Origin of the sequence: Rhizobium sp. S96 (assembly GCF_030382195.1) — a bacterium.
GTDB lineage: Bacteria > Pseudomonadota > Alphaproteobacteria > Rhizobiales > Rhizobiaceae > Rhizobium.
In genome coordinates, this window is sequence record NZ_JAUDRY010000010.1 from 1 (window position 1) to 57,671 (window position 57,671).

At 60.2% G+C, this 57,671-nt stretch carries 53 protein-coding genes (1 of these 53 running past the window's edge); 28 read left to right on the forward strand and 25 right to left on the reverse strand.

Annotation, left to right across the window (positions count from 1 at the left end; translation table 11 throughout):
• The first annotated feature begins 272 nt into the window (after positions 1-272).
• From lhpI to QTL94_RS12295, 4 genes are all read left to right on the forward strand, one after another.
• Complete coding sequence (lhpI, locus tag QTL94_RS12280; RefSeq protein WP_289801755.1) at positions 273-1,214, forward strand: bifunctional Delta(1)-pyrroline-2-carboxylate/Delta(1)-piperideine-2-carboxylate reductase; 942 nt, start codon at positions 273-275, stop codon at positions 1,212-1,214.
• A 6-nt stretch (positions 1,215-1,220) separates the two neighbouring features.
• Complete coding sequence (hrpB, locus tag QTL94_RS12285; RefSeq protein WP_289801756.1) at positions 1,221-3,677, forward strand: ATP-dependent helicase HrpB; 2,457 nt, start codon at positions 1,221-1,223, stop codon at positions 3,675-3,677.
• Between the two features lie 27 nt (positions 3,678-3,704).
• The gene (locus QTL94_RS12290; protein ID WP_289801757.1) at positions 3,705-5,015 is read left to right on the forward strand and encodes an ActS/PrrB/RegB family redox-sensitive histidine kinase; all 1,311 of its coding nucleotides are present in this window, start codon (positions 3,705-3,707) and stop codon (positions 5,013-5,015) included.
• A gap of 69 nt (positions 5,016-5,084) precedes the next feature.
• On the forward strand, positions 5,085-5,660 hold the full coding sequence (locus QTL94_RS12295; RefSeq protein ID WP_065690660.1) for an ActR/PrrA/RegA family redox response regulator transcription factor: 576 nt from the start codon (positions 5,085-5,087) through the stop codon (positions 5,658-5,660).
• Between the two features lie 20 nt (positions 5,661-5,680).
• On the opposite strand, the gene QTL94_RS12300 is transcribed toward QTL94_RS12295, so the two are convergent.
• On the reverse strand, positions 5,681-6,175 hold the full coding sequence (locus QTL94_RS12300) for an MmcB family DNA repair protein (protein WP_065690645.1): 495 nt from the start codon (positions 6,173-6,175) through the stop codon (positions 5,681-5,683).
• 181 nt (positions 6,176-6,356) lie between these two features.
• Here QTL94_RS12300 and QTL94_RS12305 point away from each other — a divergent pair, with 181 nt between their 5' ends.
• Entirely contained in the window at positions 6,357-7,046 is a 690-nt protein-coding gene (locus QTL94_RS12305; RefSeq protein ID WP_289801758.1) for a L,D-transpeptidase, read from the forward strand.
• A 77-nt stretch (positions 7,047-7,123) separates the two neighbouring features.
• Here QTL94_RS12305 and QTL94_RS12310 read toward each other — a convergent pair whose 3' ends face one another.
• The 5 genes from QTL94_RS12310 to hslV form a co-directional block, all read right to left on the reverse strand.
• The gene (locus QTL94_RS12310; protein ID WP_289801760.1) at positions 7,124-9,295 is read right to left on the reverse strand and encodes a malate synthase G; all 2,172 of its coding nucleotides are present in this window, start codon (positions 9,293-9,295) and stop codon (positions 7,124-7,126) included.
• Positions 9,296-9,395: 100 nt separating this feature from the next.
• A complete protein-coding gene (locus tag QTL94_RS12315) occupies positions 9,396-10,799 on the reverse strand; it encodes a cytochrome P450 (RefSeq protein WP_289801761.1) in 1,404 nt (467 codons plus the stop codon).
• 50 nt (positions 10,800-10,849) lie between these two features.
• Positions 10,850-11,797: a DUF1402 family protein gene (locus QTL94_RS12320; RefSeq protein ID WP_289801762.1), complete on the reverse strand. Its 948-nt coding sequence runs from the start codon at positions 11,795-11,797 to the stop codon at positions 10,850-10,852.
• 189 nt (positions 11,798-11,986) lie between these two features.
• Positions 11,987-13,291 (reverse strand): ATP-dependent protease ATPase subunit HslU, encoded by a 1,305-nt coding sequence (hslU, locus tag QTL94_RS12325; protein ID WP_065690657.1) that lies wholly within the window; start codon positions 13,289-13,291, stop codon positions 11,987-11,989.
• 75 nt (positions 13,292-13,366) lie between these two features.
• Positions 13,367-13,891 (reverse strand): ATP-dependent protease subunit HslV, encoded by a 525-nt coding sequence (gene hslV, locus QTL94_RS12330; RefSeq protein ID WP_065690642.1) that lies wholly within the window; start codon positions 13,889-13,891, stop codon positions 13,367-13,369.
• A gap of 178 nt (positions 13,892-14,069) precedes the next feature.
• On the opposite strand from hslV, the gene hisB reads away from it, so the two are divergent.
• Genes hisB through coaA form a run of 7 tightly spaced genes read left to right on the forward strand, consistent with a single transcriptional unit; the run spans position 14,070 to position 18,727 of the window.
• Entirely contained in the window at positions 14,070-14,678 is a 609-nt protein-coding gene (gene hisB / locus QTL94_RS12335) for an imidazoleglycerol-phosphate dehydratase HisB (protein WP_289801764.1), read from the forward strand.
• 23 nt (positions 14,679-14,701) lie between these two features.
• Positions 14,702-15,184: a DUF2628 domain-containing protein gene (locus tag QTL94_RS12340; protein WP_289801765.1), complete on the forward strand. Its 483-nt coding sequence runs from the start codon at positions 14,702-14,704 to the stop codon at positions 15,182-15,184.
• Positions 15,184-15,834, forward strand: coding sequence for an imidazole glycerol phosphate synthase subunit HisH (hisH, locus tag QTL94_RS12345; protein WP_289801766.1), 651 nt, complete (start codon positions 15,184-15,186; stop codon positions 15,832-15,834). Before QTL94_RS12340 ends, hisH begins: the two co-directional genes overlap by 1 nt.
• Positions 15,835-15,860: 26 nt before the next feature.
• Complete coding sequence (gene hisA, locus QTL94_RS12350; protein ID WP_289801767.1) at positions 15,861-16,610, forward strand: 1-(5-phosphoribosyl)-5-[(5-phosphoribosylamino)methylideneamino]imidazole-4-carboxamide isomerase; 750 nt, start codon at positions 15,861-15,863, stop codon at positions 16,608-16,610.
• Positions 16,607-17,395, forward strand: a complete 789-nt coding sequence (gene hisF, locus QTL94_RS12355) for an imidazole glycerol phosphate synthase subunit HisF (protein WP_289801768.1) — start codon at positions 16,607-16,609, stop codon at positions 17,393-17,395. The genes hisA and hisF overlap by 4 nt, the downstream gene beginning before the upstream one ends.
• 16 nt (positions 17,396-17,411) lie before the next feature.
• The gene (locus tag QTL94_RS12360) at positions 17,412-17,732 is read left to right on the forward strand and encodes a phosphoribosyl-ATP diphosphatase (protein ID WP_289801770.1); all 321 of its coding nucleotides are present in this window, start codon (positions 17,412-17,414) and stop codon (positions 17,730-17,732) included.
• Positions 17,732-18,727: a type I pantothenate kinase gene (gene coaA / locus QTL94_RS12365; RefSeq protein ID WP_065690635.1), complete on the forward strand. Its 996-nt coding sequence runs from the start codon at positions 17,732-17,734 to the stop codon at positions 18,725-18,727. The genes QTL94_RS12360 and coaA overlap by 1 nt, the downstream gene beginning before the upstream one ends.
• On the opposite strand, the gene QTL94_RS12370 is transcribed toward coaA, so the two are convergent.
• From QTL94_RS12370 to QTL94_RS12380, 3 genes are all read right to left on the reverse strand, one after another.
• On the reverse strand, positions 18,724-19,335 hold the full coding sequence (locus QTL94_RS12370) for an alpha-ketoglutarate-dependent dioxygenase AlkB family protein (protein ID WP_289801773.1): 612 nt from the start codon (positions 19,333-19,335) through the stop codon (positions 18,724-18,726). The two genes, coaA and QTL94_RS12370, sit on opposite strands and share 4 nt — an antisense overlap.
• A gap of 1 nt (position 19,336) precedes the next feature.
• Positions 19,337-19,771 (reverse strand): alternative ribosome rescue aminoacyl-tRNA hydrolase ArfB, encoded by a 435-nt coding sequence (gene arfB / locus QTL94_RS12375; RefSeq protein WP_289801775.1) that lies wholly within the window; start codon positions 19,769-19,771, stop codon positions 19,337-19,339.
• A 97-nt stretch (positions 19,772-19,868) separates the two neighbouring features.
• A complete protein-coding gene (locus QTL94_RS12380; protein WP_289801777.1) occupies positions 19,869-21,479 on the reverse strand; it encodes a phosphoenolpyruvate carboxykinase in 1,611 nt (536 codons plus the stop codon).
• A gap of 342 nt (positions 21,480-21,821) precedes the next feature.
• Between QTL94_RS12380 and QTL94_RS12385 the strand changes: the two genes are divergently transcribed.
• From QTL94_RS12385 to trxA, 12 genes are all read left to right on the forward strand, one after another.
• Positions 21,822-22,550, forward strand: a complete 729-nt coding sequence (locus QTL94_RS12385; RefSeq protein WP_198928687.1) for a response regulator transcription factor — start codon at positions 21,822-21,824, stop codon at positions 22,548-22,550.
• 79 nt (positions 22,551-22,629) lie between these two features.
• Positions 22,630-24,420 (forward strand): sensor histidine kinase, encoded by a 1,791-nt coding sequence (locus QTL94_RS12390; protein WP_502944130.1) that lies wholly within the window; start codon positions 22,630-22,632, stop codon positions 24,418-24,420.
• Complete coding sequence (locus QTL94_RS12395; RefSeq protein ID WP_289801779.1) at positions 24,417-24,869, forward strand: HPr kinase/phosphorylase; 453 nt, start codon at positions 24,417-24,419, stop codon at positions 24,867-24,869. The genes QTL94_RS12390 and QTL94_RS12395 overlap by 4 nt, the downstream gene beginning before the upstream one ends.
• Before the next feature lie 153 nt (positions 24,870-25,022).
• Positions 25,023-25,424, forward strand: a complete 402-nt coding sequence (locus QTL94_RS12400) for a PTS sugar transporter subunit IIA (RefSeq protein ID WP_037064533.1) — start codon at positions 25,023-25,025, stop codon at positions 25,422-25,424.
• Between the two features lie 15 nt (positions 25,425-25,439).
• On the forward strand, positions 25,440-25,718 hold the full coding sequence (locus QTL94_RS12405; RefSeq protein ID WP_065690628.1) for an HPr family phosphocarrier protein: 279 nt from the start codon (positions 25,440-25,442) through the stop codon (positions 25,716-25,718).
• A 165-nt stretch (positions 25,719-25,883) separates the two neighbouring features.
• Positions 25,884-27,284 (forward strand): adenosylhomocysteinase, encoded by a 1,401-nt coding sequence (gene ahcY / locus QTL94_RS12410; RefSeq protein WP_065690627.1) that lies wholly within the window; start codon positions 25,884-25,886, stop codon positions 27,282-27,284.
• 203 nt (positions 27,285-27,487) lie between these two features.
• On the forward strand, positions 27,488-30,070 hold the full coding sequence (locus QTL94_RS12415; RefSeq protein WP_289801784.1) for a sensor histidine kinase: 2,583 nt from the start codon (positions 27,488-27,490) through the stop codon (positions 30,068-30,070).
• Positions 30,067-31,584 carry a tRNA (adenosine(37)-N6)-threonylcarbamoyltransferase complex ATPase subunit type 1 TsaE gene (gene tsaE, locus QTL94_RS12420; RefSeq protein WP_289801786.1) on the forward strand — a complete coding sequence of 506 codons (1,518 nt, stop codon included), beginning with the start codon at positions 30,067-30,069 and terminating at the stop codon, positions 31,582-31,584. The genes QTL94_RS12415 and tsaE overlap by 4 nt, the downstream gene beginning before the upstream one ends.
• 12 nt (positions 31,585-31,596) lie before the next feature.
• Complete coding sequence (locus QTL94_RS12425) at positions 31,597-32,328, forward strand: nucleotidyltransferase family protein (RefSeq protein ID WP_289801788.1); 732 nt, start codon at positions 31,597-31,599, stop codon at positions 32,326-32,328.
• A gap of 3 nt (positions 32,329-32,331) precedes the next feature.
• Positions 32,332-35,526 (forward strand): double-strand break repair protein AddB, encoded by a 3,195-nt coding sequence (gene addB / locus QTL94_RS12430; RefSeq protein ID WP_289801790.1) that lies wholly within the window; start codon positions 32,332-32,334, stop codon positions 35,524-35,526.
• Positions 35,519-39,070: a double-strand break repair helicase AddA gene (gene addA, locus QTL94_RS12435; RefSeq protein ID WP_289801792.1), complete on the forward strand. Its 3,552-nt coding sequence runs from the start codon at positions 35,519-35,521 to the stop codon at positions 39,068-39,070. The genes addB and addA overlap by 8 nt, the downstream gene beginning before the upstream one ends.
• Positions 39,071-39,143: 73 nt before the next feature.
• Positions 39,144-39,464, forward strand: a complete 321-nt coding sequence (gene trxA, locus QTL94_RS12440; RefSeq protein ID WP_018901140.1) for a thioredoxin — start codon at positions 39,144-39,146, stop codon at positions 39,462-39,464.
• A gap of 47 nt (positions 39,465-39,511) precedes the next feature.
• Here trxA and QTL94_RS12445 read toward each other — a convergent pair whose 3' ends face one another.
• From QTL94_RS12445 to QTL94_RS12490, 10 genes are all read right to left on the reverse strand, one after another.
• Entirely contained in the window at positions 39,512-40,864 is a 1,353-nt protein-coding gene (locus QTL94_RS12445; RefSeq protein ID WP_289801793.1) for a bifunctional folylpolyglutamate synthase/dihydrofolate synthase, read from the reverse strand.
• A gap of 27 nt (positions 40,865-40,891) precedes the next feature.
• The gene (gene accD / locus QTL94_RS12450) at positions 40,892-41,797 is read right to left on the reverse strand and encodes an acetyl-CoA carboxylase, carboxyltransferase subunit beta (RefSeq protein WP_065690620.1); all 906 of its coding nucleotides are present in this window, start codon (positions 41,795-41,797) and stop codon (positions 40,892-40,894) included.
• Positions 41,798-41,836: 39 nt separating this feature from the next.
• Positions 41,837-42,676 (reverse strand): tryptophan synthase subunit alpha, encoded by an 840-nt coding sequence (gene trpA / locus QTL94_RS12455; RefSeq protein WP_289801794.1) that lies wholly within the window; start codon positions 42,674-42,676, stop codon positions 41,837-41,839.
• A 3-nt stretch (positions 42,677-42,679) separates the two neighbouring features.
• Positions 42,680-43,900, reverse strand: coding sequence for a tryptophan synthase subunit beta (gene trpB, locus QTL94_RS12460; RefSeq protein ID WP_289801795.1), 1,221 nt, complete (start codon positions 43,898-43,900; stop codon positions 42,680-42,682).
• Between the two features lie 2 nt (positions 43,901-43,902).
• Positions 43,903-44,571, reverse strand: coding sequence for a phosphoribosylanthranilate isomerase (locus QTL94_RS12465; RefSeq protein ID WP_289801796.1), 669 nt, complete (start codon positions 44,569-44,571; stop codon positions 43,903-43,905).
• A 75-nt stretch (positions 44,572-44,646) separates the two neighbouring features.
• Positions 44,647-45,408 (reverse strand): M48 family metallopeptidase, encoded by a 762-nt coding sequence (locus QTL94_RS12470; RefSeq protein ID WP_289801797.1) that lies wholly within the window; start codon positions 45,406-45,408, stop codon positions 44,647-44,649.
• Positions 45,409-45,496: 88 nt separating this feature from the next.
• Complete coding sequence (locus tag QTL94_RS12475) at positions 45,497-45,931, reverse strand: DUF2852 domain-containing protein (protein ID WP_289801798.1); 435 nt, start codon at positions 45,929-45,931, stop codon at positions 45,497-45,499.
• Positions 45,932-46,062: 131 nt separating this feature from the next.
• Complete coding sequence (locus QTL94_RS12480) at positions 46,063-47,355, reverse strand: polyhydroxyalkanoate depolymerase (RefSeq protein ID WP_289801799.1); 1,293 nt, start codon at positions 47,353-47,355, stop codon at positions 46,063-46,065.
• A gap of 204 nt (positions 47,356-47,559) precedes the next feature.
• On the reverse strand, positions 47,560-48,402 hold the full coding sequence (locus QTL94_RS12485) for a fumarylacetoacetate hydrolase family protein (protein ID WP_113521536.1): 843 nt from the start codon (positions 48,400-48,402) through the stop codon (positions 47,560-47,562).
• 94 nt (positions 48,403-48,496) lie between these two features.
• Positions 48,497-49,450 (reverse strand): glutathione S-transferase family protein, encoded by a 954-nt coding sequence (locus QTL94_RS12490; RefSeq protein ID WP_289801801.1) that lies wholly within the window; start codon positions 49,448-49,450, stop codon positions 48,497-48,499.
• Positions 49,451-49,609: 159 nt separating this feature from the next.
• On the opposite strand from QTL94_RS12490, the gene QTL94_RS12495 reads away from it, so the two are divergent.
• Positions 49,610-49,894: a DUF2218 domain-containing protein gene (locus tag QTL94_RS12495; RefSeq protein ID WP_289801803.1), complete on the forward strand. Its 285-nt coding sequence runs from the start codon at positions 49,610-49,612 to the stop codon at positions 49,892-49,894.
• 23 nt (positions 49,895-49,917) lie between these two features.
• Entirely contained in the window at positions 49,918-50,511 is a 594-nt protein-coding gene (locus QTL94_RS12500; protein WP_289801805.1) for a nitroreductase family protein, read from the forward strand.
• Positions 50,512-50,575: 64 nt separating this feature from the next.
• Here the strand turns inward: QTL94_RS12500 and gyrB are convergent, their stop codons facing one another.
• The 5 genes from gyrB to QTL94_RS12525 form a co-directional block, all read right to left on the reverse strand.
• Entirely contained in the window at positions 50,576-53,011 is a 2,436-nt protein-coding gene (gyrB, locus tag QTL94_RS12505) for a DNA topoisomerase (ATP-hydrolyzing) subunit B (protein ID WP_113521596.1), read from the reverse strand.
• A 133-nt stretch (positions 53,012-53,144) separates the two neighbouring features.
• A complete protein-coding gene (locus QTL94_RS12510; RefSeq protein ID WP_289801807.1) occupies positions 53,145-53,522 on the reverse strand; it encodes a helix-turn-helix domain-containing protein in 378 nt (125 codons plus the stop codon).
• Positions 53,519-54,094 (reverse strand): Smr/MutS family protein, encoded by a 576-nt coding sequence (locus QTL94_RS12515; RefSeq protein WP_289801808.1) that lies wholly within the window; start codon positions 54,092-54,094, stop codon positions 53,519-53,521. The genes QTL94_RS12510 and QTL94_RS12515 overlap by 4 nt, the downstream gene beginning before the upstream one ends.
• Positions 54,094-55,212 carry a murein transglycosylase A gene (gene mltA / locus QTL94_RS12520; RefSeq protein ID WP_289801810.1) on the reverse strand — a complete coding sequence of 373 codons (1,119 nt, stop codon included), beginning with the start codon at positions 55,210-55,212 and terminating at the stop codon, positions 54,094-54,096. Before mltA ends, QTL94_RS12515 begins: the two co-directional genes overlap by 1 nt.
• Entirely contained in the window at positions 55,205-55,909 is a 705-nt protein-coding gene (locus tag QTL94_RS12525; protein WP_065690607.1) for a Tim44/TimA family putative adaptor protein, read from the reverse strand. Before QTL94_RS12525 ends, mltA begins: the two co-directional genes overlap by 8 nt.
• 127 nt (positions 55,910-56,036) lie before the next feature.
• Between QTL94_RS12525 and QTL94_RS12530 the strand changes: the two genes are divergently transcribed.
• Together QTL94_RS12530 and secB are read left to right on the forward strand one after the other, a co-directional pair.
• A complete protein-coding gene (locus QTL94_RS12530; RefSeq protein ID WP_289801811.1) occupies positions 56,037-56,537 on the forward strand; it encodes an FxsA family protein in 501 nt (166 codons plus the stop codon).
• 88 nt (positions 56,538-56,625) lie between these two features.
• A complete protein-coding gene (gene secB / locus QTL94_RS12535; protein WP_065690605.1) occupies positions 56,626-57,099 on the forward strand; it encodes a protein-export chaperone SecB in 474 nt (157 codons plus the stop codon).
• Positions 57,100-57,148: 49 nt separating this feature from the next.
• Here the strand turns inward: secB and dnaQ are convergent, their stop codons facing one another.
• Positions 57,149-57,671, reverse strand: partial view of a DNA polymerase III subunit epsilon gene (gene dnaQ, locus QTL94_RS12540; protein ID WP_065690604.1) — the 3' portion only. The gene runs 188 nt beyond the window's last position; 523 of the gene's 711 nt are visible here — the last part of the coding sequence; the start codon falls outside the window, past its right edge; the stop codon is at positions 57,149-57,151.

Sequence of the window (57,671 nt, forward strand, 5' to 3'; positions counted from 1 at the left end):
GCTTATACGGCCCCCACCCTTTCCAAGTCAACACACCCCAACAAAGTTTTTTGACATTTTTGTAACATGCTGATTCCATAGAGGGAATTTCCGGAGAGAGAGGATCGGGGTGAAACTGGCCGGGAATCGGGCGCCATTTCCTGCTTCCTGCCTCACGCGGGACGATCACCGATCGATCCCCACGCATTGAAACGGCCTCCGGGATGCTTGCGCGGCCCGAACCAATCGTTAGTTTGGCCGCCCAAAGCCTATCTATATAGAGGAATGAACCAATGCTTGTCCTGGACGAGAAACAGACGCGCGCCGCACTTGCCTGGCCGTCCTTGATCGAAGCGCTGGCTTCCATGTTCGAAAGCGCCTGCGTCACGCCGGTGCGCCACCACCATGACATGGAGGTTCCGGGCGAGCGCAATGCCACCCTGCTCCTGATGCCTGCCTGGGTGCCGGGTCGGTATGCCGGCGTGAAGATCCTTTCGGTTTTTCCTGACAACGCCCAGCGGGCGCTTCCGGCAATCTTCGGCACCTATCTCCTGTCTTCGGCCAAGACCGGCGAGATGCTGGCCGCGATCGACGGCGGCGAGCTTACCGCCCGGCGGACCGCGGCGGCCTCGGCGCTCGCGGCCCGCTATCTCGCACACCCAAATGCCAGAGAACTTCTCGTCTGCGGCACGGGTCGACTCTCCATCAATCTTCTCCAGGCGCATGCGGTGACGCGCCCGCTCGAACGCTTCCGTATCTGGGGACGAAACCTGGAGAACGCCGAAGCGATTGCCGCCGAGGCGCGCGCGCTCGGACTTCAGGCAGAAGCCGTCGTCGATCTGGAGGCCGCGGCGCGCACCGCCGACATCATTTCCTGTGCGACCCTTTCCTCGGAGCCGCTCGTTTCCGGCGAATGGCTGAAGGCCGGGGCTCACCTTGATCTTATCGGCGCGTTCAAGCCGAGCATGCGTGAGAGCGACGATATGGCGATCAGCCGATCCAGCGTTTTTGTCGACACCCGCGCTGGGGCGCTCACCGAGGCGGGCGATATCGTGCAGCCGCTCAAGAGCGGCGTGTTGACGGAGGCCGCGATCAAGGCAGAGCTCGCCGAACTCGTCACGGGTGCGCATCCGGGCCGAACCAGCAGCGAGGAGATCACGCTTTTCAAATCGGTAGGGGCCGCGCTCGAGGATCTGGCGGGCGCCGTCCTCGCCTACGAGACAATCCGGGCCTGAACGTCGATGCGCTCTCTGCCGGACCTGCCGGTTTCCCATGTCCTTCCCGATATCGCGGCCGCCCTTGCGACCCGCGCACGCGCGGTCTTGTCCGCTCCGCCCGGCGCCGGCAAGACGACGCTTGTTCCACTCTATCTACTGGATCAGGGCTGGCGGGGCGACGGCCGGATCATTCTCCTTGAACCGCGCCGACTGGCGGCGCGCGCCGCGGCCGGCCGGATGGCGGCCCTGCTGGGCGAGCAGGTTGGCGAGACTGTCGGCTACCGCATGCGACTCGACAGCCGAATCTCCGCACGAACACGGATCGAGGTGGTCACCGAGGGCGTGTTTGCCCGGATGATTCTCGACGACCCGGAGCTGGCCGGCGTTTCGACCGTCATTTTCGACGAGTTCCACGAGCGTTCCCTCGACGCCGATTTCGGCTTGGCGCTGGCGCTCGACGTGCAAGCGGCGCTGCGCGAGGATCTCCGGATCCTGGTCATGTCGGCGACGCTGGATGTGGCGCGGATCGCCGACCTGCTCGACCACCCGCCTGTCATCGAGAGCATGGGGCGCAGCTTCCCGATCGATATCCGCTATCAGGACAGGCCGGGCGGCGAGCGTATAGAAGACGCCATGACGCGAGCGATCGCCGAGGCCCATCAGAGCGAAAGCGGCTCGATCCTCGCCTTTCTGCCCGGTCAGGCCGAGATCGCCCGCACGGCCGAGCGACTGGAAGGTCGTTTCGGAAGCCAGACGCTGATCGCACCGCTCTACGGAAATCTTTCGCAGAAGGAACAGGACGCGGCCATTCGGCCTGCCCTGCCCGGGACACGCAAGATCGTGCTGGCGACGTCAATCGCCGAAACCTCGATCACTATCGACGGGGTGCGGATCGTCATCGACAGCGGCCTGCAGCGGCTACCGGTGTTCGAGGCTTCTACGGGCATTACCAGGCTGGAAACGGTGCGCGTCTCACGGGCTTCGGCCGACCAGCGGGCGGGTCGTGCCGGACGTACGGAACCCGGGATCGCCATTCGCCTGTGGCACCAGGGACAGACAGCAGCGCTGCCGGCCTTCACGCCGCCGCAGATTCTGTCGACCGATCTATCCGGCCTTGTACTCGACCTTGCCCATTGGGGCGTCCAGGATACGCGGTCCCTGGCGTTCGTCGACCAGCCTCCCGACACGACGCTCCAGGAGGCACGCGCTCTGCTGCGACAGCTGGGCGCGCTCGACAAGGACGGCACGTTGACGCCGCATGGCAAGGTGATCCGCGACCTGGCATTGCCGCCGCGGCTGGCGGCCATGGTGGTCGGCGCCGGCGAGACCGGCCATGCGCGCGATGCCGCCATGCTTGCCGTCCTCTTGACCGAACAGGGGCTGGGGGGCAGCAGCATCGACCTCGAGGACAGGATCCGGCGGTTCAAATCCGAACGCGGCGATCGCGCCGAAGCGTCTCGTCAGCTGGCGACAAGGCTTGCCAGGGGGCTTGATGTGACGAAGGCTGATGAGCCGAGCCTTGCCGGTCGTCTTCTATTGCATGCCTTTCCTGACAGAATTGCTCTGCAGCGCGACGGCAGGGGCCGTTTCGTCATGGCGAACGGTCGCGGCGCGGAGCTGCCCGAGACCGAACGACTCGCCGGCAGCCAAATGCTCGTGATTGCCGACCTGACCGGTCGAGCGGCCCAAGGCCGTATTCTCGCGGCCGCCGAGGTTTCGCGTGGCGATATCGAAGCCGAATTGCCCGGGGCAATCTCGACGGACGACCAGACCTTCTTCGATCGGCAAAGCCGGCAGGTCCGGGCGCGGCGCGCAACGCGACTCGGCGCGATCGTTTTCGATGAGACGCCCTTGCCCCGCCCGTCGGGCGCTTCCGTGACGCAGGCGCTTGCCGAGGGTATTCGAGATATCGGGCTCGACCAGCTTCCTTTCTCCAAGGAGGCATTGCAGTTGCGCGAGCGGCTGGGCTTCCTTCATCGTGGAATCGGGGCCCCATGGCCCGATATGAGCGACGAGGCGCTGCTTGGCCGGCTGGACGAATGGTTCGTTCCGTTTCAGGCAGATGCGCGCGGCCTCTCCGACATTTCGGCAGGCGGTCTTTCGAACGGGCTGATGGCGCTCGTTCCGCACGAACTGCAGCGAGATCTTGCGCGTCTGGCGCCAACGCACTTCGAGGCGCCGACGGGACAGCGTCATCCCATCCAGTATGATGGCGAAGAACCGACGTTGACGATCCGCGTTCAGGAGCTGTTCGGGCTGAAACAGCACCCGACGATTGGCGGCGGGCGTCTGCCGTTGCTGCTGGAATTAACCTCCCCAGCCCATCGCCCGATCCAGACGACCCGCGATCTGCCGGGCTTCTGGGCGGGATCCTGGAAGGACGTACGCGCCGACATGCGCGGTCGTTACCCCAGGCATCCCTGGCCGGAACGGCCCGATGAGGCCGCCCCGACGACAAGGGCAAAGCCGCGTGGTACATGAGCCGCAGAGAAGTTCAAGGAACGCTTCATGGTCGATCACGTCGAAAGCATGCCGGAAGAAGACAGACACAATAGCCGGCGCCTAAGGCTCCAGACGCTGATACGCCTCAGATGGCTTGCCGTCGGCGGCCAGGCGCTGACTGTTTTTATCGTCGCCTTCTGGCTGAAGTTCCCGCTTCCGCTGATCGCCAGCATCCTGCTGATCGTGGCGCTTGCCAGCGTCAATTTCTACCTGATGATCCGCTACCCGCCGACGCATCGCATCGCCCCGCAGGCCGCCTTCGCCTTGCTGGGCTTCGATCTTCTCCAGTTGTGCGCGCTGCTTTTCATTACCGGCGGGCTGGCCAATCCGTTCGCTGCGCTCGTTTGCGTGCCTGTTATCATCTCCTTTGCGTCACAACCGATCCGCTACAGCATGGTGCTGATCGTCATTGCGATGATCTGCATCACCATTCTCGCGGTGTCGCCGTTTCCGCTTCCTTGGTTCGGTGGCGTCGAGATCAATGTTCATACGGTGATGCAGTTCGGTGTCTGGTGCTCCATTGCCTCGACCATGGCCTTCGCCGCGTTCTATGCCTACCGAGTCTCGATGGAGGCAAGCCAGCTGGCGGATGCGCTCGCCGCAACCGAGCTCGTTCTGCAACGCGAGAAGCATCTGTCGCAGCTGGATGGACTAGCGGCTGCCGCTGCCCATGAACTTGGAACGCCGCTCGCCACCATCAGCGTCGTCGCGAAGGAAATGGAACGCGAGCTGAAGGACGACGATCGTTTTCGCGAAGACGTGCAGCTTCTGCGCAGCCAGAGCGAGCGGTGCCGTGATATTCTGAGGCGGCTGGCCACCCTCTCGGCAGAAGGGGAAGCGCATCTTCGCCGCCTCCCGCTCTCTTCAATGATGGAAGAGATCGTCGCGCCGCATCGCGAGTTCGGGATAAAGCTGGAACTGATCGAAAGGAGCGCCCGCAAGGGAGAACCGGTGACCGACCGCAATGCCGGCATCATGTACGGCCTCGGCAACCTCATCGAAAACGCCGTCGATTACGCGCGTGAGAAAGTTACCGTTACCGTTGAGTATGACCAGCGGAAGGTTCGCATTACCGTAGAAGACGACGGTGAGGGCTACTCTCCTGACATCCTGACCAGGATTGGCGAGCCTTACGTGACCAAGCGACAGCGGGAAGATCGCGCGGGGGGCCTGGGATTGGGGCTCTTCATCGCCAAGACGCTTCTCGAGCGCTCCGGTGCCTCGCTGAGCTTCGAGAACCGCGCGCCCGAAAGCGCCGGCGCCCGCGTTCGTGTCGAATGGCCGCGCATGCTGGTGGATGCGCATTCGACAAAATGACTGTATCAGCCTAATGAAAGAACAGCGAAACTGACTTATGTCAGGCGGATAGCGCCAGGATTGACGACGATGAGCGATGAGACATACGAGACTTCTTCAGCAACCGAGGACCACATCGGTCCGGATGCGAGCCTGTTGATCGTCGATGACGACGGCCCGTTTCTCAGACGTCTGGCGCGCGCCATGGAGACGCGCGGCTTTTCTGTCGAAACAGCCGAGTCGGTTGCGGAAGGCGTTGCCAAGTCGAAGAGCCATCCTCCGAAATATGCGGTCGTCGATCTGCGCCTCGGGGATGGGAATGGTCTGGATGTGATCGAGGCGATCCGGCAACGGCGCGACGACACACGCATTATCGTCTTGACCGGCTACGGCAACATCGCAACCGCAGTGACAGCGGTGAAGCTTGGGGCCGTCGACTACCTGGCAAAGCCGGCGGATGCCGACGACGTTTATGCCGCCCTGACGCAGCGCGCCGGAGAGAAAGCCGAGTTGCCGGAAAACCCGATGTCGGCGGATCGCGTGCGCTGGGAGCATATCCAGCGTGTCTACGAGATCTGCGAACGCAACGTTTCCGAAACGGCGCGGCGGCTCAACATGCATCGCCGCACCTTGCAGCGGATCCTGGCGAAGCGCGCACCCAAGTAAATCAATCCAGGTCGATCGGATCAGACGTCGTCGACGTCGAAAGGCTTGCCATTGGCCCATTCGGCCATCAGCAGGCGCTGGGCAGCGGCGCGCGAGAAGTTCAGGGTCACGGACTTGCGGGTCGCCGGAGCCAGCCGGTGTTCCGGTGCTTCGCGCAGCATATGCGCGCCGTACCCATCCGACAGGAAGAGACCGCACTCCTCCGGAAAGATATCGAGCGGCACATCCTTGTGAGTTGCGAAGAAAAGCCGGTCGCAGTGAAGGCGATATTCCGGCCATTTGCGATCCACCTTGAAGTCTTCGATCGAGGTCTTGATCTCGATGATCCAGATCTCGCCCTTCTCGGAAATCGTAATCAAGTCAGCGCGCCGGCCACTCGCCAGGGATAGTTCCGGCAGCACCGCGTGGCGCATCTCGTGAAGTAAAATCTGAGTCCCGCGGCGCACGAGCATGGCTCTGTCCGATTGCCGGCCATCTATTAACGGATTGTTATTGTAAACACTCAAAATCGTCATGGATAACCGTAGGGGTGACGCGCGCGTTGTTGCAAAAAAACAATGCGGTTCTAGTTTGCCGTTGCGTATTCGTTTTGCCGCACTGCAACAGCTTGCAAAGGCGAAGTTAATCGAAAATAAACCATAATCAAAGATGGTTCGAAAGAACGATCCTCCCCTGCTCCTTTACTATGAGACATCCATGCGCATCCGCAATGCAATTCCTGTATTCGGCCTGATCGCGACGCTCGCGCTGGCCGGTTGCTCCACCACTTCCGAAAGCGCTTCCGTGGAAAACAAGACCGCCGCTCCAGGGCCGACGGTCCAGACAGCGCAGATCTTCGACGACGCCTATGGGGTTACGTCGGATGCCGGCTACTCGCTTCCTGCGATCCCGATCCAGAAGGTGAAGCCACAGTTCCATCGCCAGGTTGTCTCCTACGAAACCAGCGAACGTCCGGGCACGATCATCGTGAACACCCGCGAACGCTTCCTCTACTACATCATGCCCGGCGGCAAGGCGATGCGCTATGGCATCGGCGTCGGCAAGCAGGGCTTTGCATGGGCCGGCACCGCCTACGTGGCCTGGAAGCAGGAATGGCCGACCTGGCATCCGCCGAAGGAAATGGCCGTCCGTCGCCCTGAGATCGCCAAGTACGTCGAAGACGGCATGGGTCCGGGCCTGAGCAATCCGCTCGGCGCACGCGCCATGTATCTCTTCAACGAACAGGGCCAGGACACCCTCTTCCGTCTACACGGCACCCCGGAATGGGCATCGATCGGCACGGCTGCCTCCTCCGGCTGCATTCGCCTCATGAACCAGGACGTCATCGACCTCTATAGCCGCGTCCGCCCGGGCAAGGCGACGTCCAAGGTCATCGTTATCCAGTAAGCTGGACCTGAAATCTGGTATAAAAAAGGCCGCCGAAACCAGGTTTCGGCGGCCTTTTTTATTCACTCCACCGGCAATCAGGCGGCCTGCTTCGCCTTCAGCTCGATACGGCGGCGATGCAGGACCGGTTCGGTGTATCCATTCGGCTGCTCCCGGCCCTTCAAGACGAGTTCGAGTGCGGCCTTGAAGGCGATCGAACCGTCGAAATCGGCTGCCATCGGATGGTAGAGCGAATCGCCGGCATTCTGCTGATCGACGACAGCCGCCATTTTCTTCATCGTCTCGACGATCTGGGCTTCCGTGACGACCTTGTGGTGCAGCCAGTTTGCCATATGCTGGGCGGAGATACGCAGCGTCGCACGGTCTTCCATCAGGCCAACGTTGTTGATATCAGGCACCTTCGAGCAGCCAACGCCCTGATCGACCCAGCGGACGACGTAACCCAGAATACCTTGTGCGTTGTTGTCCAGCTCGCGCTGAATCTCCTCCGGCGTCCAGTTCGGACGGACAGCAACCGGTACGGAGAGAATGTCGCTCAGCTTGGCGCGGGCGCGATCCTTCAAGCCCTTTTGAACTTGGGCAACGTTGACGCGGTGATAATGCGTGGCGTGCAGCGTGGCGGCCGTCGGCGACGGCACCCAGGCGGTGTTGGCGCCAGCCTTCGGATGAGCGATCTTCTGTTCCAGCATCGCCGCCATGAGATCCGGCATCGCCCACATGCCCTTGCCGATCTGTGCATGACCGGCCAGACCGCATTCAAGGCCGATATCGACGTTCCAGTTCTCGTAGGCGGCAATCCAGGCGGCCTGCTTCATGTCGCCCTTGCGGATCATTGGGCCCGCCTCCATCGAGGTGTGCATTTCGTCGCCGGTGCGGTCGAGGAAGCCCGTGTTGATGAAGACGACGCGCTCGCGCGCGGCGCGAATGCATTCCTTGAGGTTGACCGTCGTGCGGCGCTCCTCGTCCATGATCCCCATCTTGATGGTGTTGCGCGGCATGCCGAGCGCATCTTCGACGCGTGAGAAGATCTCGACAGCGAAGGCGACTTCCTCAGGCCCATGCATCTTCGGCTTGACGACGTAGACAGAGCCGGTGCGCGAATTCTTGCGGCGGCCATTCGGGCCAATATCGTAAAGCGCGATCATCGCCGTGATCATCGCATCCATGATGCCTTCCGGCACTTCGTTGCCATCGCGATCAAGGATAGCCGGATTCGTCATGAGGTGGCCGACATTGCGGATCAGCATCAGCGAGCGGCGATGCACTTCGAACGGCGCGCCATTCGGGCCGGTGTAGTCAAGGTCCGGATTGAGCTTGCGGATGAAGCTGGAGCCGCCCTTGGAGACCTCCTCCTGAAGATCGCCCTTCATCAGGCCCAGCCAGTTGCGATAGACCTCGGTCTTGTCGTCCGCATCGACCGCGGCGATGGAATCTTCACAATCCATGATCGTCGTGATCGCCGATTCAAGCCAGACGTCGGAAATGTGCGCAGCATCGCTCTTGCCGATAGCCGTCGAGGCATCAATGAGGATGTCGATATGGATCCCATTGTTCTTGAGCAGGATGCTGGTCGGCGCCGACGCCTCACCCCGATAGCCGGCAAAATGTGCTGGATCGGCCAGCGAGACATCTTCTCCGTCTGTCGATGAGATGGCGAGCGCACCGTCTTTGATTGCAAAGCCGGCAACGTCCTTCCAGCTCCAGTCGGCCAGCGGAGCGGCCGTATCGAGGAAATCGCGAACCCAGGCGATGACCTTTTCGCCACGCTTCGGATTGTAGCCCCTGCCCTTCTCGGCGCCGTCGCTTTCCGGAATTGCATCGGTCCCGTAGAGCGCATCGTAAAGCGAACCCCAGCGGGCGTTGGCGGCGTTCAGTGCGTAACGGGCGTTCATGACGGGCACGACAAGCTGCGGGCCGGCGATCGAAGCGATTTCCGGATCGACATTGGTCGTCGTCACCTGGAAGTCGGAACCCTCCGGAAGCAAATAGCCGATGTCGCGCAGGAAAGCCTGATAGGCCTCCATATCCGTCGGCGCACCATGCTGTCGGTACCAGTCATCGATACGCAGCTGGAGCGCATCGCGCTTGGCCAGAAGCTCGCGGTTCTTCGGCGCGAGATCATGAACGATCGCCGAGAAATCGGCGAAGAACTTGTCCGCATCGATACCAAGGCCGGGCAGCGCCTCCTCGACCAGAAAAGCGTGAAGGACAGCTTCGATCGCAAGACCGTTTTTATCGATGCGGCTCATACAGATATCTCCTCGGACAGTGGCAGCTTTTCGCATGCTGCCACTTTGCCCGGCTTTCATTGATAGTCAATTATGCAATAGTTCGAAAGATTTATGTCTATTATGGCAACACTCGGGGTGTGACACGCATCGGAAGGCCATTTTGCGGCTGCGTCGTCAACTTCTGAACGGGCCAAGGCTTGGTTTGCTCGGTCATATCAAATCGGAAACGATGCATCAGCACGGCCAGTGCAATCACCGCTTCCTGCAGCGCGAAGGTCGCGCCGATGCAGACGCGCGGGCCGGCACCGAACGGCAGAAACTGGAAACGGCCGATCTTGGTGCGGTTCTCCGGCAGGAAGCGCTCCGGCATGTAGGCGCGTGGCTTTTCCCAGTACAGTTCATGGCGATGCAGGGTCCAGGGCATGATAAGGACCGTGACGCCGGCTTCGATCTCTACGGTCTCGCCCTTGGCGTCCGTCCAGCGATCGGGAGCAATCGCGGCACGGTTGATTGATGGAGCCGGCGGATAAAGGCGTAAAGCCTCCTCGAACGCAGCGCGCGTGTACGGCATCAGGTCCAGCCATTTCACCGGCTCCACGCCGGTTGCCAGAACGCGGTCGATTTCCTCTTCCATTGCGTCGCGGATATGCGGTGTGTTGGCGACACAATAGAGTGTCCAGGCCAGCGCGCGCGCCGTCGTTTCATGGCCCGCGCCGATAAAGGTCAGGATGTTGTCTTCGATCTCGGCATTGGTAAGGCCGCCGCTCGCGGCCTGATCCAGCAGCAGGGTTAGAAAGTCCTCGGGCGTCGTCGCCCGATCGGCCTGCATGCGCCGAAGGCGGGCATCCATCGTCTCGCGGACGATGTTGCGAAACTTGTCCAGCACCTTCTGGCCACCAATACGGGTAATGCGCGGAACCCAGGACGGCGCCCGCAGGAGATCCATGGGATCAACGCGGCCCATGCGATGGAGAAGCGCATTCACATCATCGGCAAAGCTGTCGGAAGAGGTGACGATTTCACCGGAAAACAACGTGTCGGCCAAGATGGCGAAGGTGAGTTCGGCCATATCGCTGGCGACGTCGAACGTCTGCCCCGTGCTATCAGCCGTTTCATATTTGCGCGCATACTCCTCCGATTGGCGAAGCATCTGCCCAGCAAAGCCGTTTGCATGGCGCGGCGTAAAGACGGGGGCGACCGCCTTTCGAGATCGCTTCCAGACCTCGCCCTCGGCCGTCAGCAACCCGTCGCGAAGGATCGGGCGCAGAATAAGCTGGCGGATATCGGACATGCGATAGTTCGCAGCGTTGTCGACGAGGACATGCTTGATCAAGCCGGGATCGTTGACGATCAGCGTGCTTTCCCGGAAGAAGCGCGTCTTGATCCACGGCAGCGTGTAGGAAGGCTCACCCCACAGTTCGAGCGGGTTGCGCAGAATGGTACGGATGATTTCAAGCCGGCTCGGCGGCGCCGTGCGCGGAACGGGCGCTGGCGGAACGAACGGATCTGGACGCATGTCCATATGATACAAGCCTTTCGCGGAAGATTGTCGCCCTCCCGGTAAGGCTAGAACTAGAGCAGGCGCTCCAGCTCGTCCAGTTTGTCGTTGATCAGCCAGCCGTAATAGTTCTCTTCCGGCCAGACGGTCTGTCCAGAGGCACGGTTCTTGGCCGCGAGTGCCGCCGCGCGCTGGCGCGAATTGCCGAGATTATAAAGCGTTGCGGTGAGACCCGGATTGTTGGAGATATCCATGCCGGCAATCTGCTTGTAGTCGTCGATCGAACGACGAACGGCGGCAGCAACAAAGGCCAGCGAGATATCTGGCTGCATGATCGCCTTATAGACGCTGCCTGCGTCCTTTTCGTTCAGCTTTTCATAGCCCGATACCTTGGTGACGAGATCGGAGAGCATCAGCGCCGTCAGCGGGTTGATCTGGCCAAGGCCAAACGTCTGGCCGGCGTAGAACGGCTGGAAGAACACCGCACTGAAACGGTTGTCCGGGAAGCTCTTGCCATCGACGGTCTTGCCGCGGAAATCACGTTCCCACACATCCTCGCGGCAGCTCCACAGAGTATAGGAATCAATCTTGCCATTGCACTCGGCAAACTGCGGCCGCTTGATGAAATCATCGACGTCTTCGCCGCCATAGGCGAAGCGGAAGCTTTCGCCGGCATAGGATGCCGCCTTCACGTAGTAAGACTGCAGCCGGTCATAGGCATCGACATTATAGGTGTGCTCGCCGACGATGGCGCCGATGACGTGGATCGGGTCGACGCCGTAGGCAGCCGATACCTTCTTGATCTTGGCCATCAGCTCATGATCGGTGGCAAGAAGCTCGTGGACCTTGTCATACTTGCGGTCGAATGACGTCTTCGTGCCTTTGGTGCGGCGCACGGAGGCGCCCGGCACGCTCGGCTGTTCGGCATTGCGATTGCCTGGCGGCACCACCTGCATCGAAAAAGCGGGCGCCGCGGTGAAAACCGTGGCGGCAATCAGAAGGCTTGTCAGAAGGCGTCGCACGATCAGCGTTCCCATCGTTCCTGGCATTGGTCGGCAAGCGCGCTGACTGGACCACAATCTTGGCCGAATAATGCTGGCGCTGACAACAAAACGGGCCCTTCACTAAAAAGTAAAAGGCCCGTTGTCGAGAGTTCAGATGGTCAAAGTGCCGGCATCAGCTCAGTAAAGACGAAGACCGATGCTTCGGCATCACAGGATGAAACGCGACAGATCCGTGTTCTGCGCGAGATCGCCGACATGCTTGCGAACATATTCGGCATCGATGGTTACAGCGGTGCCCCCGCGATCCGGTGCATTGAACGAAATTTCGTCCAGCACACGCTCCATTACCGTCTGCAGACGGCGGGCACCGATGTTTTCGACCGACGAGTTCAGGTGAACAGCAACATCGGCCAGAGCGTCGATGCCATCATCGGTGAACTCCAGCGTCAAGCCTTCCGTCTCCATCAGCGCCTTGTACTGCCGGATGAGGCTGGCTTCGGTTTCCGTCAGGATGCGGCGGAAGTCTTCCTTGGTCAGCGGGCGCAGCTCGACGCGTATCGGCAGGCGGCCCTGCAATTCCGGCAGCAGGTCCGACGGCTTGGAGACGTGGAAGGCGCCCGATGCGATGAACAAGACGTGGTCGGTCTTCACCGGCCCGTACTTGGTCGACACCGTGGTGCCTTCGACCAGCGGCAGCAGGTCGCGCTGCACGCCTTCGCGCGAAACGCCGGCACCCATGCCGCCATCACGGGCAGCGATCTTGTCGATCTCGTCGAGGAAGACGATGCCGTCGTTCTCGACAGCCCGCACCGCCTCACGCTGGATGACCTCGTTGTCGATCAGCTTGTCCGACTCGTCGCGGATCAGGTCTGTATAGGAGGCCTTGACCGTCGTGCGAACTTTCTTCGTGCGACCGCCCATGGCCTTGCCGAACATTTCCGACAGGTTGATCATGCCGATGCCGCCCTGCATGCCGGGGACATCGAAGCCGCCCATGCCGGTGCTGGTATCGGCCACTTCGATGTCGATTTCCTTGTCATCAAGCTCACCGGCACGCAGCTTCTTACGGAAACTGTCGCGTGTCGCTGGCGACGCGGTCGAACCGACCAGCGCGTCAAGCACGCGTTCCTCGGCGCTCATATGCGCCTTGGCCTCGACCTCGGAGCGCTTCTTTTCACGCGCAAGGCCGATGCCGACCTCGACCAGATCGCGAATGATCTGCTCGACATCGCGGCCGACATAGCCGACTTCGGTGAACTTGGTGGCTTCGACCTTGATGAACGGGGCGCCGGCGAGCTTGGCGAGACGTCGGGAGATCTCCGTCTTGCCGACGCCGGTCGGGCCGATCATCAGGATGTTCTTGGGCATCACCTCATCGCGCAGGCTCTCATCGAGCTGCTGGCGACGCCAGCGGTTGCGCAGCGCAATGGCCACGGCGCGCTTGGCGTCATGCTGGCCGATGATATGACGGTCCAGCTCGGAGACGATTTCTCGGGGAGAAAAATTGGTCATGGTATCCTCTTGGCTTTCCTGTTCCGGCCGGCCTCTATCGGCCCGGCCCACAGGACCCTTTTTGCAAGATGGTCGTTATTCGGCGTCGAGTGTTTCGACCACGAGGTTGTGGTTGGTATAGACGCAGATGTCTGCGGCGATATCGAGGGCGCGACGGGCGATTTCTTCGGCGGACTTGTCACTGTCCATCAGCGCGCGAGCGGCGGCGAAGGCATAGTTGCCACCGGAACCGATCGCGATGGCGCCGTGTTCGGGCTCCAGGACATCGCCGTTGCCGGTAATTGCCAGCGTCACCGACTTGTCGGCGACCAGCATCATGGCTTCGAGATTGCGCAGGTACTTGTCGGTACGCCAGTCCTTGGCGAGCTCGACGGCGGCGCGCATCAGTTGACCGGGATATTGCTCGAGCTTCTTTTCCAAACGCTCCAGCAACGTGAACGCATCGGCTGTGGCACCCGCGAAGCCGGCAATGACGTCGCCCTTGCCGATACGGCGCACCTTGCGGGCATTGCCCTTCATGACGGTCTGGCCGAGGCTGACCTGACCGTCGCCCGCCATGATGACCTTGCCGCCCTTTCGAACTGTAATAATCGTTGTCATCGAATACACCTTAGCCCGTCAGGCGGGCTATTACCTCGGGCCGCACATCGGCCCTGTTGAGCCCTATGTAAGTTGGCAAATGCCGATTGCAATTGGCTTCGATTTCTCCCGTCGCGCTTCTGGATATTTCGCGGCTTGCCTGATAAGGAACCCGCGTATTTCCGCATGGAGCAGCCACATGGCCGAGATCGCATCAAGCCGCACGGGATCCGTGTCCCGCAAGACGAACGAAACTTCGGTATCCGTTTCCGTCAATCTCGACGGCACCGGTAAAGCGAAGATTTCGACGGGCGTCGGCTTCTTCGATCATATGCTCGACCAGCTGTCACGACATTCGCTGATCGATATGGAGATCGAGACCAAGGGCGACCTGCATATCGACGACCACCACACCGTCGAGGACACCGGTATCGCGATCGGTCAGGCCATCGCCAAGGCACTTGGCGATCGTCGTGGCATCACGCGCTACGCGTCAATCGATCTCGCCATGGACGAGACGATGACGAAGGCCGCCGTCGATCTTTCCGGTCGTCCGTTCCTCGTCTGGAACGTTGCCTTCAGCGCGCCGAAGATCGGCACCTTCGATACCGAACTCGTTCGCGAGTTCTTCCAGGCCCTGGCCCAGAACGCCGGCATCACCTTGCATATCTTGAACCATTATGGCGCCAACAACCACCATATTGCCGAGACATGCTTCAAGGCCGTTGCCCGCGCATTGCGCACGGCGACAGAGATCGATCCGAGGCAGGCGGGCCGTGTACCCTCGACGAAGGGCACGCTCGTCTGAGCCCCTTCAGGGAGCTTGACGATATGACTTCCAGCTATCTGGTTCTGACGGCTCCCGGCGGAGCCGATATCGCCCACGAGAAAACGCGGATCATCCGCGACGGCTTCACCGTACTCGGTTTTCTCTTTCCCTGGATCTGGCTTGCCGCTCACCGCCTTTGGCTGCACGCCGTTGCCGCCTTTCTCCTGCAGAGCCTCGGCGGGGCGCTGATGGATCAGCCCGGACTTTGGCCGTTGGGCGTCGCTATTTCCTTTGGCACGAGCCTTTTGGTCGCGCTCGAGGGGCAGAACGCCCGTATTCGCCACCTGCTCTCGAAGGGCTGGGAAGAGGATGCGCTTGTCTCCGCCGATTCGCTCAGCGTGGCGGAAGAGATCTATTTTTCTGAAATTCAGACCGATCTGGATAGCGATAGCCGGGTCCCCTCGCCGCACTGGAACAGTGCGTCCCGTGGCGACCGCGGCAACGCCACATCACTCGGTCTCTTTGGTTTTGATGGAGGACGCTGATGCGCGTCGCAATTATCGACTACGGTTCGGGCAATCTGCGCTCGGCAACAAAGGCCTTCGAACGTGCCGCCCGCGAAGCCGGTATCGATGCGGTCATAGACCTCACGGACAAGGCCGAGAACGTTGCCGCTGCTGATCGCGTGGTGCTTCCCGGCGTCGGCGCCTATGCCGACTGCCGGCGCGGCCTCGATGCCGTTCCCGGCATGACGGAGGTGCTGATCGAAGCGGTCGAGAAGAAGGCCCGGCCTTTTCTCGGCATCTGCGTCGGCATGCAGCTGATGTCCTCGCGTGGACTGGAGAAGACAACGACCGAAGGTCTTGGCTGGATTCCCGGCGATGTCGTCAAGATGACGCCGGACGATGCCGACCTGAAGATCCCGCAGATCGGCTGGAACACGCTCGATCTTCAGCGCGCTCATCCCGTTTTTGACGGAATTCCGACCGGGCCGGACGGGCTGCACGCCTATTTCGTTCATTCCTACCATTTGGCCGCTCAGAACCCCGAGGATGTGATCGCAACGGCTGGCTACGGCGGACCGATCACCGCCTTTGTCGGCCGCGACAACATGGTGGGTGCCCAGTTCCATCCGGAAAAGAGCCAGAAACTCGGCCTCGCCCTGATTGCCAATTTCCTGCGCTGGAAGCCCTGAGCTCGCGCTTTCCAAGGACAAACAGAATGATCCTATTTCCCGCCATCGACCTCAAGGACGGCCAGTGCGTTCGGCTCAAGCTCGGCGACATGGAACAGGCCACGGTCTATAATCCAGACCCGGGCGCACAGGCGAAAGCCTTTGAGGACCAGGGTTTCGAATGGCTGCATGTCGTTGACCTGAACGGCGCCTTCGCCGGCGAAAGCGTCAATGGCGCGGCCGTCGACGCAATCCTGACGTCGACGAAGAATCCGGTTCAGCTCGGCGGCGGCATTCGCACGCTCGATCATATCGAAAGCTGGCTGTCCCGCGGATTGACGCGCGTGATCCTCGGCACCATTGCCGTGCGCAATCCGGAGCTGGTCATCGAAGCCTGCAGGAAATTTCCGGGCCATGTCGCTGTCGGCATCGACGCCAAGGGTGGCAAGGTGGCCGTCGAGGGATGGGCCGAGGCGTCCGAACTGGGGATCGTCGAACTAGCCAAGAAGTTCGAAGGCGCCGGCGTTGCCGCGATCATCTACACCGATATCGATCGCGACGGCATTCTGACCGGTATCAATTGGGATTCGACACTGGAACTCGCAGACGCGGTGTCCATTCCGGTGATTGCCTCCGGCGGTCTGGCCTCAATCGACGATGTGAGACGCATGCTTCGTCCGGACGCCAGAAAGCTCGAAGGTGCCATTTCGGGCCGGGCGCTCTATGATGGCCGGATCGATCCCGCGGAAGCTCTGGCATTGATCAAGGCGGCACGGGCAAAGGAGACTGCGCAATGACCCTCAAGGCTCGTGTCATTCCCTGCCTCGACGTCAAGGACGGCCGCGTCGTCAAGGGCGTCAATTTTGTGAACCTTGTCGATGCCGGCGATCCGGTGGAAGCGGCAAAGGCCTATGACGCCGCAGGCGCCGATGAACTCTGCTTCCTCGACATCACCGCGTCCTCGGACAATCGCGAGACGATCTTCGATGTCGTGGCGCGCACGGCCGAGCAATGCTTCATGCCGGTCACCGTCGGCGGCGGTATCCGCACGATTGCCGACATCCGCAAGCTGCTGCTTTGTGGCGCCGACAAGGTGTCGATCAACTCGGCCGCCGTCAGCAATCCTGACTTCGTGGCCGAGGCCGCGGACAAGTTCGGCGACCAATGCATTGTCGTCTCTATCGACGCCAAGCGCCGGCTGACACAGGCTGTTGGCGGCGACAATATCAGCGCCTGGGAGATCTACACGCATGGCGGCCGCAACGCGACCGGGATCGACGCGGTGGACTTTGCCCGCAAGATGGTCGAACGCGGCGCCGGCGAGCTGCTGGTCACCTCGATGGACCGGGACGGAACAAAAGTCGGCTACGATCTCGAACTGACGCGGGCGATCGCCGATGCGGTCAGCGTTCCCGTCATCGCCTCTGGCGGCGTCGGCGATCTCGATGATCTAGTAGCCGGAGTCAAGCAAGGGCACGCAACGGCCGTTCTTGCTGCCTCCATCTTTCACTTCGGCACCTATTCCGTCGGCGAAGCCAAGCGCTATATGGCTTCCAACGGCATCGCCATGCGTCTCGACTGAGCTTGAAAGCAAAGCCATGAACCAATTTACCCTGTTCGACCTGGAAAAGATCGTTGAAGAGCGGTCAAAAGCCTCGCCGGAGGAGTCGTGGACCGCAAAACTGGTCGCAGCCGGGCAGCCGAAAGCGGCGAAAAAGCTTGGCGAAGAAGCTATTGAAGCCGTAATGGCTGCCGTGACCGACGACCGCAGCAACCTCACCTTCGAGGCTGCTGACGTCCTTTATCACCTATTGGTCGTATTGAAGGTTGCGGGGATTCCGTTGCAGGATGTCATGGCGGAACTTGAGCGTCGTACCGCTCAATCCGGCCTCAAGGAAAAGGCCAGTCGGCAAAGCTGATGAGCATCGCACGACAGATTACGGGAGCGACTGAAGCGCTCGATCACTTCCAGGCGAATTCGTATTCGCCCTACCACTTCTTTTCATCGGACGAATGGGCGCGCTTCCGGGCCGATACGCCGTTGACGCTCACGGCGGACGAGGTGAAGCGTCTGCGCTCGATGGGTGACCCCATCGATCTCGATGAAGTGCGGCGCATCTACCTGTCGCTGTCGCGCCTGCTTTCGGCGCATGTGGAATCGTCGCAATTGCTGTTTGAACAGCGCAACCGCTTCCTCAGCCTCTCCAATGTGGCGAAGACACCCTTTGTGATCGGCATCGCCGGTTCCGTGGCCGTGGGCAAATCCACGACGGCGCGCATTCTGAAAGAACTGTTGCGTCGCTGGCCTTCCAGCCCGAAGGTCGATCTGGTAACGACGGACGGCTTTCTCTATCCAAACGCCGTGCTGCAGCGTGAAAACCTGATGCAGCGCAAGGGCTTTCCCGAGAGCTACGACACAGGAGCAATCCTTCGCTTCCTGGCAGCGATCAAGGCAGGGCAGCCGAATGTAAAGGCGCCGTCCTATTCGCACTTGGTCTATGACGTGCTGCCGAACGAGCACAAGATCATCGACCGCCCTGATATTCTGATCTTCGAGGGCATCAACGTGCTGCAGTCGCGCGACCTGCCTGCGGGCGGCAAGATCGTGCCGATGGTCTCCGACTTCTTCGACTTCTCGATCTACATTGACGCGGAGGAAAGCCGGATTCATAACTGGTACGTCACGCGTTTCATGCGACTGCGAGAGACGGCGTTTCGCGATCCGAATTCGTTCTTTCACCGCTATGCCTCGATTAGCGAGGAAGAGGCGATTTCGATCGCCGAGGGCCTCTGGGAAAACATCAATCTCAAGAATCTGCGCGAGAATATCCTGCCGACCAGGCCCCGCGCCGATCTGATCCTGCGCAAGGGACAGAATCACCTCATCGAGCAGGTTGCGCTTCGAAAGCTCTAGAGAGTGACGCGGCGTAGCGTCAGATTGATGCGGCCGCCGTTCTTCAACAATGTCGACGTTGCAGGGTAAATGCGATCCACGCCGTGAAAACACATCCGACCCGCGGAACCCAGCACGACGACATCGCCACTCGAGAGCCTCAGGGATAGCGTCTTGTCGGTGCGTTGCAATCCACCGACACGGAACAGGCAGGTGTTGCCAAGCGAGATCGAAACAACGGGCGCAGCGAGATCCTGTTCGTCCTTGTCCTGATGCAGCCCCATGCGCGCGTCATCCGAGTAGAAATTGACGAGACAAGCCTGCGGCGGCTTGCCGTAGCCAGAAAGGTCGCTCCAGATATCCAGAAGCTCTTGCGGCAGATCCGGCCACGGCCTGCCGGTTACCGGATGCGTTGGCTGGTAACGATAGCCACGCTCCTTGTCCGTGACCCAGCCGAGCGGGCCGCAATTGGTCATGCGCACAGACATCGGTTTTCCCGTACCTGGCATCACCGGCACGAATAGCGGTGCCTCGACGACGATCGCGCGGATGATGTCGACCAGTGCCTCCTGCCTTGAACGGCTCAGATATTCCGGACTGTGACGAACACCATTCGGCAGCTGCAGCATGTCAATCTCCGGCTGGGCGCCCGCGCATCTTCTTGACTTCGGAGCGACCCGATTTCGCCTTGAGCCTGCGCTCCACCGAGCCCTTGGTCGGTTTGGTCTTTTTGCGTGGCGGCGGCGGCGGCTTGGCGGCATCGAGGATCAATTCCTTCAGCCGCTCGCGCGCATCCTCGCGATTGCGGTCCTGGCTGCGGAAACGGCTGGCCTCGATCATCAGGACGCCCTCCTTCGAGAGGCGCCTTCCCGCAAGCTTGATAGCGTTTGCCTTCACTCGCTCGTTGAGCGCGGGCGAGGCCTGGATGTTGAAGAACAGCTGAACGGCTGTGGAGACCTTGTTGACGTTCTGGCCGCCCGGACCGCCCGCCAGAACAAACTGTTCCGTCAGCTCCCACCCTGCGATGGTGATTCGATCGTTGATGTAGAGCGGGTCGCTGGCCATGGGATGTCTATCTCATATCGCCGGCTGCTTGGAAACAAGCAAAACCCGGCCTCTCAAGGCCGGGTTTCACGTGAATCATCAATGCGTTGTTGCTTATTTACTCAGCCGCGATCCGAAAACCCGGGGCCGCATCGCGCACCCCGCCATCGACATGCTCCTCGAACTTGGCGAAATTCTCGATGAACATGGCAACGAGCTTCGCTGCCTGCGCATCGTAGGCGACCGGATCCTGCCAGGTCGAACGCGGATCCAGAATGCCGCTATCGACGCCCGGCACCGCAACGGGAACGCCGAAACCGAAGTTCGGATCAGCCCGCAGATCGGTCTTGCCGAGGTCGCCGGAAAGCGCGGCGGCGAGCAGCGTGCGCGTTGCCTTGATCGGCATGCGCTTGCCGGTGCCATAAGCGCCGCCGGTCCACCCGGTGTTGACCAGCCAGCATTCGACACCGTGACGACCAATAAGGTCCTTCAGCAGATTGCCGTATTCCGAGGGGTGGCGCGGCATGAAAGGCGCGCCGAAGCAGGTCGAGAACGTTGCCTCCGGCTCCGTGACACCACGCTCGGTACCGGCCACCTTGGCGGTGTAGCCGGAGAGGAAGTGGTACATTGCCTGGTCCGGCGTTAGCTTGGCGATCGGCGGCATCACGCCGAAGGCATCGGCCGTCAGCATGATGATCGTTTTCGGGTGGCCTGCGAGGCCGGTTTTCGAGGCATTCGGAATGAAATCCAGCGGGTAGGCGCAGCGCGTGTTTTCCGTCAGCGAGCCATCATCGAAATCGGGCTCGCGAGCGGAATTGAGTACGACGTTTTCGAGAACCGTCCCGAAACGCTGCGTCGTTGCATAGATTTCCGGCTCTGCTTCCGCCGAGAGACGGATTGTCTTGGCGTAGCAGCCACCTTCGAAATTGAAGATGCCGTCCTCGCCCCAGCCGTGCTCGTCGTCGCCGATCAGCGTGCGGGAAGGATCTGCCGACAGTGTCGTCTTGCCGGTGCCCGAGAGTCCGAAGAATACGGCCGCATCGCCATCCGGCCCAACGTTTGCCGAGCAGTGCATCGGCATGACGCCCTTTGCCGGCAGGAGGTAGTTGAGCACGGTGAAGACCGACTTCTTCATCTCGCCGGCGTAGAACGTGCCAGCAATCAGGACTTCACCATTCGTGAGATCGCAGGCGATGACCGTCTCGGTGCGGCAGCCGTAGCGTTCGGGATCAGCCTTGAAGGTCGGAAGATTGATGATGGTCAGCTTCGGAACGAAGCCTTCCAGCGTCGAGCGCTCCGGACGGATCAATAGGTTGCGGATGAAAAGCGAGTGCCAGGCAAGCTCTGTGACGACGCGTGTCGGCAAGGCGTTGTTTTCATCGGCGCCACCGATCAGATCCTGAACGAACAAGTCCTTCCCGGCTGCATGCGCCAGCATATCCCGCTTCAGCAGAGCGAAATTCTCCGGCGACATCGGCTTGTTGTTGTCCCACCAAATCTGGCCGTCCGTGTTGGCATCGCGAACGACGAACTTGTCACGTGGGGACCTGCCGGTGTGCTGGCCAGTCAGGGCGCGCAAGGCTCCATGAGCGGTGAGTTCGGCCTCGCCCCGGCGAATCGACTCTTCATAGAGGTAGGCGGCGGTAAAGTTATAGCGAGCGCTATTTGCGCTCCCCAAACCGATCGTCGCCAGCTCTATCGCCGGGTTGTGGACTCCGAACAGCTCCATGGTCTTTCCCTTCCCTTGAGGCTCGTGCCGTTAAGAAACTGAGCGTGACCGTACGGGCAGGATTTTTAAAACGCAATAGGCCGAAATCAATAAAATATAGTAATATCAATTATTTAATCGATTTAAATTATTGCCGATTATTTTAAATCGTTTGAATTCGGCTAGGCAGGTTCAATTTGTCGCACAACCACAAGCTGTCTTCAAAACTTTGAAACAATCCTCCCCTTTATCTTTGCCACAATTTGTTCCACCTTTATCCCCATAAGCGCATCCGGTTCAGAGAGGCCGGCTAGGGGACCTTGAAATTCCTGGAGACGCGCATAGATGACGGAGACGAATACCATGCCGACAATCGCGCTCGTTGATGACGACCGCAACATCCTCACTTCAGTATCGATTGCGCTGGAGGCAGAAGGATATAAGGTCGAGACCTACACGGATGGCGCTTCGGCCCTCGATGGTCTTCTCGCACGGCCGCCGCAGCTGGCCATTTTCGACATTAAGATGCCGCGCATGGACGGCATGGAGCTGTTGCGCCGCCTGCGCCAGAAATCAGACATGCCGGTGATCTTCCTCACCTCGAAGGACGAGGAGATTGATGAACTCTTCGGCCTGAAGATGGGCGCCGACGACTTCATCACCAAACCTTTCTCGCAAAGACTGCTGGTCGAGCGCGTTCGCGCCGTGCTGCGCCGTGCATCCAGCCGCGAGGCCGCGGCTGCAGCCGGCGGCGTTGCGCCGAAGCCGGGCGCGGCCCAGCTCGCGCGGTCTCTGGAACGTGGTCAGCTGGTGATGGACCAGGAGCGGCACACCTGCACCTGGAAGGGCGAACCGGTGACGCTAACGGTTACCGAGTTCCTGATCCTGCACTCGTTGGCTCAGCGTCCAGGCGTCGTAAAAAGCCGCGACGCCTTGATGGATGCTGCCTATGACGAGCAGGTCTATGTCGACGACCGAACCATCGACAGCCACATCAAGCGGCTGCGCAAGAAATTCAAGATGGTCGACACTGACTTTGATATGATTGAAACGCTCTACGGAGTGGGGTACCGCTTCCGCGAAGCAGCCTGACGCCCGAGCGGTGCGGCATACGAGAATTGTAGAGAGCTGAGTTCGCGACCTGCGGACCGCTCTCCGAAAGGGCCTGTCGTTGGCACAGTTGGTGCAGGAAAGGGATCTGGATGACGTGGAGGGCGTAAGCGGCCGCCGCGTCAGGGGAAGGCGTTGGTCGCATCCCTTTACGATCATCCGCCGGATCTTCGGCAATGCGGTCTTTTCCAGCCTGACGCGCCGCATTCTTTTCTTCAATCTTGCGGCGCTGGTCGTTCTCGTCGGCGGCATTCTCTACCTCAACCAGTTCCGCGAGGGGCTGATTGACGCTCGTGTCGAGAGCCTCTTGACGCAAGGTGAGATCATCGCGGGTGCCGTCTCGGCCTCGGCCTCGGTCGACACCAACTCGATTACCATCGATCCCGAGAAGCTGCTGGAACTGCAGGCCGGACAAAGCATCACGCCTGTTCCAAACGACGAGGACCTCGAGTTCCCGATCGATCCGGAGAAGGTGGCGCCGGTGCTGCGCCGGCTGATCTCCCCTACCCGCACACGTGCCCGCATCTTCGACGCCGATGCCAATCTGCTGCTCGACTCGCGCCACCTTTATTCGCGCGGGCAGGTACTGCGCTTCGATCTGCCGCCCGTCGAGGATCAGGAGCAGACCTGGGGCGAATGGTTCACGACGATTTTCAATAAGGTGCTGCAACCCGGTAACCTGCCCCTTTACAAGGAAGCGCCCGGCGGTGACGGTTCGATCTATCCGGAGGTCATGAATGCGCTGACGGGTGTCCGCGGCGCCGTCGTGCGCACCACCGAGAAAGGCGAGTTGATCGTTTCGGTCGCGGTGCCGATTCAGCGCTTCCGTGCTGTGCTTGGCGTTCTTCTCCTGTCGACCCAGGCGGGTGACATCGACAACATCGTCCATGCGGAACGCCTGGGCATCATGCGCGTGTTCGGTGTTGCGACGCTCGTCAACGTGTTGCTCTCGCTGGTGCTGTCTTCCACGATCGCAAATCCGCTGCGCCGCCTGTCGGCTGCCGCCATCCGCGTCCGCCGCGGCGCCAAGGAACGCGAGGAAATTCCTGATTTCTCGGCGCGCCAGGACGAAATCGGCAACCTGTCGATCGCACTGCGCGAGATGACGACTGCGCTTTACGACCGCATCGACGCGATTGAGAGCTTTGCCGCCGATGTCAGCCATGAACTCAAGAACCCGCTGACATCGCTGCGCAGCGCGGTCGAGACATTGCCGCTCGCGAAGTCGGACGATTCAAAGAAGCGTCTCATGGATGTTATCCAGCACGACGTGCGCCGCCTCGATCGCCTCATCAGCGATATCTCTGATGCCTCGCGCCTCGACGCCGAGCTCGCCCGTGTCGACGCCGGATCAGTCGATCTTGAGATCCTGCTGCGCGATCTCGTCGACGTGTCGCGCCAGATCCACAACCGCAAGAAAGAGGTTCAGATCGAATTCGCGATCGAGCGGAAGCCTGGTGTGAAAACCCGTTTCGTCGTCAATGGGCATGACCTGCGCATTGGCCAGATCATCACCAACCTGATCGAAAATGCGCGCTCCTTTGTCGCCGACCATGAAGGCAAGATCACTGTCAGGCTGGTGCGGACCCGCTCGCGCTGCATTGTCTATGTTGAGGACAACGGTCCTGGTATACAGGCCGAGGATATCGATCGCATCTTCGAGCGCTTCTACACAGACCGCCCCGAATCCGAAGGATTTGGCCAGAATTCCGGCCTCGGGCTTTCGATCAGCCGGCAGATCGCCGAAGCACATGGCGGCTCGCTGCGGGCGGAAAACATCATCGATGCGGAAAGCGAGAAGGTCGTCGGCGCTCGATTCATTCTCGCCCTGCCCGTCGACACGACCGCATGACCGACGCGCCGTCTAACATCCACGCCACCGCTATTGTCGTCGGCAAGACCGGCCTTCTGTTCCTCGGGCCATCAGGGTGGGGGAAGTCAATGCTTGCCTTCACCTGCATCGCCGAGGCGCAACGGATGAATATCTCTTCCATGCTTGTCGCGGACGATCAGGTGCTCATCTCCCGGCGCGGCGAAGACGTGATCGCGCGATGTCCACCGACGATCGCCGGGCTCATCGAACTTCGCGGAACCGGCATTGTCCGGGTGCCGCATATCGACGAAGCGCGGATGCACTATGCGGTCCTGCCCGGCAACGTTACAGGGGAGGATCGCGTTCCGCCTGCAAATGAACGGTCGGTGATCGCTGAGGGCATCGACCTCCCGGTCGTTCGATTGTTGGCCACCGCACCGCTTCCCTTGGCTGTCCTGATGGCAGCGCTGCCCGATATTGGACGATAATGCCTCTCAAATCAGCAAATCCGGCCCATAAAGTCGTATTTTTGTCTTGCACTTCGGCTTTTCATCGCCAAGATGTGCCCCCACGGTGGACGCGATTGCTGCATTGCGATATTGGGCCCACCGTTTGCATACGCCACTAGGAGCAGTAATATCATGATCGGACTTGTGCTTGTCACTCATGGCAAGCTGGCTGAAGAGTTTCGTCATGCGGTCGAACACGTCGTCGGTCCTCAGAAATTCATCGAAACGGTCTGCATCGGCCCCGAAGACGACATGGATCAGAGGCGGCAGGATATTCTCGAAGCAGTGGCGAGTGCCGACGATGGTCACGGCGTCGTTATTCTGACGGATATGTTCGGCGGAACACCGTCAAACCTGGCGATATCGGTGATGAGCAGCGGCCACACCGAAGTCATTGCCGGCATGAATTTGCCAATGCTGATCAAACTTGCGGGCGTGCGTGGCGAAAACAACATGGAAAAGGCGCTCGTCGAAGCATCCGAGGCCGGCCGCAAATACATCAATGTTGCCAGCCGCGTTCTCAGCGGCAAATAACGAGCTCTGCGCCCCATGACCTCCCCGCTCTCCCGCGAAATTCTCATCATCAACAAACGTGGTCTGCACGCCCGTGCTTCGGCCAAGTTTGTGCAGACGGTCGAGACCTTCGACGCTGCAATCACCGTTTCAAAGGACGGGATGACTGTGGGCGGTACTTCGATCATGGGTTTGATGATGCTCGCAGCCAGCCCCGGCTCCAGCGTCGTCGTCTCGGCGAGCGGCAATCAGGCTGCACAGGCGCTCGAGGCGCTCGACGAACTGATCCAGAACAAGTTCGGCGAAGAGATGTGAGCGACCTGCTCATATAAACATATAAAGACTTCTTTATGTCATTATTGCCTTCGTCATAGAAGCCTGCTAAACGGCGACCATAGCCGCGTTCCGCGCGGACATATCGCGGCGTGACCATTTCGCGCCTTCGCCTTTTTGAGACGCTTTTCAGCCCGGAGAATCCCAATGAGCACTGAAAAAGACTATGTCGTCGCCGATATCGGCCTTGCAGACTTCGGTCGCAAGGAGATCACCATCGCCGAAACCGAGATGCCGGGCCTGATGTCCTGCCGCGCCGAATTCGGCGAAAGCAAGCCGCTGAAGGGCGCGCGCATCACCGGCTCGCTGCACATGACGATCCAGACCGCTGTTCTGATCGAGACGCTGGTCGCACTCGGCGCCGAAGTCCGCTGGGCATCGTGCAATATCTTCTCGACGCAGGATCATGCGGCGGCTGCTATCGCAGCGTCTGGCGTTCCGGTCTTTGCGATCAAGGGCGAGTCTCTCGAAGACTACTGGATCTACACCGACAAGATCTTCCAGTGGACCGATGGTGGCCTCTCCAACATGATCCTCGACGATGGCGGCGACGCCACGATGTACATCCTGCTTGGCGCCCGTGCGGAAGCCGGCGAGGACGTTCTGTCGAACCCGCATTCTGAAGAAGAAGAAATCCTCTTCGCACAGATCAAGAAGCGCCTTGCCGCTTCGCCGGGCTGGTTCACCAAGCAGCGCGACGCGATCAAGGGCGTCACCGAAGAAACCACGACCGGCGTCAACCGCCTGTACCAGCTCAGCCAGAAGGGCCTGCTGCCCTTCCCCGCTATCAACGTCAACGACTCCGTCACCAAGTCGAAGTTCGACAACAAGTACGGCTGCAAGGAATCGCTGGTCGACGGCATCCGCCGCGGTACCGACGTGATGATGGCCGGCAAGGTTGCCGTCGTCTGCGGTTACGGTGACGTCGGCAAGGGTTCGGCTGCTTCGCTTCTAGGCGCCGGCGCTCGTGTGAAGGTCACCGAAGTTGACCCGATCTGCGCGCTGCAGGCCGCTATGGATGGTTTCGAAGTTGTCACGCTCGAAGACGTCGTATCGACCGCTGACATCTTCATCACCACGACTGGCAACAAGGACGTCATCCGCATCGACCATATGCGTCAGATGAAGGATATGGCGATCGTCGGCAACATCGGCCACTTCGACAACGAGATCGAAGTTGCTGCGCTGCGTAACCTGAAGTGGACCAACATCAAGCCGCAGGTTGACCTGATCGAGTTCCCGAAGGGCAACCGCATCATCCTTCTCTCCGAAGGCCGTCTGCTCAACCTCGGCAATGCGACGGGTCATCCGTCCTTCGTCATGTCGGCCTCGTTCACCAACCAGACGCTGGCGCAGATCGAGCTCTTCACCAAGCCCGGCCAGTACCAGAACCAGGTGTACATCCTGCCGAAGCACCTCGACGAAAAGGTCGCTCGCCTGCATCTCGAAAAGCTCGGCGTGAAGCTGACGCAGCTTTCCGAAGAGCAGGCAGCCTATATCGGCGTGACGCCGAAGGGCCCGTTCAAGTCGGACCACTACAGATATTAACCAATAATTCAATATCCACAACATCTAGAGGGTCCGACATTGACAAATGCCGGACCCTTATTTTTTGCCGTGCACCTTCCCGCCGATTCCCTTCCGAAGTATTGTTTTAGAACTCGATTCGTGGCCACGGACGTGTCCGTTTGCTTCGAAAATGGGATGTCTTGTCGTGATGCGGCACATTGAAAGACGGAGACATACCGCGCATGTCGGAAATGATGCATAGCCTGGTCGACCAGGCAGAGGATGGCATACATGCTTCCCCCTGCCCGATCTCCGCAGGTGAACGGACAGTCGTCGGCGCCTCCAAGGCTTCGGCGCGAAAGCTAGGGATATTGGCCCGCGTAGCAAGGATATTTGCTGCGGGTACAGCCATTGCATCGGTTGCCCGACCCGTCCTCGCACAGGCGGAAGTCGAAGCGACTGCGTCCGCGCATCTTTTCACCTCCACACAGGTGGTTGGCCTGTCCGTCGTGATCGGCGTGATTTCCGCAGCCTTGCTTTCCACACTGTGGGTCGTTCGCCAGCGTGGCAATCTTGAGAGCGAAAGCCGCGAGATCCGCACAGCCCTTTCGGACGCGCAACAGCAAATCTCCCAGTACCAGGCACTGATCGCCGACAATAACCGGCGCATCGTCATCTGGGACGGCGACAAGCGTCCCGAATTGCTTGGCCAGCTTCCCGCCGAAACCGGCGCGCCGCAGGACAACGAATTCCTCGCCTTTGGCCTTTGGCTGAAGCCACGCTCGGCGTCCGAACTCGAACGTGCGATCGACCGTTTGCGGCAATCGGCGCAGAGCTTCGACATGGTCGTCGAAACCCATCGCGACGAGATCCTGGAAGCGCAGGGACGCGTTTCCGGTGGCCGGGCCTTCGTTCGCTTCGTGGCACTGAACAATCTGCGCGCCGAACTTGCCGAGCTAAAAATCGAGCGCGACCGGTTGATGGCCTCGATTTCAGCATTTGAGGGCCTTCTCGATTCAATCGACCTGCCGGCTTGGCAGCGCGACACCGACGGTCGACTGACATGGGTGAACCAGGCCTATGGTGACGCTGTCGATTCTGCCTCACCCGAGCAGGCGGTCAGCGAAGGCCGCGAGTTCCTCACGACGATCGCCCGCGAGCGTATTCGCGCCAGCGCGACGCCGGAATCCCCCTTCCACGACAAGATCTCGACAGTCGTCAATGGCAACCGGACCTTCTTTGATGTTGTCGACGTCAAGGTTCCGAGCGGTTCCGCCGGCATCGCCGTCGATGTCTCCGGCATTGAAGCGGTGCGCGCCGAATTGGAACGGACGCTGAAGAGCCACGCCGAAACGCTCGACCATCTCGCGACGCCGGTTGCGATCTTCGATGGTGACCGACGCCTGCAGTTCTATAACCAGGCGTTTGTATCGCTCTGGGAACTCGACATTGCCTTCCTCGAGAGCCGACCCGACAACGCTGAGCTGTTGGAGCGTCTGCGGGCAGCCAAGAAGCTGCCGGATCAGTTGAACTGGAAAACCTGGAAGGAAAGCGCGCTGGCAGTCTATCGCGCGCTCGATACTCAGTCAGACCTCTGGCACCTGCCCAACGGGCAAACGCTACGCGTCTTTGCAACCGCGCATCCCCAGGGCGGCGCGACCTGGGTGTTCGAGAACCTGACGGAACAGGTCGATCTCGAGACACGCTACAACACGCTGCTGAAGGTCCAGGGCGAAACCATCGACCACCTTTCCGAAGGCGTTGCCGTATTCGGCGCCGACGGTCGCATTCGCTTGTCGAACCCCGCTTTCCGCGCATTGTGGGGGATCACCGAGGCCGAAGCGAAGCCGGGAACGCACATTCGCGCGCTTGGCGAGGCCTGCGCGCCATCCTACGACCGGCCCGACGGCTGGAAGAGCTTTGCCGAACTCATCACCAGCATCGACGATGAGCGCCGCTCAAGCCAGGGCACGCTTGAGCTGTTTTCCGGTCTCGTTCTCGACTACGCCGTCATTCCGCTGCCGAACGCGCAGACGATGCTGACCTTCGTCAACATGACGGACAGCGTCCGTGCCGAGCGGGCTCTGACCGAAAAGAACGACGCGCTGCGCAAGGCCGACGAGCTGAAGAACGATTTCGTCCAGCACGTCTCCTACGAACTGCGCTCACCGCTCACCAACATCATCGGCTTCACCGACTTGCTGCGCACGCCGGGCGTCGGCGATCTCAACGAGCGGCAGGCTGAATATATCGACCATATCTCTACCTCTTCGTCGGTTCTGCTGACGCTGGTGAACGATATTCTCGATCTCGCAACGGTCGATGCCGGCATCATGCGGCTAAACTATGCGGAAATCGATCTCGGCGATCTGCTGGACGATGTTGCGATCCAGATTGCCGACCGACTGCAGGACAGCGGTGTAACGCTGGAAATCACGGCACCGGCGCATCTTGGAACCATCATTGCAGACCCGCAGCGCTTGAAGCAGATCCTGGTCAAGCTGCTGTCCAACGCCGCCAATTTCTCGCCCGAGGGCGCGGCCATTTCTCTCGAATGCCGTCGCGATGGAACTGATTTCGTCTTCTCCGTGAGCGATCGCGGGCCTGGCATTTCGCAGGATATGATCTCAAACGTCTTCGAGCGGTTCGCAACCGGCGCCAAGAGCGGAAAACGCGGTGGTGCTGGGCTTGGCCTGTCGATTGTCGATAGCTTCGTGAACCTGCACAACGGCAAGGTCGCCATCGATAGCCAGTCGGGTAAGGGAACGACGGTGATCTGCCGCATTCCTTCGGCCAATCTGCCGTCGTACGTCGCTGCGGAATGACAACGACGGCAGCTGAAATCTCCCTTTTTCTCGAAGACGAATCTGCAACGGTGCGTCTAGGCGAGGATCTGGCGCTGGCCCTCAGGGCGGGCGATTGCCTTGCGCTTTCGGGCGACCTCGGCGCCGGCAAATCGTCGCTGGCCCGTGCCTTTCTGCGCGCTCTTGCGGATGACGCGGAGTTGGAGGTGCCGAGCCCGACCTTTACGCTGGTGCAGTCGTACGATCTGCGGATACCCGTTTCTCATTTCGACCTTTACCGCCTCGGTGATCCCGCGGAGCTGACAGAGCTTGGGTTCGACGAGGCGTTGCAGGGGGGCATTTGTCTGGTCGAGTGGCCGGAGATGGCCGAAAGCGAACTGCCAGATGGCCGCATTGTTCTCAGGCTCACCCATGAGGGAGCCGGGCGACGGGTCGCCATCCTGGCACCTGAAAAGCAAGCCAGCCGGATTCGGCGGGTTTTCGCCGTTCGCGATTTCCTCGACGGTGCCGGATTTCCGCAGGCGAAACGCCGGTTTCTCACTGGAGATGCCTCGCTTCGAGCCTACGAAGCGATCTACCCTAATGACGGTGTTCGCCGGATCCTCATGGACTGGCCGCCGCTGCCGGAAGGGCCGCCTGTTCTGGACGGAAAGCCCTACGCAAAGGTAGCTCATATCGCCGAGAACGCCTATCCCTTCGTTGCGATCGCCAATGTCCTCCGCCAGGAGGGGTTCGCCACGCCTGAGATCTATAGCGTCGACTATGAGCAAGGAATTCTGCTGCTGGAAGATCTCGGCAGCGATAGCGTTCTTGACGATGATGGAAAGCCGATCGCTGAGCGATATCTGGAAAGCGTCGCCTGCCTCGCGCAGTTACATTCGCAACCGATCCCGCAGGATATTCCCGTCACCGATACGCATGTCCACCACATTCCGGATTTTGACCGAACTGCCATGAAGATGGAGGTTCGCCTCGTTCTTGACTGGCATCTGCCGTGGAAGCGTGACGGCGCGCTGGCAAGCGAGGACGAGCGGAACGAATATCTCACCATCTGGGACACGCTGATCGACCAGCTTGGAACGGCAGAGAAGAACCTTCTGCTGCGCGATTTCCACTCACCGAACATCATCTGGCGCGAGAACAAGGCTGGTATCCAGAAGGTCGGCCTGATCGACTTCCAGGACGCGATGATCGGCCCCACCTCTTACGATCTCGCATCGATCGTGCAGGACGCGCGGGTGACGATCGAGCCTGACCTGTTCCATCGCCTGATGGAGCACTACCTGTCGCTGCGCCGCCGCCAGCCGAATTTCGACGAAGCCGCGCTTTTGAAGAGCTGGGCGATCATGTCGGCACAGCGCAATTGCAAGCTTGCCGGCCTCTGGGTCCGGCTGATGCAGCGGGATGGCAAGCCGGGTTACATGAAGCATATGCCGCGCACGCTTGCATATCTTGGGGTTGCCCTGCAGCACGATACGCTTGCCCCCTTGCGCGACTGGTGCGTAAGGGCTGGAATAGCGACAGCCGAATCATAAGTTCCGAATGAAATGACGATTAAACAAGCCATGGTGCTGGCTGCCGGCCTCGGCACCCGCATGCGCCCGATCACCGACACTATACCCAAGCCGCTGGTCAAGATCGACGGCAAGCCGATGATCGACTATTCGCTCGACGCGCTGGCGGAGGCGGGCGTCGAAAGGGCGGTGGTCAACGTCCACCATCACGCAGAACAGATGCTCGAGCATCTCAGGTCCTACAAGCGCCTGGAAATCGTTATCTCCGACGAGCGCGAGAGACTGATGAATAACGGCGGCGGCCTGGCAAAAGGCCTGAAACTCCTTGATCGCGGCGATGTATTCGTGACGAACGCAGATCTCTTCTGGATCGGCGAACCGAGCGACCGGCCGAGCAACCTTCGACGCTTAGCCGGATTCTACGATGACAATCAGATGGATATGGCCATGCTGTGCGTCAAGCTCGAGGACACGACGGGCCATAACGGCAAGAACGATTTCAACCTCGCCAATGACGGCAAGCTCAGCCGCTATCGCGAACAAGGTCCGCAGCCGGTGGTCTATGCTGGCGCTATCGCCATGAACACCTCTTTTCTGGACGATGCGCCGGACGATGCCTTCAATCTCAACATCTACTTCGACAAGGCGATCGCGCGCGGCCGCCTCTGCGGGATGATGCTTGAAGGCCACTGGCTGACCGTGGGCACGCCTGAGGCAATCGGGGACGCAGAGGAAACGATCCGACGTTACCGGACGTTTGCGTGACGCATGAGTGAGCGCCATCGGCCCAGGGTACTGACAATTCCGGCGGGATTGCCGTTTCTCAATACCCTTGCTCAGTCGCTTTGTGCTGGACAACTCACTCCATCCTTTACGCACGACCCTGCCGATCCGCTGTCGTTGTCCAAGGTTACGATCTATCTGCCAACGCGGCGTGCGGCGCGTGTGCTACGGTCGGAGTTCGTCGATCTGCTCGGGGGCCGGGCAGCGATCCTGCCCGTGATCCGACCGCTTGGCGAAACCGATGACGACAACGGCTATTTCGACGAGGCCCTGCCGGCAACGCTTGACCTTGCACAGCCACTCTCCAATACGGCGCGTCTGCTGGAACTGGCTCGGCTGATCCTTGCCTGGCGCAACAAGCTTCCGGAGATCGTGCGCAGCATTCATTCCGATTCGCCCCTTATCGCACCGGCAAGTCCCGCGGACGCCATCTGGTTGGCGCGCAATCTTGCCGAGCTGATCGATTCAATCGAAACCGAAGACCGCGATTGGAGCGAGCTTGGCCGACTGACCGCTAGGGATCATGCGCTTTGGTGGCAGCTGACGGCGGAGTTCCTGCAGATTGCCAGCGCATTCTGGCCGGAACGGTTGAATGAGCTTGGCCGGTCTTCGCCGGCGCGCCATCGCAACGCCATTCTGCGTGCCGAGGCAAACCGGATTGCAACCATGCAGCCGACAGGGCCGATTATCATTGCCGGCTCCACCGGCTCAGTGCCCGCGACCGCCGACCTTATCGCAGCAGTGGCAAACCGTCCGGAAGGCGTCATTGTCCTGCCTGGACTTGATGTCGGAATGCCCGAAGAGCATTGGCGCATGGTCGCGCCCGAGAGGATCGCGGGCCAGCCCACGGACGCAGCAAGCCGAAGCCATTCGCAATATGGTCTCTCCCTGCTTCTGAAGCGCCTTCAGCTGACGCGCGAAGACGTTGCCACGGTCGCAGAAGCCCCCGCCGTGCTCAAGCAGCGCGCGGAGATCCTGTCCCACGCCCTTTCGCCCGCTGAAGCGACAAGTGATTGGGGTGCCTGGAAGGAAACCCTGCCGCAAGGCGCGCTGTCCGATGCCTTTGGCGACGTATCCCTGATCGAGGCGGGAAATGAACGCGAGGAGGCAACTGCCATCGCCATCGCGCTTCGTCTGGCGCTGGAGCAGCCGGGGATGAACGGCGAAAGCCGGGCGGCTTTGATCACTCCGGACCGCAATCTCGCCCGGCGCGTGATGGCAGACTTGTCACGTTTCGGCATTCTTGCCGATGATTCCGCAGGCACACCGCTTTCAGCCACGCCTCAGGGAGCGTTGTTGCAGTTGCTTCTTGAGGCAACGTTGCGGCCCGGCGATCCGGTTGCGATCGTCGGCTTGCTCAAGCATCCTTTGGCACGCTTTGGCCTGGATCGCGAAACACTTGGCGAAGCCGTGGCCGCTCTCGAGCTCCTGGCATTGCGCGGCGGCGTGGCCGAAGTCGACGTCAGCGCGCTCGAACCGTTGCTCGATCATCAGCTGTCGGAACAGTCGCTGGACCGACATGCACCGAACTGGCGCAAGGCCCTGCCCCTTGATGCCCATGAAAAGGCTCGCGACCTTGCCCGTCGCATCGCCAGCGCAGTGGAGCCGCTTGCGGCCGCATTGGTCCGTCGCGGGCCTGGCGATCGCGGCCTGACGACGAGCTTTCCGCCTTCCGAGTGGGCACAGCGAACGGGCCGGGCCATCGAGGCCATTGCCCGCGACGAACGGGGCGATCTCTCCGGCCTTTGGTCGGGCGAAGCCGGCGACACGTTGGCAAAGTTGCTTGGCGAAGTCATCGAGACCGAAGGTCAGATCGAGGCCGACGGGCCGCAATGGATCGACATCATGGCCGCACTGACGGCTGGCCAAGCGGTGAAGCCGCGCGCGCTCAGCCATCCGCGGCTCTTCATTTTCGGAACGCTGGAAGCACGTCTGCAAAGCGTCGATACCCTGATCCTCGGCGGCCTGAACGAAGGCTCGTGGCCGGGCCAGACCGCCAATAATCCGTTCATCTCCCGATCGATGAAGACGGAGATCGGCCTGGAGCCGCCCGAACGCAGGATCGGCCAGCTGGCGCACGACTTCGAAATGGCCAATGGGACGCGCCATCTCGTCTATTCACGCGCGCTGCGTCAGGGCTCAACGCCGACGGTTGCGTCCCGCTGGCTGCAACGGCTCCTGGCCTTCGGTGGCAAGGGGTTCGAGGCGGAGATTAAAGCGCGCGGCGAAAACTTCGTGCACTGGGCCAATCTCCTCGATCAAGGAGATCGCCAGGCACCAGCCCAGCGTCCGAGTCCCACCCCGCCGCGCGAGATGCAGCCGAAGTCCTACTCGTTCAGTGAAGTTGGCCGGCTGCGGCGCGATCCCTATTCAATTTATGCGCGGCGCGTGCTCCGCCTTGATCCCGTGGATCCGTTCAACCGCGATCCAGGTGCAGCGGAACGCGGAACGCTCTACCACAAGATCATCGACCGTTTCATTCGCGAGGGCAATATCGCCGGGACGCCGGACGCGATCGCAGCGATGGAGTGTATTCTCACCGAACTGTTCGACATGGAGCAGCTGCCGCCTCACATCGATGCCGTCTGGCGGCCACGTTTCCGGGAAGTCGCCCGTTCTTTCCTGGTGTGGGAAGCCGAAAGACGGCCCGGCATTAGGAAAACACTGACGGAAGTGCGCGGCGGGATCGAGCTCGAACCAATCGACATTCGGCTCAGCGGCGTTGCCGATCGCATCGATGTGACCGGACCAAACGCAGCCGACATCATCGACTACAAGACCGGCTTCAATCCCTCGCCTGCGCAGGCACGGGCTCTCCTTGATCCGCAGCTGGCGCTTGAGGCGGCAGCGATGAAAGCGGGCGCCTTCCGCGACGCCGGGAGCCTCGTGCCGCAGGATCTTCTTTATGTGCGACTGCGACCCGGAAGCCGGTTCCAGGTCGACACCGTCAACAACGAATTCTCCACGAGGAGCGACAAGCCGAAATCGGCTATCGATCTCGCTGCCGATTCGATCGATCAACTGATAAAGTTCGTTTCGCTGCTGCAATCCGGCGAGAAAGGCTTTACCTCGCGGCTCATTCCCGCCCAGCAATTCGAATTCGGCGGCGACTACGATCACCTTGCACGTGTCTCCGAATGGTCGACGGCGGAAAGCGACGAGGTTAGCGGCGATGAATGATGAACCTTTGCTGCCAGAAGGCGACGATCCAGTCGCCTGGACGAGCTGGACGACGATCCAGCAATCGATCGCTTCGGATCCACAACGTTCTGCCTGGGTTTCGGCCAACGCAGGCTCCGGCAAGACACATGTGCTGACGCAGCGCGTCATCCGCCTGCTGCTTGCAGGCGCGCGCCCTTCGGCAATTCTTTGTCTCACCTACACGAAGGCCGCAGCCTCCGAGATGTCCAACCGTGTCTTCGACCGACTTGCGGAATGGGCCGTGCTTTCGGACGATGATCTCAGCCACCGTATCGCGCAGATCGAGGGCAAGGCGCCTGACCTAATCAAGCTCGCTGAAGCGCGGCGCCTGTTTGCCAAGGCGCTGGAAACGCCTGGCGGTCTGAAGATCCAGACGATTCACGCGTTTTGCGAAGCGTTGCTGCATCAGTTTCCACTGGAAGCAAACGTCGCCGGCCACTTCTCCGTGCTTGACGATCGGGCGGCCGCAACCCTACTTTCCGATGCTCGCCGATCGCTGCTAACCGCAACAACGCCGGAAGAGGACCCGGCACTGGCGGAGGCATTTTCCTATGTGCTCAACCTCGGCGATGAATCGGGACTTGAACGGCTGCTGGAAGAGATCGTTGCCAATCGTAACGCTATCCGGAGCTTCACGCTCGCAGCCGCACACAATCGTGGCCTCGACCACGTGCTCCGGACGCAGCTGGGCCTTGCCGGCGACGACACCGAGGCCGGCATCGCTGAAGAGTACTGGCCGCTGCCCGGCCTTTCCGGCGGTACGCTTGAGCGCTATCTGGCGCTTGCGGAGCAGAAGGGCGGTACCAAGGCGCAAGATGTCGCGGCGAGCCTCAAGGCCGTGGCACGAGAGTTGAATGCCGCGCGGCGCATTCAGTTACTGGACAAGATTTTCCTGACGGCCAAGGGCGATCCTAAGTCGGATTCACAATTCGTCGTGAAGGCGATGCTCAGTGAAGCGCCGGAACTCGCCGATGCCGTGGCGACCGCTCGCGCGCATGTGGCTGCCTGCCGCGACCGGTTGAAAATCGCGCGAATGTACACCGCCACGCATGCTGCCCTGGTGCTCGCGGAGCGGCTGAACCGAGACTACGAAGACCTTAAGAAGCAACGAAGCCAGCTCGATTTCGAAGACTTGATCACCCGGACCGCCGACCTGCTGACCAAGAGCGATGTCGGTCCGTGGATTCACTACAAGCTCGACCAGGGTATCGACCATATCCTTGTCGACGAGGCTCAGGATACCAGCCCCATCCAGTGGAGCGTCATCCAGTCGCTCGCGGAAGACTTCTTCTCCGGCGATAGCGCGCGCAATGTCGTTCGTACCCTGTTTGCGGTGGGCGACGAAAAGCAATCCATCTATTCATTCCAGGGTGCGCGCCCCGAACGCTTCTCCGAAGAGAGCCAGCGCACCCGGCATCGTGTTTCTCAAAGCGGCCTCGCCTTTTCATCGGTCCGGCTGCCCTTGTCGTTTCGTTCGACCTCCGACGTCTTGGCTGCTGTCGACCATATCTTCGGACCGGCCGACAATGCGCGCGGCCTGAGTGCGGCCGGCGAACCGGTCATCCATCGCTCCAACCGCATCGGCCATCCCGGTGCCGTCGATCTATGGGAGATGATTGCTCCCGAGGTCTCGATCAAGGAGGAGGATTGGACGGCACCGTTCGATTCGACCCCGGAGAGCGCGCCCGCGGCGATCCTTGCCCGGCGCATGGCGCATGTGATCGATGGCCTAGTCGGCAAGGAAACGATCGTCGAGAAAGGCAAGGAGCGTGTCATCGAGGCCGGGGATATCCTCGTCCTCGTGCGCAAGCGCGACTCCTTCGTCAACGCTCTAACGCGGGCACTGAAGCGCCGGGACAATATTCCGGTGGCGGGTGCCGACCGTCTCCGCCTAACCAGCCACATCGCTATCCAGGATCTTATGGCGCTCGGCCGCTTCCTGCTCTTGCCCGAAGACGACCTCTCGCTCGCCGCGCTGATGAAAAGTCCGCTGCTGGATCTGACGGAAGATGACATCTTTGCCGTTGCTGCCCTTCGCGGCGATGGCGAGAGCGTGTGGCGCCATATGGAAACCTTCGCTACCGACGGCAATGAACGCCTCGGTGCTGCCGTTGCCCGCCTGAAGCTGTTTCTCGCCGAATCGAAAAGCCTCTCAGTCCACGATTTCTACGCCCGTGTGCTGGGCAGCCATGGGGGGCGGCGCCAGTTTCTTGGCCGGCTCGGCACCGAGGTCAGCGATATTCTCGACGAGTTCCTGACCTTCACGCTCGATCACGAGACATCTGGCTTGCCGGGGCTGCAATCCTTCATCTCGACACTCGAGTTGGAAGCGCCAGAGGTAAAGCGCGAGCAGGACAAAGGCCGCAACGAAGTACGGATCATGACGGTGCACGCCTCCAAGGGCCTCGAAGCGCCGATCGTCTTCCTGGTCGACGGCGGTTCGAAGGCCTTTACCCCCAGCCATATGCCGAAACTTCGCCTGCTCAAGCAGCGTGGTGATGCCCCGCCGATACCCGTCTGGGTGCCGCTCGGCGATCTCGGCAATTCGTTGACGCAGGCCGATGCCACGCGCATTCAGGTATTGGCGGAAGAGGAATATCGCCGCTTGCTTTATGTGGCAATGACACGAGCGGCCGACAGGCTGGTCGTGTGCGGCTACCGTGGCGTTCGCGCCAATACCGACACCTGGCATGCCATGATCTCGGCCGCCATGGCGAGCGACCATCCCCATGTCGCCGCGGCAACATTCACTGGGCCGGACGGCGACTGGCAGGGGATCAAATGGCGCGTGCCACGGGTGGAACGAAGCTTCGAGCGCGCCGATCAGGTCGACCATGTTGCGAAGCGCGACGCATTACCGATCGATCTCAGCCGCCCGCTGCCGCCGCAGAGGCAGTTGCCGCGTCCACTGAGCCCTTCCGGAGCCGGAACGATCATCGATGAAGAGGCCGACGACCTGCTGGTGACCTCGCCGCTCTTCAGCGAGAAGCCGAAATCCGACCGCGCGCTGCAGAAGGGCCGCCTGCTTCACCGCATGTTGCAGATGCTGCCGGAGATCGCTGCGCACGAACGAGAGGACGCGGCAACACGCTATACCGAACGCGCAGCACGCTTCTGGCCCGAGGCCGAACGCCGGCAGCTGATCGATTCGGTTCTGAAACTATTGGATGAGCCGGACCTAGGACCCGTGTTTGCAGCGCATGCGCAGGCGGAAGTCTCGATCATGGGCACACTGTCGCTGGACGACCGCGACTACGCCGTTTCCGGTCGTGTGGACCGGCTGGCCGTGCTCGAGGATCGAGTGATCATCCTCGACTACAAGACCAATCGTGTTCCGCCGCCAACGGCCGATGCGATTCCCTTCGCGCATCGGGCCCAGCTGGCGATCTATCGCAGTATCCTCGCGCCGCTCTATCTCGGCAAGCGCATCGATTGCGTGCTCGTCTACACCGAGAACGGCTCCGTCCACACGCTGACGCCGGACGCGCTGGCATTGGCGCTTGCACAGCTCAAGACAAAGTGAAATACCGGACATTGAAATCCCGTCCGCGCACCCTCACATGTGCTTCAACAGGAAATCCTTAAAGGAGCAGCCTATGGCTACCGTGAAAGTCGATATCAACAACTTCCAGGCTGAAGTTCTGGAATCCGCAGAACCCGTCGTCGTCGATTTCTGGGCTGAATGGTGCGGCCCGTGCAAGATGATCGCTCCGAGCCTCGAAGAACTCGCCGTCGAGTTCCAGGGTAAGGTGAAGGTCGCCAAGCTCAACATCGACGAGAATCCGGAGCTTGCCGCTCAGTTCGGAGTTCGCTCGATTCCGACGCTCGCCATGTTCAAGGCCGGCGAAGTTGCTGACATCAAGGTTGGCGCTGCCCCGAAGACCGCTCTTTCGAGCTGGATTTCGAGCGCCGCTTAATTCGTCACGACATCAATGAAAAAAGCCCGGTTTCGACCGGGCTTTTTTCATTTTGGAGGGGTGCCGTTGTCGGCAAGGACATCGCCGACAAGATAAAGCGATCCGCCGATCAGAATTCGTGGCGGGTGCTCCTGTTCGACGGCGCTCTCGCGGATTGCTTCGAGCGCGTCGCTGACCGTCGACATCGGCTCGGCAATGAGCCCAGCATCATACGCGGCATTCGCGAGAATGACGGGATCGATCATCGCGTCGCTGCCGCGGATCGGCACGCAATAGACCTTCTCGGCCAGTCCCTTGAAGGCGTTGAAATAGCCGACCGGATCCTTGGTGTTGATCATTCCGATAATCAGGAAGAGCGGCCGCGGCTGCTTCTCCTCGAAATTGGCCATGGCTTCCGCGATGACTTCTCCGGCACCGGGATTGTGCCCGCCATCGACCCAGATTTCCGCCCGTGGCGGCGCGCTGGCCATCAGATTGCCGTCGCTCAGCCGCTGCAGTCGACCCGGCCATTCGACCGCGCTCATCGCCTTTTCCATCATCGCTTCTGTGACGGCGAAGCCCGCCGCCTTTACGGCGCGGATCGCGGCCGCGGCATTGGCGTATTGGTGGCGACCGGGAAGTCGCGGTAGCGGCAAATCCGCCAAACCGAATTCGTCCTGGTAGACGAGCCGACCGTATTCCTCATGGGCCATGTAGTCCTGGCCGAACGCCGCGGTCGGGCAATTCAGCCTTTCTGCCGTCGACATCAGGACATCGAGGGCGGCGTCATATTCTTGCTTGCCGATGACAACAGGGCATCCGCGCTTCATGATGCCTGCCTTTTCCGCAGCGATCAGTTCAACGCGATCGCCAAGATAGGGCTGATGATCGAGCGAGATCGGCATGATGACGGAAACAGCGGGATCGGAGATGACGTTTGTGGCGTCGAAACGACCGCCGAGGCCGACTTCGATGATCGCGGCATCGGCCGGCTGTTCCGAGAAGAGAAGGAAGGTAACGGCCGTCAAGATCTCAAAGACAGTGACCTTTTGTCCGTCGTTGGCGGCGGCAACGCGGCGCAAGGCGTCGGCGAACACAGCGTCGTCAACCAGCTGGCCGCGGCCACCCTTCACGCCGATGCGGTAGCGTTCATGCCAATTGACCAGATGCGGCGAGGTGTGGACGTGGGCGCTGTAGCCGCCGGCCTCGAGCAGCGCACGGCAGAAGGCCGTGACCGACCCCTTGCCATTGGTGCCGGCAACGTGGATGACCGGCGGAAGCTTCTTCTGCGGATCGCCGAGAACCGCGAGAAGACGCGTAATGCGATCGAGCGACAGATCGAAGCCCTTGGGATGTAATCCCATGAGCTTGTCGATCTCCTGCGCTGCTTCGCTCACTGCGGTTTGACCTCTGGGTATCATTGCTCAACCCGCCTGTGATTGTGACGATCAGGCGCTTGCGGCGATCGCAAGCGATCCGCTGCTTTCCTTGGAGAGATTTGCTGCCGGCTTCTTGGTCAGGATCTTCAGGACGCGCGCCAGCGTGTCGGGAATGTCGTGACGCTTGACGACCATGTCGACCATGCCATGTTCCAGAAGGTATTCCGACGTCTGGAAGCCTTCCGGCAGCTTTTCGCGGATCGTCTGCTCGATGACGCGCTTGCCGGCGAAGCAGATTTCAGCGCCCGGCTCGGCAAGATGCAGGTCGCCCAGCATCGCGTAAGACGCGGTGACGCCGCCCGTCGTGGGATTGGTCAGCACCACGATATAGGGCTGGCCGGCTTCCTTGAGCATATCGACGGCAACAGTCGTGCGCGGCAGCTGCATCAGCGACAGTATGCCTTCCTGCATGCGGGCGCCGCCCGACGCCGGGAACATCACCAGCGGGCACTTCTCGGCAATCGCACGCTCGAATGCCTTGACGATGGCCTCGCCAGCGGCGATGCCAAGCGAGCCGCCCATGAAGTTGAATTCGTGCACGACCGCAACGAGCTTCAGACCCTGAACCTTGCCGACGCCGGCAACAATCGTGTCCTCCTGGTCGGTCTTGACGCGGCTATCGCGCAGACGGTCGGTGTACTTCTTCGAGTCACGAAACTTCAGCGGGTCCTGCGCCACTTTCGGCTGCGGCAGCGCTTCGTAGGCGCCGTCATCGAAAAGATCGGCAAGGCGCGCCTTTGCCGGCATCTTCATGTGATAGCCGGAAGCCGGAATGACCCACTTGTTGCTTTCCAGGTCCTTGTGGAAGACCATTTCGCCCGTTTCCGGGCACTTGATCCAGAGGTTCTCCGGCACTTCGCGACGGCCCAGCATGGAATTGATGCGGGGGCGAACGTAGTTGGTGATCCAGTTCAAGTCGAAAACTCCTAATTGACTATTGCCAATGTGGGAAAACTATTCGGCAGCAACAAGGCGCGCCGAACGTGTTCCCGATGACAGCCCGCGAACGAGCGTGGCGACAGCCTGAACGGTATCGGCAGTCGCCTTACCGTCCTTGGTCAGGCTGAGCGCCACCTGATTGACGATTGCCGTGCCGACGACGACGCCATCAGCGGAACCGCCGATGACCTTCGCATGATCGGCCGTCTTGACGCCGAAGCCGACGCAGACGGGCAGGTTTGTATGCTGTTTGATACGCGCGACGGCACCGGAAACCAGCGACGGATCCGGCAGCGCGGAGCCGGTAATGCCATTCATCGAGACGTAATAGACGAAGCCCGACGTGTTCTTCAGAACGGTCGGAAGACGCTTTTCGTCCGTCGTCGGCGTCGCCAGACGGATGAAGTTGATGCCCTTGCGGATGGCGGGAATGCAGAGCTCGTCATCCATCTCGGGCGGAAGATCGACAACGATCAGGCCGTCGATGCCGGCTGCCAATGCATCGTCGAGAAACTTCTCGACGCCATAGATGTAGATCGGGTTGTAGTAACCCATCAGCACGATCGGCGTCGCATCGTTGGTCTTGCGGAAGTCGGCTGCAAGCTGCAGCGTCTTCTTCAGCGTCTGCCCTGCCTTCAGCGCACGTTGGCCGGCAATCTGGATCGCCGGGCCATCGGCCATCGGATCGGAGAAGGGCATGCCGAGCTCAATCACGTCGGAGCCGGCCTCGGGCAGCGCCTTCATGATACCGAGCGATGTTTCGTAGTCGGGATCACCGCCCATGAAATAGGTGACCAGAGCCGGACGGCCTTCAGCCTTCAGATCGGCAAATCGTTTGTCCATACGTGCGGTCATGACTTATGCACCCATTCCCAGAATCTTGCCGACAGTGAAGATGTCCTTGTCGCCGCGGCCGGAGAGGTTCATCAGGATGATTTCATCCTTGCCCATCTTCGGTGCGCGCTTGATGACTTCGGCCAGTGCATGCGACGGCTCCAGTGCCGGGATGATGCCCTCGAGGCGCGTCAGCGTCTGGAAAGCTTCGAGCGCCTCATGGTCCATGATCGGGACGTATTCGACGCGACCGATATCGTTCAGGTAGGAATGTTCTGGGCCGATGCCGGGATAATCGAGGCCGGCCGAAATCGAGTGGCCTTCCTTGATCTGGCCATCGCTGTCCTGCAGCAGATAGGTACGGTTGCCGTGGAGAACGCCAGGCGAACCAGCGGTGATCGATGCGCAGTGCTCGTCGCCCTGCAGGCCCTTGCCGCCGGCCTCGACGCCAACGATCTTGACGCTCGCGTCGTCGAGGAAGGGATGGAAGATGCCGATCGCGTTCGAACCACCGCCGACGGCGGCAATGACCAGATCCGGCAGGCGGCCTTCGGCCTCCAGCATCTGCTCCTTGGCTTCCGTGCCGATCACGGCCTGGAAGTCGCGGACCATCTCAGGATAGGGATGCGGGCCGGCAGCGGTACCGATCAGGTAGTAGGTATCATCGACGTTGGTGACCCAATCGCGCAATGCCTCATTCATCGCATCCTTGAGCGTGCCGTGGCCAGCCGTTACCGGCTTCACTTCTGCGCCGAGAAGCTTCATGCGGAAAACGTTCGGGGCCTGACGTTCGACGTCGGTTGCGCCCATGTAAACGACGCAGGGCAAGCCGAAACGGGCGGCAACCGTTGCGGAGGCGACGCCGTGCTGACCGGCACCTGTTTCGGCGATGATGCGGGTCTTGCCCATGCGCTTGGCAAGCAGGATCTGGCCGATGCAGTTGTTGATCTTGTGCGAACCGGTGTGGTTCAGCTCTTCGCGCTTGAAGTAGATCTTGGCGCCGCCGAGTTCCGCCGTCAGGCGTTCAGCGAAATAGAGCGGGCTCGGACGGCCAATATAATGCGCGCCGAGATGCTTCAACTCCGCTTGGAATTCCGGATCGTTCTTCGCCTTATCCCATTCGGCCTGGAGATCCAGGATCAGCGGCATCAGCGTTTCGGCGACGAAGCGCCCGCCGTAGATGCCGAAACGGCCATCTTCATCGGGGCCGGAACGGAAGGAATTCGGTTTTGGCGTCTCGTTCAATTTCAACTCCCTGAGGCCGTTTCAGGCTGGCAGGCCCGCTCGACCGCATCGAAAAACTCATCGATCATCGCGACGTTCTTTACACCAGGGGCGCTTTCGACGCCCGAGGACACGTCAATCCCGGGCGCCTTGGTGATGGCAAGCGCCTCAGCGATGTTGCCTTTGTTCAAGCCACCGGAAAGCATGTAATCCACATTGCCGTCAAGCCAAGTGAGCAGGCTCCAATCGAAGGAAACACCGTTGCCGCCAGGCAATTCAGAGCCCTTCGGGGGCTTCGCGTCAAACAGAAACCGATCGGCGATGCCAATATACGCTTCCACGCGCTTGAGATCATCCGCGGTTCGCACGGAAAACGCCTTCATCACTGGCAGCCCGTAAACCGCCTTGATGGTCAGAACACGCTCGGGGCTTTCCTCGCCATGCAGCTGGAGGATATCGGGCTTCACAAGCGCGACGATTTCATCCAGATCGTCGTTCGTCGGATTGACGACGACCGCGACGATCTTCGCCCGTCCCCGGATCGGATCGGCCAGCTTGCCGGCGACATCTGGTTCGACATATCGCGGGCTTTTCTCGAAGAAGATGAATCCGATATGGCTCGCGCCGCGCGTCAGCGCCCGATCAATCGCCTCAGCCGTCTTCAGGCCGCAGATTTTAATATCCGGTTTCATGGCAGCGAAGTGACACGAAAAACGCTGGGAGTCGAGCCAATTTGCGACGGAGCCCGTATTTTGAACGCTTACGTTTCAGTCGAAATCGATCGCGTGGAGTTGGCTGCCGTGCCGCTTGAGCCAGGACTTAGATTCATCCATGTGCGGACATAGCTTTTTGCACAGCGCCCAGAAGTGAGGGCCGTGGTTCATTTCCTTGAGATGTGCAACCTCGTGGGCGGCGAGATAATCGATGACAGAGGGCGGCGCCATGACGATACGCCAGGAGAAACTGAGGTTGCCCTCGAAGGAGCACGACCCCCAGCGACTGCGCGTGTCCTTCATGGAAATCGAGGCGATCGTCGCACCGATGGATTGGGCATGAAATCTCGCCAGCCTTTCGAGATCGGCCCGCGCCTCCTTTTTGAGGAAGGTCGAAATGCGACGGCCAAGATGCTCCGGCATGCCGCTGACCCTGAGAATGGGCTTGCCGTCCACGACGACCGCCTCGGTCACGCCGCGGAGGCTACCGGTGTGCTGGATGCGATGGGATACACCGCGCAGGGAAATATCCCCGCCATCGCGCAAACCTGTGTCGGGAGAAAACTTGGCGAGCTTGGTCAGCAGCCAACCCTGGTGCCGGTCGAGAAAGGCGTTGACCTCGCGCGCGGCCAAACCGCGCGGTACGGTCATCTTCAACGCCTTTCCACCCGGCTCGATCCGCAAGGTGATGCGGGTCGCCCGTTCGTGCTGCTTGATGGTCAGCGGCATCAGGCGTCCGGCCACGTCAAGCGTTCGCGTCTCGGGCTGAGGCGGTCCCCGAACACTACGGCGTGGCTTGGATAGAAGCGGGAACATAGGCATTTTCTATATGATTCGCAGCGTTTCCGGGCAAAGAAAAGCCGGCATCAAGGATGCCGGTTCAAAGTTTCGGTGCTGAGTTATGTTACGGTGCCTGGTATTCGGCAACCGGACCGTCGCCGTCGCGCCTGGTATTCTTGCGATCGCGCATGAAGCGATCGAACTCGTCCTGATCTTTGGCACGGCGCAGCTCACGAACGTAGGAATCGAATTCCTCGCGCATTTCGTCAAGCTTGCGGCGCTCTTCCTCAAGCCGATCAAGCTCGGCCTTGCGCCAATCGTCGAAGGCAACGTTACCGGTCGTGAAGTGGTGGCGGTAGCGACCATGAGAACGTCGGCAGCCGGCGAAGAATCCATCGGCGGCGTTGTTTGCTTCGCGCTTGAAGCCGCGAAGACGCTCCCCGAAGATGATGTAGGCGAGCATGGCGAGACCCAGAGGCCAGAAAACCACGAAGCCGAGGATCATCAGGGCAATGGTAGCCGGAGTCCAATCCGGTCGAAGCAATGCTGACTGGTTCATCGTGCGGTATCCTCGCAATTCCGCGCCCGGCAAAATGCCGAACGCTGGAAATCGATGTGGTAACCCCGCAGAACAGCTTCAAGACGGCCCACCACTCAAATCGGACAAGCCATTGAAACGCAATCACTAATTCAGAACGCGCTAAATCCGATGGACTTTCCGCCCTTGATAACGCGCTTGACCGACGATTTTCCAGATCGCGCGTGGGTACGAACGAAATTGACGATACGCGGCGCAATTTCGCGGCGGAACCGTGAGCCGTTGAACACGCCATAGTGCCCGACATCAGGCTGCAGGTAATGCATGCGCATATTGTCGGGAATGTTCACGCAGATCGTCTGGGCGGCCTGGGTCTGGCCGACACCTGAGATGTCGTCGTTTTCGCCTTCGACGGTCAGCAGGGCCACGTTGCGGATGGCGGCGGGATCGACGCGTTGGCCGCGATGGACCAGTTCGCCCTTCGGCAGCGAATGCTTGATGAACACCTGATCGACCGTCTGGAGATAGAACTCCGCCGTCAAATCCATCACGGCAAGATACTCGTCGTAGAAGTCCCGGTGCTTCTCCGCGGGCTCTCCATCGTTCTTCACCAGATGCATGAAGAATTCCTTGTGTGCGATCAGGTGGCGATCAAGGTTCATCGACATGAAGCCGGAAAGCTGCAGAAAGCCCGGGTAAACAGGACGCATAAAGCCAGGTTGTGGCCAGGGAACGTTCATGATGACATTCTCGGAAAACCACTCCAGCGGCTTGTCCTTGGCGAGCTGATTGACCGCCGTCGGATTGATCCGCGTATCGATCGGGCCACCCATCAAGGTCATTGATGCCGGCGACAGCGGATCGCCGGCTTGTTCCATCACCGCGGCTGCAGCGAGAACGGGCACGGAAGGCTGACAGACGGCGATGACATGCGTATCGGGGCCAAGAAAGTGCAACATTTCAATGACATAATCGACATAATCGTCAAAATCGAAGTTGCCTTCTGTCATCGGCACCATGCGGGCGTCGATCCAGTCAGTGATATAGATATCGGCGTTCGGCAGCAGCGCCTCGACGGTGCCGCGCAACAACGTGGCATAGTGGCCGGACATCGGAGCAACGACGAGAATGCGGGGGTCGGTCGGATGCCCATTCTGAACGTCGCGTGCGAAATGCAGTAGGTTGCAGAAAGCACGTGACCAGACGATCTCTTCGCGCACGGCAACCTTGCGCTCGCCGATCACCGTCTCCTTCAACGCGAAGGGCGGCTTTCCGTAACGGCGCGTCGTGCGCTCGAACATTTCGAAACTGGCGGCCATCGTGCGGCCCCAGGGGGTCTGCGCCAGAGGATTAAGTGGATTGGCATAGGCTAGACGCATGACATCGGCGAACGCCCGATAAGGTGCCATTGCGGCATGGTTCAATTCGTAAAGCTGATAAAACATGAGTGCGCCACCTTTCTCTGATCTGGAAGATGATGCCGATTGAAGGGCATCGAAGTCTTTCCAACGACATGCTGGCACCTCAACGCAGATTAACAGGTTTTTGTTGCGCAGCAACATTGCCATCCGCACCGCAAAAAGAAATGCCGGAGATATGATCCCCGGCATGATGGTGCGCTTGAATGCTTAATGTTCGCGAAATGAGGCTCAGCGGTCCGCCAGAAACGTCTGCTTCTGGGTGCCAAGACCCTCAATGCCGAGTTCAACGACATCACCGGCCTTGAGGAAGCGTGGCGGCTTCATACCCAAGCCAACGCCCGGGGGTGTCCCGGTCGAGATCACATCACCTGGATGAAGCGACATGAACTGGCTGAGGTAGGAGACGACATGGGCTACGCCGTAAACCATCGTCTTCGAGGAGCCGTTCTGCATGGTTTCGCCATTGACCTTGAGCCACATACCCAGATTCTGTGGGTCGGCGATCTCATCCTTCGTGACCAGCCAGGGACCGATCGGTCCGAACGTGTCGCAGGACTTGCCTTTCGTCCACTGGCCCTGGCGCTCGGTCTGGAACGCCCGCTCCGACACATCGTGCGAGACGCAGTAGCCGGCAACGTAATCAAGCGCATCCGCCTCGCTGACATATTTCGCCGTCTTGCCGATTACGACGCCAAGTTCGACTTCCCAGTCCGTCTTTTCCGAACCGCGCGGGATCAAAACATTGTCATTGGGGCCGACAATCGCCGACGTCGCTTTCATGAAGATGACCGGCTCCGACGGTACGGTGGCGCCGGTCTCGGCAGCGTGATCGGAAAAATTGAGGCCGATGCAGATGAACTTTCCGGTGCCGGCGACACAGGCGCCAATACGGCCCGGCGCAAGTTCCGGCAGGCTGCTTGGGTCCAATGCCTGGAGCTTGGCAAGCCCGGCAGGCGAGATGGCTTCACCCCCGATGTCGGAGACATGAGCCGACAGGTCGCGGATCTTGCCCGCTTGATCGAGCATGGCCGGCTTCTCGCGGCCAACCTCTCCTACACGCATGAGCTTCATTGAATTTCCTCCTCAGCGAAATCGAAGTTTGATCACCTATGAACGAATTATTCACGGGTGTCATTACGGCTTTTCGGCGAAGCGGTACGCACCGTCAGAAAATCTCGGCGAGCGCGGGACCGACAGGAACGATTCTGGTCGGGTTCAGGCTTTCGATCGAATAATAACCGCGCTTGATATGGTCAAAATTGACGGTCTCAGCGATGTCCGGCCAATCCAGCATATTCCTGCAGAAGCGGCGCAGGTTGGCATAGTCCGAGAGGCGGCGGAGGTTGCACTTGAACAGGCCATGATAAGCCACGTCGAAGCGAACCAGCGTCACGAACAGGCGGATGTCGCTTTCGGTGGGATGGTCGGCAAACAGGAAAGCGCGATTTTCAAGCTGCGGCTCAACCCAATCCAGGCAGTCGAAGACGCCAGCGAAGGCTTCTTCGTAAGCGATCTGGGTGGTTGCAAAACCCGCGCGGTAAACGCCATTGTTCAAACTGGGGTAGATGCGCTCGTTGAAAGCGTCGATTTGCGCGCGCCATTCAGCCGGATAAAGATCGATCGAATGCGTGGCCAGCGAACCGAAGCCGTCGTTCATCATCCGCAGGATGTCGGACGATTCATTGTTGACGATTGTCTTGCGGTGCTTGTCCCAAAGGACGGGGACGGTCGCGCGGCCTGTGAAGTCGCTGGCGGCACTGGTATAGATCTCGTGCATATAGCTGGCGCCCTGGACGTGATCCTCCGTCGCGCCTGGATAGGTGCCGAAACGCCAGCCCTCCTTGGTCAAGGACGGCTCGACAATCGAGACTGAAATCGCCGACTCCAAGCCTTTCAGTTTTCGGCCGATCAGCGTTCTCGATGCCCAGGGACAAATATAGGCGACATAGAGGTGATAGCGCCCCGCCTCGGCCTGGAAGCCCGCCTCGCCGGTCGGGCCGGCGCTTCCGTCAGGCGTCACCCAGTTGCGAAAACTAGATGTCTGGCGAACAAAGCCGCCTTTCGCATCCTTGGACTGTACCGGTTGCCAATCTTCCGTCCATCTGCCGTTTACAAGCAAAGCGCACTCCATATGTTACCAATTTGGCCGACCTTAGCGCGCTTTCGCACGCGCGGGAGGCCACATTTATTGAAACAGTCTGTGCACCGTCGGCTGGACGCACTGCTTGCCAACTACGTTTGTCGGCGCCTAAGACTGTTGGTGCAAAGGAAGCATGACATGCCTGTTTCGACATCCACCGTGCGCACGACAAACGGAAGCAAGTACCTTCAACAGCTCTGCAAGCATTGGAGCCACAAGTTTGCGGTCGAGTTCGATCCGGACCTTGGGCGTATCCCCTTCAACGATCCCGTCGAACTCACGCTGAAAGCAGAAGAAGCCACGCTTGTTCTGACGCTCACCGCTGCCGAACAAGGGCAGCTTGAGCGTTACGAGGCCGTCGTGGCCGACCATCTCAAGCGCTTCGCGTTCCGTGAAGAACTCGACATCACCTGGAATTCCTGAATCCACCAAAAGCCGGAAGAACCATGACAAAGAGCAACAGCCGCGAATCCTCCTATTCCATCGATCCGATTTTCCTGGATCGCTGGTCACCTCGCGCATTCACCGGTGAGGTTATTGCCGAAGCAGACCTGCTGACCGTACTGGAAGCCGCGCATTGGGCGCCGTCCGCTTCCAACCAGCAGCCGTGGCGCTTCATCTATGCCCTCAAGGGCTCCGACGACTGGGACAAGTTCGTCGACTTGCTGGTCGAGGGCAACCAGGAGTGGGCGAAGAACGCTTCGGCGCTGCTTTTCGTCATTTCCAGGGAGTTCAACGGCGAGTTTTCCGAAGGCCGCAAAAGCTATACGCATTCCTTCGACGCCGGCGCCGCTTGGGGCCATTTCGCATTGCAGGCGAAATTCTCAGGTTTTTATGCCCATGGCATGGGCGGGATAAAGCACGATCAGATCCGCGCGACATTCGCGATCCCGGAGGGCTACCGCGTGGAAGCAGCGATCGCCTTCGGCCGCTTAGCCGACAAGAGCGTGCTATCTGAACACAATCAGGAGCGAGAGTTTCCGAGCCAGCGCAAGCCGCTAGCCGATGTCGCATTCAAGGGCAAATTCGTAGCAAACTGAGCGCTGAATGCAGAAATCCCCGCGGAGCCATAAGCTCGCGGGGATTTCGATCGGGGAGTAGACCTTAGATGTCGAGGTTGGCGACGTTCAAGGCGTTGTCCTGAATGAACTCGCGGCGGGGCTCCACTTCGTCACCCATCAAGCGGGCAAAGAGGCCATCGGCATCCGTTGCATCGGCTACCTTGACCTGCAGCAGCGAGCGGACGTTCGGATCCAGCGTGGTTTCCCAGAGCTGCTCGGCGTTCATCTCACCGAGACCCTTGTATCGCTGCATCGTCAGCCCCTTGCGCCCGCTGGCAAAGACTGCCTCGAGAAGCGCCCGCGGACCGGAAATTTCCAGCGTCCCATCACGCCGTGTCAGGCTCGGAGGTGTCTGGTAGATATCCTTGAGGCGCGCCGAGAGCTGATCGATGTGCCGGGCGTCCTGCGAGCCGATCAAGGCCATATCCAAGACGACAACTTCCTTGACGCCGCGAACCATGCGTTCCAGGCGAAGACCGCCCTCGCTGGTCAGGCCGCCTTCCCAGCCGCGCTCCGTTTCCTCGGCGATAACATCAAGGCGCCGGGCCACGTCGTTCGCCAACTGCTCGGCGCGCGCACGATCGCTCACCGCTTCCGCGTTCAGGGCGCCTGCAATTGCTGCCTGCTCGACAGCGGCGCGGTTATATCGCGAATGCAGATTGTCGAGCAGCGCGCGCAGCCTGAGTGCATCGAGAATGACCTCGCGCAGGTCCTGGCCCACGCGGACTTCGCCGCCTCCAACCGTCAAGGCCGCATCTTCAAGACCCTGGCTGATCAGGTAATCCTCAAGCGCCTTCTCGTCCTTGACGTATTGCACCGACTTGCCGCGCGATACCTTATAAAGCGGCGGCTGGGCGATATAGAGATGCCCACGTTCGATCAGTTCCGGCATCTGACGGAAGAAGAACGTCAACAGCAATGTACGAATATGTGCGCCGTCCACATCAGCATCAGTCATGATGATGATCTTGTGATAACGCAGCTTGTCGGCGTTGAACTCGTCCTTGCCGATACCGGTACCCAGAGCCGTGATCAGAGTGCCAATTTCCTGGCTCGACAACATCTTGTCGAAGCGAGCGCGCTCGACGTTCAGGATCTTACCGCGGAGCGGCAGGATTGCCTGGTTCTCGCGCGAACGGCCCTGCTTGGCGGAGCCACCAGCGGAATCGCCCTCGACGAGAAATACTTCCGACTTCGCCGGGTCGCGCTCGGAACAATCTGCGAGCTTGCCGGGCAGCGACGCGATATCAAGCGCACCCTTACGACGGGTGAGTTCGCGTGCCTTGCGCGCAGCCTCGCGCGCGGCGGCAGCTTCCGCGACCTTTCCGACCAGCACCTTGGCATCAGCAGGATGCTCCTCCAGCCAGGTCCCGAGCGCTTCGTTGACGAGCCGCTCGACAACGGGACGAACTTCGGAAGAAACCAGCTTGTCCTTGGTCTGGGACGAGAACTTCGGATCCGGCACCTTCACGGACAGGACGGCGGTCAAGCCTTCGCGGCAATCGTCTGGAGCGAGCGTGACCTTCTCCTTCTTCGTGATACCGGAGGTATCGGCATAGGAGGTGATCTGCCGCGTCAGCGCCGCGCGGAAGCCGGCCATGTGGGTGCCGCCGTCACGCTGCGGGATGTTGTTGGTAAAGCACAGCACGTTCTCGTGGTAGCTATCGTTCCACCACATGGCGACTTCGACGGTGATGCCATCCTTCTCACCACGGATCGCGATCGGCTTCTCGACAAGCGGCTTCTTTGCGCGGTCGAGATAGGAGACGAAGGCTTCCAAGCCGCCGTCATAGACCATCTCTTCTTGTCTTACGTCCGAGTGCCGCTTATCGGTTAAAAGAATGCGGACGCCCGAATTGAGGAACGCGAGCTCGCGCAAGCGGTGCTCAAGCGTGCCATAGTCAAACTCAGTCATCGTGAAGGTTTCGGAACTGGGCATGAAGCTCACTTCCGTTCCGGTCGCACCGCCGGACTCGCCCGTGATCTTGAGCGGAGCGTCGGCAACGCCGTGCGTAAAGCTCATCTCATGGATATTGCCCTGGCGCCGGATCTTGAGCTTCAGCCAGACGGAAAGAGCGTTGACAACGGAAACGCCGACGCCGTGCAGACCGCCCGAAACCTTGTAGGAATTCTGGTCGAATTTCCCGCCCGCATGAAGCTGGGTCATGATGACTTCGGCAGCCGAGACGCCTTCACCGCTATGAATATCGGTCGGGATTCCTCGCCCGTTGTCGGTGACGGTGACCGATCCATCGGGATTGAGCGCTACCGTGACGATATCCGCGTGGCCGGCGAGCGCTTCGTCGATGGCGTTGTCGACGACTTCGTAGACCATGTGGTGAAGGCCCGAGCCGTCGTCGGTGTCGCCAATATACATGCCGGGGCGCTTGCGCACGGCATCAAGGCCCTTGAGAACCTTGATGGAGTCTGCGCCATATTCGGTGCTAACGCCGTTTTCCGTCGCGGGTACATCGGTCATATTGTCGAGAATTTCCCTGTTGTCAGAGCCGTAGAGAGACTTGCGAATCACCGGCTTTATTCACATCAGAATATAGGGTTTTTGATCAAACTTCCCAATGCCGATGCCCTTAAGTGCGGCATAAAACAGGGGATTATGACCGTTTTCCGTCCGCTTTTTCGCCATTTTCCAAAACGGCGGCAAGTTGCGCCAACGTCGTAGCGTCTAGATGGCGAATACGGCTCGCCAACAGGTTTGCAAAGGCGGTGTATTCCGCAGACAAACCCGAGGTATCGACAACAACTCGCGGATCGGAAGACCGCGCAAGCAGGAATAATTCCTCTGCTTCATCCCAGATGATGTTGAAGTAACCGGCGATCCGCTGAAGCAGGTCGAAGGTAGGTAAGCCACGCTTGCCATGTTCCAGAGCCGAGAGGTAAGCCGGCGAGACATTGAGCGCTTCGGCCATCTGCTTTTGCGAGACGCCCTTGCGTTGACGCAGCTTGCGAACGGCATCTCCAAACGGTGTCATGTCCTGTCACCATAGCCGCGCGAAAGGCGAATATAGAGGGCGCCCTCGCCGCCATGATGATGCGCAGCGGTCTCATAGGACGATATGAGATAACGAAACTCTGGCTTCGAGAACCAGAATGGGACGGCACGCTTCAGCGCTCCCTCGCTTCCGCGTGAGCTGCCCTTGCCTGTTATGACCAGCACGTGGCGCATGCCGCGCTCATGCGCCCGGATCAGGAACTCAAGCAACATGACGTGGGCTTCGCTCTGGACAAGCCCGTGAAGATCGATGCGCGCTTCGAGCGCGAGCTTGCCCTTGGCGATTTTGCGCTTGACCGGCCGTTCGAATGGGTGATGGACGCCAGTGGGTGTTTTCGAAGCGGGCGATGTCGCAAGTTCAGCTGCGCCAGCAGCACCGGATACTCCGTTCTCAGACTTTGCTTTCTCGGCCGCTGCTTCAGTCTCCGCTTCAAGCAGAAACAGATCAAGCTCGCTCAGCTTTCCCAGCTTGTCGGGCATGGGGCGCGTGCTTCGCGCCACCTTGCCCCAAAGAATACGTTCGTCCTGGCTGAGCTTGCGATCCTTTGCCATCAGCCAAGCCTTGCCGCTGCGCCGTTCGGCACCAGAATGTGGAAGTCGGCGTTGTGACGGACCGTTCCTGCCAATTCGCCGGCCTCGTCACCTGACCCGGTAAAGATGTCGCCACGCGCAGGGCCGACAATGGCCGAGCCGGTATCGAGCGCCAGCATCAGCCGCTGAAACGCCCTGCCCTGATCGAGATGCGTGAGCTTCTCGGCGCGAACAAAGAACGGAAATCCAAACGTATGAATCAGGCGATCGACGGCCAATGATCGGCCAGCGATCAGCGGCACTTTCGCCGCCGCGATCGGTCCGCCATCAGCCCCATCGAACGGCGCCTCTCGAAAGAAGATATAGGATCGATTGTGCCAGAGTATCTCATCGACTCGATCGGGATTGAGGGCCAACCATCGTCGGATGGACTGCATCGAGATATCCGCAGGAGCGATTTCGCCGCGTTCGATCAAGAGCTTGCCGATTGCGGAAAATCGGTGCCCAGCCTTTGCGGCATAGGTAATCCGTCCGATCCGGCCATCGCGATAGCGCAGACGGGCTGCTCCCTGGACGTGGACGAAGAAGACATGGACTTTGGATTTTGCCCAGGCGATTTCGAGACCTCGCCCTTCCAGGGCGCCTTCGTCGATCGCGCGGCGGTCGGGATAGGCGGTAATCTCTCCATCCGCCAAGCGGCCAAAGACATAGCTTTCATCCAGCGAGGCCGGCCGATTTCCGCTGTCCAAATCCACGAGATCATCGGGCCGACGATAAAACGGAAAGCGATACTCGCTGTCAGGCTCTGCCGAGACCGAGATCTCCGGCTCGTAGAACGCAGTGACAAATCCTTGGGTCTGATTTGCCAGCTCGATGCGGAAAGGCCGGCAGTGGACCTCGAAAAACTCGCGTGCCGCTTTGGCCGATGACGGTCGAAAACCACGAGCGGTATCCAGCAACTCAAGCAGATCGCCCGAAGTCAGGCCCAGAGACCCGGTTCGATACGGCTTCACGGTCTCGATATGCCAGCGACAGGCTTCCATAGTTTCAAAAAGGCCGGAGGGATCATCGTCCCTCCAGCCTTCCAACTGATCGAAGCTTGTCGCGTGAAGGGCAAAGCCCCGCGTTTCGTCACTCATGTTCCGATTCGGTGGCCACGAGTTTCCAATTCGGGTCCCGCGAGCGAGTATCGCGAGCAAATGTCCAGAGATCGTTGACCTCCGCCACGTTTTCCGCATCGCCGTCGAGCAGCTTGCCATCCTTATCGTAGGTCGCGGAAATCAACTGGCTGACCATGCGAACGGTAATCTGGGCTTCACTACCCTTCAGTTCGACATTGGTGATCTCGGCTTTCTCAACGCCGACGAAAGTCGACTTCACCTTTTCACCCTTCGCCTCACGCTCGCCGATCGCCGCATCAAAACCATCATAGACTTCGCGGGACAGAAGGGTCTTCAGCGTCTTGCGATCGCCGTCGGCGAACGCGGTCACGACCATTTCATAAGCCATCCGCGCGCCGTTCAGGAATTCCTTCGGATTGAACGACGCATCGGCCTTGTTCATCTCGCGAAGCGAATCGTTCAGAGGCGTGCCGGCGGGAGCGAATGCATCGATCGCTGCAAAGCGGTCATCATCATCCGACGTTGCGTCCCGACGCGGCAACGTCACGACCTTGCCAGCGTCAGGCGTTTCGGGGCCGACGGCATCCCGCGGTGTATAAAGATCGCGCGGGGGCTTCTCATTTCCCGTACGCCGACCGAGAACACTGCGAAGCTGCAAAAAAATCAGCACCGCCGCCACGAGAAAAAACAATGTGATGAAGTCGTTTGAACCCATGTTCCGCCGCTATCGCTGTTAACATCTCTGATTTGTACTCCCATATAGTCTGCCGATACAGATGATTCAAATAGGTCCGCGAACGGGACCGATTTAAACGGAGTCCGGTGACCGCCGGAATGATGACATGCGACCGACGATAATCCCTGGTTTCCTGCTGCTTCTGCCTCTTGCCGAGATAGCCGGCTTTGTGCTGGTCGGCAAAGCGATCGGCCTTTGGTTGACCCTCGCCCTTGTCATGCTGAGTTTCATCACGGGCGTTGCTCTGCTTAAACGCCAGGGCATAGGCATCCTTCGGCGCATGTCCGAACAGGGCCAGAGCGGTGTTCTGCCGGGTCGCGAGCTCTTGCGTCCCGCAATGTTTGTGATCGCTTCATTGCTGCTGATCATTCCCGGATTCATTACCGACATCATTGCGATCCTTATCTTCATCCCGGCGGTGCGGGATCTGGCATGGAAATATGTAAGTCGCCGGTTTGTCGTTGTAGGATCAGCCAACGGCTACCAGTCGTCGGCGCGACCGACCGATCGCGACGGACGTTCGACTGTCGTCGATCTGGATGCGACGGATTTTCATCGTGAGCCTAACGGCAAGTCTCCTTGGGCCGGCAAACATATCGGCGATTGACGCACAGCTTGGACCGCAATAGGCCCGGGTTGTAACGCTAACCTCGAAATGATAATGCGGCTCATCCAAAGCTCTCGAGGAAAAGCCAATGGCCAGCGAAGACAACAACGGTGCAACAAGCCCGAGCCTTACCATCCTTGCTCAGTACACCAAGGATCTCTCTTTCGAAAACCCGGGCGCTCCCCGCTCGCTGCAGGCCCGCGACAAAGCGCCGGCGATCAACATCAATGTCAACGTCAACGCCAATCCGCTCTCGGATACCGATTTCGACGTCGTTCTTTCGCTGAACGCGGAAGCTAAGGATGGCGACAAGACGGTCTTCCACACCGAGCTGGTCTATGGCGGCGTCTTCCGGATCGCCGGTTTCCCGCAGGAACACATGCTCCCGGTTCTCTTCATCGAGTGCCCGCGGATGCTCTTCCCGTTCGCCCGCCAGATCATCGCCGACGTGACGCGCAATGGCGGCTTCCCGCCGCTGATGATCGATCCGATCGATTTCTCGCAGATGTTCGCGCAGCGCGTTGCTGAAGAGCAGGCACGTGCAAAGGTTCAGGCGAACTGATTCATTCCGTCAGGAAGATCTTGAATGCCCGGGTTCTGCCCGGGCATTTTTAGTTTGGGCGATCGTATTTTGCCCAGATGCCCTTTTGACCAAGCTTGGCGATCAGCGCGTCGTGCGCCTGCCCTTCCTGCTCGCTGATGCGGGGGGCGAGCGGCCGCGGTCGGGCAATTGGCTCGATGATGATCTCATCGGCGGCGTCCTGTTCCAAGGCCGCGTTGTTTTGCGCCACACCGAGACCCAGCGCCGTCTGACGACCACCGATCATCTCGATATAGACTTCCGCAAGCAATTCGGAGTCGAGCAGCGCGCCGTGCTTTGCGCGATGTGAATTGTCGACACCGTAGCGACGGCAGAGCGCATCGAGGGAATTCGGGCCCATCGGATGCTTGCGCCGGGCGAGCGACAGTGTGTCGATCACACTGTCGGGCAGGATCGGCGGCATTCCCAGCCGGGCAAGCTCGGCGTTGATGAACCCCATATCGAACGTCGCGTTGTGGGCGATCCATTTTGCATCCCCGAAGAAATCGAGGATCTGTTGCACGACGTCGGCGAACGGAGGCTTGTCCTTCAGG

Excerpts from the sequence above, each read along its gene's own strand:
- hisA (WP_289801767.1), top strand. The coding sequence starts at position 15,861 with ATGATCCTATTTCCCGCCATCGACCTCAAGGACGGCCAGTGCGTTCGG.
- QTL94_RS12415 (WP_289801784.1), top strand. The coding sequence starts at position 27,488 with ATGTCGGAAATGATGCATAGCCTGGTCGACCAGGCAGAGGATGGCATA.
- gyrB (WP_113521596.1), bottom strand. The coding sequence starts at position 53,011 with ATGACCGATGTACCCGCGACGGAAAACGGCGTTAGCACCGAATATGGC.
- hslV (WP_065690642.1), bottom strand. The coding sequence starts at position 13,891 with ATGACAACGATTATTACAGTTCGAAAGGGCGGCAAGGTCATCATGGCG.
- QTL94_RS12480 (WP_289801799.1), bottom strand. The coding sequence starts at position 47,355 with ATGTTTTATCAGCTTTACGAATTGAACCATGCCGCAATGGCACCTTAT.
- QTL94_RS12500 (WP_289801805.1), top strand. The coding sequence starts at position 49,918 with ATGACAAAGAGCAACAGCCGCGAATCCTCCTATTCCATCGATCCGATT.
- QTL94_RS12515 (WP_289801808.1), bottom strand. The coding sequence starts at position 54,094 with ATGGCAAAGGATCGCAAGCTCAGCCAGGACGAACGTATTCTTTGGGGC.
- QTL94_RS12485 (WP_113521536.1), bottom strand. The coding sequence starts at position 48,402 with ATGAAGCTCATGCGTGTAGGAGAGGTTGGCCGCGAGAAGCCGGCCATG.
- hisH (WP_289801766.1), top strand. The coding sequence starts at position 15,184 with ATGCGCGTCGCAATTATCGACTACGGTTCGGGCAATCTGCGCTCGGCA.
- QTL94_RS12295 (WP_065690660.1), top strand. The coding sequence starts at position 5,085 with ATGAGCGATGAGACATACGAGACTTCTTCAGCAACCGAGGACCACATC.
- QTL94_RS12495 (WP_289801803.1), top strand. The coding sequence starts at position 49,610 with ATGCCTGTTTCGACATCCACCGTGCGCACGACAAACGGAAGCAAGTAC.
- hisB (WP_289801764.1), top strand. The coding sequence starts at position 14,070 with ATGGCCGAGATCGCATCAAGCCGCACGGGATCCGTGTCCCGCAAGACG.
- addA (WP_289801792.1), top strand. The coding sequence starts at position 35,519 with ATGAATGATGAACCTTTGCTGCCAGAAGGCGACGATCCAGTCGCCTGG.
- mltA (WP_289801810.1), bottom strand. The coding sequence starts at position 55,212 with ATGAGTGACGAAACGCGGGGCTTTGCCCTTCACGCGACAAGCTTCGAT.
- secB (WP_065690605.1), top strand. The coding sequence starts at position 56,626 with ATGGCCAGCGAAGACAACAACGGTGCAACAAGCCCGAGCCTTACCATC.
- addB (WP_289801790.1), top strand. The coding sequence starts at position 32,332 with ATGAGTGAGCGCCATCGGCCCAGGGTACTGACAATTCCGGCGGGATTG.
- QTL94_RS12510 (WP_289801807.1), bottom strand. The coding sequence starts at position 53,522 with ATGACACCGTTTGGAGATGCCGTTCGCAAGCTGCGTCAACGCAAGGGC.
- hrpB (WP_289801756.1), top strand. The coding sequence starts at position 1,221 with ATGCGCTCTCTGCCGGACCTGCCGGTTTCCCATGTCCTTCCCGATATC.
- QTL94_RS12370 (WP_289801773.1), bottom strand. The coding sequence starts at position 19,335 with ATGCTGCAGCTGCCGAATGGTGTTCGTCACAGTCCGGAATATCTGAGC.
- QTL94_RS12305 (WP_289801758.1), top strand. The coding sequence starts at position 6,357 with ATGCGCATCCGCAATGCAATTCCTGTATTCGGCCTGATCGCGACGCTC.
- QTL94_RS12445 (WP_289801793.1), bottom strand. The coding sequence starts at position 40,864 with ATGATACCCAGAGGTCAAACCGCAGTGAGCGAAGCAGCGCAGGAGATC.
- QTL94_RS12360 (WP_289801770.1), top strand. The coding sequence starts at position 17,412 with ATGAACCAATTTACCCTGTTCGACCTGGAAAAGATCGTTGAAGAGCGG.
- trxA (WP_018901140.1), top strand. The coding sequence starts at position 39,144 with ATGGCTACCGTGAAAGTCGATATCAACAACTTCCAGGCTGAAGTTCTG.
- QTL94_RS12470 (WP_289801797.1), bottom strand. The coding sequence starts at position 45,408 with ATGTTCCCGCTTCTATCCAAGCCACGCCGTAGTGTTCGGGGACCGCCT.
- QTL94_RS12400 (WP_037064533.1), top strand. The coding sequence starts at position 25,023 with ATGATCGGACTTGTGCTTGTCACTCATGGCAAGCTGGCTGAAGAGTTT.
- QTL94_RS12315 (WP_289801761.1), bottom strand. The coding sequence starts at position 10,799 with ATGGACATGCGTCCAGATCCGTTCGTTCCGCCAGCGCCCGTTCCGCGC.
- trpA (WP_289801794.1), bottom strand. The coding sequence starts at position 42,676 with ATGACCGCACGTATGGACAAACGATTTGCCGATCTGAAGGCTGAAGGC.
- QTL94_RS12525 (WP_065690607.1), bottom strand. The coding sequence starts at position 55,909 with ATGGGTTCAAACGACTTCATCACATTGTTTTTTCTCGTGGCGGCGGTG.
- QTL94_RS12385 (WP_198928687.1), top strand. The coding sequence starts at position 21,822 with ATGCCGACAATCGCGCTCGTTGATGACGACCGCAACATCCTCACTTCA.
- arfB (WP_289801775.1), bottom strand. The coding sequence starts at position 19,771 with ATGGCCAGCGACCCGCTCTACATCAACGATCGAATCACCATCGCAGGG.
- QTL94_RS12290 (WP_289801757.1), top strand. The coding sequence starts at position 3,705 with ATGGTCGATCACGTCGAAAGCATGCCGGAAGAAGACAGACACAATAGC.
- hisF (WP_289801768.1), top strand. The coding sequence starts at position 16,607 with ATGACCCTCAAGGCTCGTGTCATTCCCTGCCTCGACGTCAAGGACGGC.
- QTL94_RS12380 (WP_289801777.1), bottom strand. The coding sequence starts at position 21,479 with ATGGAGCTGTTCGGAGTCCACAACCCGGCGATAGAGCTGGCGACGATC.
- hslU (WP_065690657.1), bottom strand. The coding sequence starts at position 13,291 with ATGACCAATTTTTCTCCCCGAGAAATCGTCTCCGAGCTGGACCGTCAT.
- coaA (WP_065690635.1), top strand. The coding sequence starts at position 17,732 with ATGAGCATCGCACGACAGATTACGGGAGCGACTGAAGCGCTCGATCAC.
- QTL94_RS12425 (WP_289801788.1), top strand. The coding sequence starts at position 31,597 with ATGACGATTAAACAAGCCATGGTGCTGGCTGCCGGCCTCGGCACCCGC.
- QTL94_RS12530 (WP_289801811.1), top strand. The coding sequence starts at position 56,037 with ATGCGACCGACGATAATCCCTGGTTTCCTGCTGCTTCTGCCTCTTGCC.
- QTL94_RS12300 (WP_065690645.1), bottom strand. The coding sequence starts at position 6,175 with ATGACGATTTTGAGTGTTTACAATAACAATCCGTTAATAGATGGCCGG.
- QTL94_RS12395 (WP_289801779.1), top strand. The coding sequence starts at position 24,417 with ATGACCGACGCGCCGTCTAACATCCACGCCACCGCTATTGTCGTCGGC.
- QTL94_RS12340 (WP_289801765.1), top strand. The coding sequence starts at position 14,702 with ATGACTTCCAGCTATCTGGTTCTGACGGCTCCCGGCGGAGCCGATATC.
- lhpI (WP_289801755.1), top strand. The coding sequence starts at position 273 with ATGCTTGTCCTGGACGAGAAACAGACGCGCGCCGCACTTGCCTGGCCG.
- QTL94_RS12475 (WP_289801798.1), bottom strand. The coding sequence starts at position 45,931 with ATGAACCAGTCAGCATTGCTTCGACCGGATTGGACTCCGGCTACCATT.
- QTL94_RS12405 (WP_065690628.1), top strand. The coding sequence starts at position 25,440 with ATGACCTCCCCGCTCTCCCGCGAAATTCTCATCATCAACAAACGTGGT.
- QTL94_RS12465 (WP_289801796.1), bottom strand. The coding sequence starts at position 44,571 with ATGAAACCGGATATTAAAATCTGCGGCCTGAAGACGGCTGAGGCGATT.
- ahcY (WP_065690627.1), top strand. The coding sequence starts at position 25,884 with ATGAGCACTGAAAAAGACTATGTCGTCGCCGATATCGGCCTTGCAGAC.
- QTL94_RS12310 (WP_289801760.1), bottom strand. The coding sequence starts at position 9,295 with ATGAGCCGCATCGATAAAAACGGTCTTGCGATCGAAGCTGTCCTTCAC.
- tsaE (WP_289801786.1), top strand. The coding sequence starts at position 30,067 with ATGACAACGACGGCAGCTGAAATCTCCCTTTTTCTCGAAGACGAATCT.